General features: G+C 73.3%; 53 protein-coding genes and 1 pseudogene (2 of these 54 running past the window's edge). 32 read left to right on the plus strand and 22 right to left on the minus strand.

Features of this window, described 5'->3' with window-relative positions; all coding sequences use genetic code 11:
• A protein-coding gene (locus tag ACZ37P_RS30445) for a DUF1416 domain-containing protein (protein WP_355341914.1) crosses the window boundary here: on the plus strand, window positions 1-241 show its 3' portion. Its footprint begins 50 nt before the window's first position; only the last 241 of its 291 coding nucleotides appear in the window; its start codon lies off the left edge, out of view; the stop codon is at window positions 239-241.
• 145 nt (window positions 242-386) lie between these two features.
• The gene (locus ACZ37P_RS30450; RefSeq protein ID WP_355341917.1) at window positions 387-773 is read left to right on the plus strand and encodes a DUF3099 domain-containing protein; all 387 of its coding nucleotides are present in this window, start codon (window positions 387-389) and stop codon (window positions 771-773) included.
• Window positions 774-784: 11 nt separating this feature from the next.
• On the opposite strand, the gene ACZ37P_RS30455 is transcribed toward ACZ37P_RS30450, so the two are convergent.
• Window positions 785-1147, minus strand: a complete 363-nt coding sequence (locus tag ACZ37P_RS30455; protein WP_355341920.1) for a DsrE family protein — start codon at window positions 1145-1147, stop codon at window positions 785-787.
• Window positions 1148-1328: 181 nt separating this feature from the next.
• On the opposite strand from ACZ37P_RS30455, the gene ACZ37P_RS30460 reads away from it, so the two are divergent.
• The 7 genes from ACZ37P_RS30460 to ygfZ all read left to right on the plus strand — a co-directional run bounded on the left by ACZ37P_RS30460 (window position 1329) and on the right by ygfZ (window position 7177).
• Window positions 1329-2072, plus strand: a complete 744-nt coding sequence (locus tag ACZ37P_RS30460) for a hypothetical protein (RefSeq protein ID WP_467349547.1) — start codon at window positions 1329-1331, stop codon at window positions 2070-2072.
• Between the two features lie 54 nt (window positions 2073-2126).
• Entirely contained in the window at window positions 2127-2987 is an 861-nt protein-coding gene (locus ACZ37P_RS30465) for a hypothetical protein (RefSeq protein WP_467349548.1), read from the plus strand.
• Window positions 2984-3829 (plus strand): hypothetical protein, encoded by an 846-nt coding sequence (locus ACZ37P_RS30470; protein WP_467349550.1) that lies wholly within the window; start codon window positions 2984-2986, stop codon window positions 3827-3829. Before ACZ37P_RS30465 ends, ACZ37P_RS30470 begins: the two co-directional genes overlap by 4 nt.
• On the plus strand, window positions 3829-4743 hold the full coding sequence (locus ACZ37P_RS30475; RefSeq protein ID WP_467349552.1) for a hypothetical protein: 915 nt from the start codon (window positions 3829-3831) through the stop codon (window positions 4741-4743). Before ACZ37P_RS30470 ends, ACZ37P_RS30475 begins: the two co-directional genes overlap by 1 nt.
• Before the next feature lie 253 nt (window positions 4744-4996).
• On the plus strand, window positions 4997-5560 hold the full coding sequence (locus tag ACZ37P_RS30480; RefSeq protein WP_355341934.1) for a heme-binding beta-barrel domain-containing protein: 564 nt from the start codon (window positions 4997-4999) through the stop codon (window positions 5558-5560).
• A gap of 139 nt (window positions 5561-5699) precedes the next feature.
• Window positions 5700-6137, plus strand: coding sequence for a Fur family transcriptional regulator (locus ACZ37P_RS30485; protein ID WP_355341937.1), 438 nt, complete (start codon window positions 5700-5702; stop codon window positions 6135-6137).
• Window positions 6138-6166: 29 nt separating this feature from the next.
• Complete coding sequence (ygfZ, locus tag ACZ37P_RS30490) at window positions 6167-7177, plus strand: CAF17-like 4Fe-4S cluster assembly/insertion protein YgfZ (protein ID WP_355341940.1); 1011 nt, start codon at window positions 6167-6169, stop codon at window positions 7175-7177.
• A gap of 41 nt (window positions 7178-7218) precedes the next feature.
• Here the strand turns inward: ygfZ and dtd are convergent, their stop codons facing one another.
• Complete coding sequence (dtd, locus tag ACZ37P_RS30495) at window positions 7219-7644, minus strand: D-aminoacyl-tRNA deacylase (RefSeq protein ID WP_391049727.1); 426 nt, start codon at window positions 7642-7644, stop codon at window positions 7219-7221.
• A gap of 201 nt (window positions 7645-7845) precedes the next feature.
• Between dtd and ACZ37P_RS30500 the strand changes: the two genes are divergently transcribed.
• Entirely contained in the window at window positions 7846-8532 is a 687-nt protein-coding gene (locus ACZ37P_RS30500) for an RsiG family protein (protein ID WP_391049725.1), read from the plus strand.
• A gap of 119 nt (window positions 8533-8651) precedes the next feature.
• Entirely contained in the window at window positions 8652-9908 is a 1257-nt protein-coding gene (locus ACZ37P_RS30505; protein WP_467349555.1) for a GNAT family N-acetyltransferase, read from the plus strand.
• A 70-nt stretch (window positions 9909-9978) separates the two neighbouring features.
• Here the strand turns inward: ACZ37P_RS30505 and ACZ37P_RS30510 are convergent, their stop codons facing one another.
• Complete coding sequence (locus ACZ37P_RS30510; protein ID WP_355341949.1) at window positions 9979-10146, minus strand: hypothetical protein; 168 nt, start codon at window positions 10144-10146, stop codon at window positions 9979-9981.
• A gap of 235 nt (window positions 10147-10381) precedes the next feature.
• Between ACZ37P_RS30510 and ACZ37P_RS30515 the strand changes: the two genes are divergently transcribed.
• The 3 genes from ACZ37P_RS30515 (at window position 10382) to ACZ37P_RS30525 (ending at window position 13281) form a co-directional block, all read left to right on the plus strand.
• Window positions 10382-11284: a GntR family transcriptional regulator gene (locus ACZ37P_RS30515; protein WP_355341952.1), complete on the plus strand. Its 903-nt coding sequence runs from the start codon at window positions 10382-10384 to the stop codon at window positions 11282-11284.
• Entirely contained in the window at window positions 11281-12006 is a 726-nt protein-coding gene (locus ACZ37P_RS30520) for an HAD family hydrolase (protein WP_467349559.1), read from the plus strand. The genes ACZ37P_RS30515 and ACZ37P_RS30520 overlap by 4 nt, the downstream gene beginning before the upstream one ends.
• Before the next feature lie 132 nt (window positions 12007-12138).
• Window positions 12139-13281, plus strand: coding sequence for an aminoglycoside phosphotransferase family protein (locus ACZ37P_RS30525; protein WP_467349561.1), 1143 nt, complete (start codon window positions 12139-12141; stop codon window positions 13279-13281).
• A 76-nt stretch (window positions 13282-13357) separates the two neighbouring features.
• On the opposite strand, the gene ACZ37P_RS30530 is transcribed toward ACZ37P_RS30525, so the two are convergent.
• Complete coding sequence (locus ACZ37P_RS30530) at window positions 13358-13798, minus strand: GNAT family N-acetyltransferase (protein WP_391049717.1); 441 nt, start codon at window positions 13796-13798, stop codon at window positions 13358-13360.
• A gap of 84 nt (window positions 13799-13882) precedes the next feature.
• On the opposite strand from ACZ37P_RS30530, the gene ACZ37P_RS30535 reads away from it, so the two are divergent.
• The gene (locus tag ACZ37P_RS30535) at window positions 13883-14758 is read left to right on the plus strand and encodes a dihydrodipicolinate synthase family protein (protein ID WP_402713489.1); all 876 of its coding nucleotides are present in this window, start codon (window positions 13883-13885) and stop codon (window positions 14756-14758) included.
• A 113-nt stretch (window positions 14759-14871) separates the two neighbouring features.
• Window positions 14872-15912 (plus strand): aspartate-semialdehyde dehydrogenase, encoded by a 1041-nt coding sequence (locus ACZ37P_RS30540; RefSeq protein WP_355341966.1) that lies wholly within the window; start codon window positions 14872-14874, stop codon window positions 15910-15912.
• Window positions 15913-15996: 84 nt separating this feature from the next.
• On the opposite strand, the gene ACZ37P_RS30545 is transcribed toward ACZ37P_RS30540, so the two are convergent.
• Window positions 15997-17280, minus strand: coding sequence for a M14 family zinc carboxypeptidase (locus ACZ37P_RS30545; RefSeq protein ID WP_355341969.1), 1284 nt, complete (start codon window positions 17278-17280; stop codon window positions 15997-15999).
• Window positions 17281-17585: 305 nt separating this feature from the next.
• On the opposite strand from ACZ37P_RS30545, the gene ACZ37P_RS30550 reads away from it, so the two are divergent.
• Window positions 17586-18710: a HesA/MoeB/ThiF family protein gene (locus tag ACZ37P_RS30550; RefSeq protein WP_401856784.1), complete on the plus strand. Its 1125-nt coding sequence runs from the start codon at window positions 17586-17588 to the stop codon at window positions 18708-18710.
• A gap of 387 nt (window positions 18711-19097) precedes the next feature.
• On the opposite strand, the gene ACZ37P_RS30555 is transcribed toward ACZ37P_RS30550, so the two are convergent.
• The 3 genes from ACZ37P_RS30555 to ACZ37P_RS30565 form a co-directional block, all read right to left on the minus strand.
• Complete coding sequence (locus ACZ37P_RS30555) at window positions 19098-20393, minus strand: M14 family zinc carboxypeptidase (protein WP_401313746.1); 1296 nt, start codon at window positions 20391-20393, stop codon at window positions 19098-19100.
• A gap of 175 nt (window positions 20394-20568) precedes the next feature.
• Window positions 20569-21291, minus strand: a complete 723-nt coding sequence (locus ACZ37P_RS30560) for a flavin reductase family protein (RefSeq protein ID WP_355341975.1) — start codon at window positions 21289-21291, stop codon at window positions 20569-20571.
• 93 nt (window positions 21292-21384) lie between these two features.
• Entirely contained in the window at window positions 21385-22137 is a 753-nt protein-coding gene (locus ACZ37P_RS30565; protein WP_467349565.1) for a M15 family metallopeptidase, read from the minus strand.
• A gap of 150 nt (window positions 22138-22287) precedes the next feature.
• Between ACZ37P_RS30565 and ACZ37P_RS30570 the strand changes: the two genes are divergently transcribed.
• On the plus strand, window positions 22288-23283 hold the full coding sequence (locus ACZ37P_RS30570) for an ADP-ribosylation family protein (RefSeq protein WP_467349567.1): 996 nt from the start codon (window positions 22288-22290) through the stop codon (window positions 23281-23283).
• A 46-nt stretch (window positions 23284-23329) separates the two neighbouring features.
• Here the strand turns inward: ACZ37P_RS30570 and ACZ37P_RS30575 are convergent, their stop codons facing one another.
• Window positions 23330-24448 carry a MerR family transcriptional regulator gene (locus ACZ37P_RS30575; RefSeq protein ID WP_467349569.1) on the minus strand — a complete coding sequence of 373 codons (1119 nt, stop codon included), beginning with the start codon at window positions 24446-24448 and terminating at the stop codon, window positions 23330-23332.
• Window positions 24449-24692: 244 nt separating this feature from the next.
• Here ACZ37P_RS30575 and ACZ37P_RS30580 point away from each other — a divergent pair, with 244 nt between their 5' ends.
• Window positions 24693-25892, plus strand: a complete 1200-nt coding sequence (locus tag ACZ37P_RS30580; protein WP_467349570.1) for an FAD-dependent oxidoreductase — start codon at window positions 24693-24695, stop codon at window positions 25890-25892.
• Between the two features lie 28 nt (window positions 25893-25920).
• Here ACZ37P_RS30580 and ACZ37P_RS30585 read toward each other — a convergent pair whose 3' ends face one another.
• The gene (locus ACZ37P_RS30585) at window positions 25921-26370 is read right to left on the minus strand and encodes a MarR family winged helix-turn-helix transcriptional regulator (RefSeq protein ID WP_355342340.1); all 450 of its coding nucleotides are present in this window, start codon (window positions 26368-26370) and stop codon (window positions 25921-25923) included.
• Between the two features lie 240 nt (window positions 26371-26610).
• On the opposite strand from ACZ37P_RS30585, the gene ACZ37P_RS30590 reads away from it, so the two are divergent.
• Window positions 26611-27153, plus strand: coding sequence for a potassium channel family protein (locus ACZ37P_RS30590; protein ID WP_355341990.1), 543 nt, complete (start codon window positions 26611-26613; stop codon window positions 27151-27153).
• Between the two features lie 394 nt (window positions 27154-27547).
• Here the strand turns inward: ACZ37P_RS30590 and ACZ37P_RS30595 are convergent, their stop codons facing one another.
• Window positions 27548-28054: a macro domain-containing protein gene (locus ACZ37P_RS30595; protein WP_467349572.1), complete on the minus strand. Its 507-nt coding sequence runs from the start codon at window positions 28052-28054 to the stop codon at window positions 27548-27550.
• Between the two features lie 47 nt (window positions 28055-28101).
• Window positions 28102-30159, minus strand: coding sequence for an AfsR/SARP family transcriptional regulator (locus ACZ37P_RS30600; RefSeq protein ID WP_467349573.1), 2058 nt, complete (start codon window positions 30157-30159; stop codon window positions 28102-28104).
• Between the two features lie 297 nt (window positions 30160-30456).
• Here ACZ37P_RS30600 and ACZ37P_RS30605 point away from each other — a divergent pair, with 297 nt between their 5' ends.
• On the plus strand, window positions 30457-31362 hold the full coding sequence (locus ACZ37P_RS30605) for an alpha/beta fold hydrolase (protein ID WP_402713506.1): 906 nt from the start codon (window positions 30457-30459) through the stop codon (window positions 31360-31362).
• A gap of 214 nt (window positions 31363-31576) precedes the next feature.
• Window positions 31577-32190: pseudogene (locus ACZ37P_RS30610) on the plus strand (sigma-70 family RNA polymerase sigma factor); the annotation flags it as partial.
• A 24-nt stretch (window positions 32191-32214) separates the two neighbouring features.
• Here the strand turns inward: ACZ37P_RS30610 and ACZ37P_RS30615 are convergent.
• The 3 genes from ACZ37P_RS30615 to ACZ37P_RS30625 form a co-directional block, all read right to left on the minus strand.
• Window positions 32215-33087, minus strand: coding sequence for a hypothetical protein (locus ACZ37P_RS30615; protein ID WP_467349575.1), 873 nt, complete (start codon window positions 33085-33087; stop codon window positions 32215-32217).
• Window positions 33088-33394: 307 nt separating this feature from the next.
• Window positions 33395-34303: a class I SAM-dependent methyltransferase gene (locus ACZ37P_RS30620; protein WP_467349577.1), complete on the minus strand. Its 909-nt coding sequence runs from the start codon at window positions 34301-34303 to the stop codon at window positions 33395-33397.
• 227 nt (window positions 34304-34530) lie between these two features.
• The gene (locus tag ACZ37P_RS30625) at window positions 34531-35133 is read right to left on the minus strand and encodes a helix-turn-helix domain-containing protein (RefSeq protein ID WP_401313763.1); all 603 of its coding nucleotides are present in this window, start codon (window positions 35131-35133) and stop codon (window positions 34531-34533) included.
• Window positions 35134-35404: 271 nt separating this feature from the next.
• Between ACZ37P_RS30625 and ACZ37P_RS30630 the strand changes: the two genes are divergently transcribed.
• Window positions 35405-36379, plus strand: a complete 975-nt coding sequence (locus ACZ37P_RS30630) for an NAD(P)/FAD-dependent oxidoreductase (RefSeq protein WP_467349659.1) — start codon at window positions 35405-35407, stop codon at window positions 36377-36379.
• Here ACZ37P_RS30630 and ACZ37P_RS30635 read toward each other — a convergent pair.
• Window positions 36376-37071, minus strand: a complete 696-nt coding sequence (locus tag ACZ37P_RS30635; protein ID WP_467349579.1) for a helix-turn-helix domain-containing protein — start codon at window positions 37069-37071, stop codon at window positions 36376-36378. The two genes, ACZ37P_RS30630 and ACZ37P_RS30635, sit on opposite strands and share 4 nt — an antisense overlap.
• A gap of 109 nt (window positions 37072-37180) precedes the next feature.
• On the opposite strand from ACZ37P_RS30635, the gene ACZ37P_RS30640 reads away from it, so the two are divergent.
• A complete protein-coding gene (locus tag ACZ37P_RS30640; RefSeq protein ID WP_467349581.1) occupies window positions 37181-38791 on the plus strand; it encodes an MFS transporter in 1611 nt (536 codons plus the stop codon).
• A 47-nt stretch (window positions 38792-38838) separates the two neighbouring features.
• On the opposite strand, the gene ACZ37P_RS30645 is transcribed toward ACZ37P_RS30640, so the two are convergent.
• Window positions 38839-40086 carry a DNA topoisomerase subunit B gene (locus ACZ37P_RS30645; RefSeq protein WP_467349582.1) on the minus strand — a complete coding sequence of 416 codons (1248 nt, stop codon included), beginning with the start codon at window positions 40084-40086 and terminating at the stop codon, window positions 38839-38841.
• Between the two features lie 551 nt (window positions 40087-40637).
• Here ACZ37P_RS30645 and ACZ37P_RS30650 point away from each other — a divergent pair.
• The 3 genes from ACZ37P_RS30650 to ACZ37P_RS30660 all read left to right on the plus strand — a co-directional run bounded on the left by ACZ37P_RS30650 (window position 40638) and on the right by ACZ37P_RS30660 (window position 42194).
• Entirely contained in the window at window positions 40638-41114 is a 477-nt protein-coding gene (locus ACZ37P_RS30650; RefSeq protein WP_355342047.1) for a helix-turn-helix domain-containing protein, read from the plus strand.
• On the plus strand, window positions 41111-41716 hold the full coding sequence (locus ACZ37P_RS30655; RefSeq protein WP_355342050.1) for a hypothetical protein: 606 nt from the start codon (window positions 41111-41113) through the stop codon (window positions 41714-41716). Before ACZ37P_RS30650 ends, ACZ37P_RS30655 begins: the two co-directional genes overlap by 4 nt.
• A 124-nt stretch (window positions 41717-41840) precedes the next feature.
• Window positions 41841-42194, plus strand: a complete 354-nt coding sequence (locus ACZ37P_RS30660; protein ID WP_355342053.1) for a DUF2516 family protein — start codon at window positions 41841-41843, stop codon at window positions 42192-42194.
• A gap of 54 nt (window positions 42195-42248) precedes the next feature.
• Here ACZ37P_RS30660 and ACZ37P_RS30665 read toward each other — a convergent pair whose 3' ends face one another.
• The 3 genes from ACZ37P_RS30665 to ACZ37P_RS30675 form a co-directional block, all read right to left on the minus strand.
• Complete coding sequence (locus ACZ37P_RS30665; protein ID WP_467349585.1) at window positions 42249-43709, minus strand: PP2C family protein-serine/threonine phosphatase; 1461 nt, start codon at window positions 43707-43709, stop codon at window positions 42249-42251.
• 315 nt (window positions 43710-44024) lie between these two features.
• A complete protein-coding gene (locus tag ACZ37P_RS30670; RefSeq protein ID WP_467349587.1) occupies window positions 44025-45077 on the minus strand; it encodes a C40 family peptidase in 1053 nt (350 codons plus the stop codon).
• A 139-nt stretch (window positions 45078-45216) separates the two neighbouring features.
• Complete coding sequence (locus ACZ37P_RS30675; protein ID WP_467349589.1) at window positions 45217-46005, minus strand: methyltransferase domain-containing protein; 789 nt, start codon at window positions 46003-46005, stop codon at window positions 45217-45219.
• Window positions 46006-46890: 885 nt separating this feature from the next.
• Between ACZ37P_RS30675 and mshA the strand changes: the two genes are divergently transcribed.
• The 3 genes from mshA (at window position 46891) to ACZ37P_RS30690 (ending at window position 50624) form a co-directional block, all read left to right on the plus strand.
• The gene (mshA, locus tag ACZ37P_RS30680; RefSeq protein ID WP_467349661.1) at window positions 46891-48186 is read left to right on the plus strand and encodes a D-inositol-3-phosphate glycosyltransferase; all 1296 of its coding nucleotides are present in this window, start codon (window positions 46891-46893) and stop codon (window positions 48184-48186) included.
• Entirely contained in the window at window positions 48179-48781 is a 603-nt protein-coding gene (locus tag ACZ37P_RS30685; protein ID WP_467349590.1) for a type III secretion system chaperone family protein, read from the plus strand. Before mshA ends, ACZ37P_RS30685 begins: the two co-directional genes overlap by 8 nt.
• Window positions 48782-48902: 121 nt before the next feature.
• Complete coding sequence (locus ACZ37P_RS30690) at window positions 48903-50624, plus strand: glycosyl hydrolase family 28-related protein (protein WP_467349591.1); 1722 nt, start codon at window positions 48903-48905, stop codon at window positions 50622-50624.
• Window positions 50625-50703: 79 nt separating this feature from the next.
• Here the strand turns inward: ACZ37P_RS30690 and ACZ37P_RS30695 are convergent, their stop codons facing one another.
• Window positions 50704-52116 (minus strand): MDR family MFS transporter, encoded by a 1413-nt coding sequence (locus tag ACZ37P_RS30695; protein WP_467349592.1) that lies wholly within the window; start codon window positions 52114-52116, stop codon window positions 50704-50706.
• A 92-nt stretch (window positions 52117-52208) separates the two neighbouring features.
• Between ACZ37P_RS30695 and ACZ37P_RS30700 the strand changes: the two genes are divergently transcribed.
• Entirely contained in the window at window positions 52209-52967 is a 759-nt protein-coding gene (locus ACZ37P_RS30700; protein ID WP_401313784.1) for a phosphoglyceromutase, read from the plus strand.
• A 629-nt stretch (window positions 52968-53596) separates the two neighbouring features.
• Here the strand turns inward: ACZ37P_RS30700 and phoU are convergent.
• Window positions 53597-54280, minus strand: coding sequence for a phosphate signaling complex protein PhoU (phoU, locus tag ACZ37P_RS30705; protein ID WP_355342077.1), 684 nt, complete (start codon window positions 54278-54280; stop codon window positions 53597-53599).
• 182 nt (window positions 54281-54462) lie between these two features.
• Between phoU and phoR the strand changes: the two genes are divergently transcribed.
• On the plus strand, window positions 54463-54984 hold the 5' end (the start) of the coding sequence (gene phoR / locus ACZ37P_RS30710) for a two-component system sensor histidine kinase PhoR (protein ID WP_355342080.1). Its footprint extends 825 nt past the window's final position; the window shows 522 of its 1347 coding nt (coding positions 1-522); its start codon is at window positions 54463-54465; its stop codon lies beyond the right edge, outside the window.

Raw genomic sequence — 54984 nt, forward strand, 5'->3', positions numbered from 1 at the left:
GAAAGAGACGATCATCCAGGGATCGGTGACCCGCGACGGCGAGCCGGTCACCGGTTACGTCCGGCTGCTCGACGGCGGCGGCGAGTTCACCGCCGAGGTGCCGGTCTCCGCGACCGGGCAGTTCCGTTTCTTCGCGGCCCCCGGTACCTGGACGCTCCGCGCCCTCGTCCCCGGCGCCACCGTCGACCGCACCGTCGTCGCCCAGCAGGGCGCCCCGTCCGAGGTCGCCATCGCGGTCTGACCCCGCCGTGAAGGGCCGCACCCCGCGCAAGGGGGCGCGGCCCTTCGCTGTTCCCGCCCAAAGCCGCCGCTCTGCTGTGCCGGACTCCGTCCGGCGGGGGTGCGCGGCGGGTGCTGATCCGGCGTGGCGGACGTACCGTTGAAGGGTGAACGCGCGTCGCCGTCACTGGTATTTCGCCATGATGGGCACCTGCGTGGTGCTGTTCGTCATGGCGTGGTCGGTTGTCCGCATCTGGTCGGTGCCGGCGGCCATCGCGATGTGCCTGGTGGCGATGGTGATCCCGCCGGTCGCGGCGATCGTGGCGAACCGGAAGGGCCCTGAGGACCGGTGGTGGGACGAGGAGCCGCTGCGGCCCGAGGAGCGGAAGCCGACCGGGAAAGAGCGCGATGACCCGCCCCCGCCGGGCGCGACCTCGATGGAGGAGCACCGGAGGATGACCCCGGCGCGGTCCGAGCGCCAGAGCTACGGTTCGTCCGGCGACCCGGAGTCCGACCGGTGGTGGGACGAGCTGGACCGCGGCGGTCCGCCGTAGCGCCCGCGCCTTCAGTAGACCAGCGCCTGCACGCCGTCCGGCATGATCTCGCTGACGAAGAGCTGCGCGCCCGCGATCCGTACGCCCGCGATGACGTCCTGTTCCTTGATGTCACGGCGGGCCGCGCACTGCGAGCACAAGGTGACCTGCCCGGCGGCGAGCACCGCGTCGATCAGATCCGGCAGCGGCGCCGCGTGCGGCAGCTCGAACTCCGCCGCGCGGCCGGGCAGCGCGAACCACGCGGACTCACCGGTCAGCCAGAGCGAGACCTCCACGCCGCTGGCCACCGCGACCGCCGCCACCGTGAACGCCTGCGAGCACCGCTCGGGCGCGTCGGCGCCCGCCGTCACCTTGATCACGAGCTTCTTCGCCATCCGGCCAGCGTAGGCGCAGCCGTCCCGGAGCCGCACCGCACCCGTACCGGTGGCACCTCTGCCCTCCGGTTGTGTCGTACGTCACGCAGGCGTCGGCAAATTTCGTTGTGAAGCCGCTGTGTCGTCTCGACATAATGCGAGTCCGCGTGCATCGCACGCGTGTACGCCCGGGGGGGCTTCTGTGGAACTGAACGACGGTGGCGTACGCCGCCGCGGCCGTGGCGCGCTGTTCGGCGCCGTGGCCGGACTGGTCGCCGTGGCGGCCGTGACAGCGGGGGCGGTCGTCGCCCTCGGCTCCTCCTCCGGCCACGCCGACGCGTCCGTCGCCCCGCCCGCCAGGCCCTCCGCCGCGGCAGCGGCCCCGACGACCGGCGCGGCCACGCCCTCCTCGGCACCCCCCACGGCCGCCGCGCGCGTCCCGGGCCGGGTCTCGCACGGCGTCCACACCGGTGACCTGCGCTTCTTCCTGCTCCCCGCGCCCTCGGACGCCGACGTCTACGGCGACCCGGACGGTTCGCCGTACACCGCCGACGACATCGCGGGCAGCGCCTCCGACCCGTCCGACGCCCGAGCGGCCCTGAAGACGTACGGCTTCCGGACCGGCGCCTACCGCACGTACCTCACCGGGGACGGGGCCTTCGAGGTCAGCGCCCGGCTGATCCGTTTCGGCAGCGCGGAACAGACCGCCGCGTACGACGCGCAGCACTCGTACCAGGGTGCCCGGATTCCGCTGACCACCGCCTATCCGGCCCGCGCCTACAACCTCCAGTCCTCCTCGGCCGAGAGCACCAGCGCCGTGGTCGCCGTCGCCCACCAGGGCGACGTCCACATCACGATCACCCTGACCGGCGGCAAGGCACCGTCCGCCGCGCTGGTCCAGCGCCTGCTCGACGCCCAGTTCCAGCGGCTGAAGACCGGTCACTGACCTCGGGTCCCGCCGCGCGACCTTCTCCTTCCGAACCATCTCGTGGAGATCCCCTTGTCCCTGTCCGAAGACACCCCTGCCCAGGAGCGGGGCCCCGAGCCGGAGCCCGAGGCGCCGCCCGCGCCGGACTTCCCGCCCCTGCCGCCCGCGCCGGGCCTCCCGCCCACGCCGCCCGCATCGGGCCTCCCGCCCACGCCGCCGCATCCGCCGCGCCCGCGCGGGCGCACGACGCTGCTGATCGCCGCCGCGCTGGTGCTCGGCGTGCTGGCCGGGGGAGGCGTGGGCTACAAGATCCAGCACGACCGTGAGCCGACGCCGCTGCCCCCGCTGACCGGCCCCGCGCTGGCCCAGCCGAGGGGGACGGGCCCGGACGTCCCGGCCCTCCCCGTCGCCCAGGACCGGAACGCGGTCTACGACGGCGACCTGCTGAAACTGCTCGTGCCGACACCGAAGACGAAGGGCACGAAGGAGCTGGAACGCGGCTGGCAGTCGCTGGTCGAATACGCCGACGGCTACGGCCGCCCCGACATCGCCTTCACCCGGCTGGCCCAGAACGACTTCCGCCGGGTGGCGGGCGCCGGCTGGACGGACGCCCGCCACGACTTCTCCCATGTGGAAGTCGTGCAGTTCCGTGACGAGGCGACCCTGTACACCGGCAGGCACCTCACCGAGCAGGTGGGAGCCGCGGGCACCAACCCGCACTTCGCCCACAACGCGCCCGTGCCCGGCACCGCCGACGGCCAGGCGTGGGGCTCGGGAATGCCGTACGAGAGCGACGGCTATCTGCCCCAGTACCGGGGCATCGGATTCGCCCGCGTCGGCAACCTCTTCGTCGAGGTCGTCCTGGACTCGGAGCACCCGGTCAAGGTCAAGGCCGTCCTGTCCCTCATCAAGCGGCAACTGGAGCGGCTGTGACCGACGAGCCCGAGAACGTACCGCCGTCCGTCCCCGCCGCCCCCTTCGGGCCCCCGGCAGTACCCCCGCCCGCTCCCGCTCCGGCACCCGTGCCCGCTCCCGTACGGTCGCGGCGCGGGCCCGCGCTGATCGCCGTCGGCGCCCTGGTGGCCGTCGCGGCGGGCGGGGGGATCGGCTACGCGGTGCTGAAGCAGCGCGACGACGGCACGTCGGCCAAGCCCGCCGTGGCCACGCCCTGGACGCCGCCCGCGCCGACCGCCACCGAGGAGTTCGGCGCGAAGTCCGGCGGCAGCCACTACGGCAGCCTGAGTGAGCTGCTGCTGCCGATGCCCGCCGGTTACGGCCCGGGGCCGGACGTCGAGGGCTTCGGCAACGACGTGGAACTGAACGCGACGAAGGCCGCCGACCTGGTCAAGGGCGACCTCGGCGGGCTGACGAAGAAGCAGCGGGCGAAGACGGAGAAGGCTCTCGCGCAGCTGCACATCGAGGGCGCGGGCATGCGGACGTACCGGTCGATCGAGAATCTGATCGTCGAGATCGAGATCGTCCAGATGAAGAACAAAACGGCGGCGCACGCCCAGACCGACTACTTCACCGAGTTCACCAAGGCGCTGGGCGTCTTCCGCAACGGGCCCACGATCGACGGCCACCCCGGCGCGACGTGCGTGCTGCCGCCGACCGAGCCCGGCGAAAAACTCGACGAGATGCTCTGCCAGGCCACCGAGGGCGACCTCATGGTCACGGTCACCGCCTCCGGTGTCGTCCCGCTCCAGAAGAACGAGGCCGCCAAACTCCTCGCCCAGCAACTCGACCGCATCAAGGACCCGGGAGAGGCCGTCTGATGCCCGACAATTCGCCTGCGGCTCAGCCCGCCACCCCCCTCGCGCCGCAGCCGCCGTCTCAGCCGGAGCGGCTTTCCGAGTCCCGGCCGGAGTCCCAGGGGCCCGGCGACGCGCCGGCCGTCGAGCCGCACCTCCTTCCCGTGGCCCGCCGCCCGAGGCGGCGGCTGCGGGCGCTGGCGCGGTGGACGGCCGCCGTTCTGGTCTTCGCGGCGTTCGGCGGGGCGACGGCGTACGCGGTGACGCAGCCGGAGCGGACGAAGGTGCCGGGGCTCAAGACGCCGGACGACGGACGGTGGACGTTTCCGCCGCTGGCGCTGCCGAAGCTGCCCGCGGGCAAGCCGGGCGCGCTGGACACGGGCGTCAACCCCTCGGGCCGCCACTACGCCGACCTCAGGTCTTTGCTGCTGCCGCTGCCCGAAGGCGCGGTCGAGGACGCCACGCTGCCCGGCGTCAAGGGCTGGGTGGCCGCCGAGGACTACGTCGGGCGGTTCGACGTCGGCGACCGCGCCGCCGCCGGGACCACGCTCACGGCACAGGGCCTGCGGCACATCGCGGGCCGCGCCTGGTCCATGCCGGACGGCACCCGTACGCAGATCTACCTCGTGCAGTTCGTCAGCACCGCCTACGCCGGTGACTACGCCACCAGCGCCGAGTACACGACGCTGACCGGCGTCGACAGCAAGGAGGGCGACAACTCCGTGGAGTCGGACTCCCTGCCCGTCCCCGTCACCGTCTCCGCGTACGCCCAGACCCCGCCGTACGACGACACGGCGACGCGGTACGCCTTCGTCCACGCCGGGGACACGCTGGCGCTGGTCGTGCAGTCGACGGGCCGGCAGGCGGGCGTCAAGCGGGGCACACCCGCGGTGCCGTTCCGCCAGACCGTACGGCTCCAGGCGCAGCTGCTCGGCTGAGCGCCTGAGCGCCTGAGCGCTTGAGCGGCGGGGCGGCGGGGCGGGGCGCTGGGGCGCACGTCACGCGGCCTGGCCGCGCCTTCGGACGGGCGGCGCACTAGACTCGTGCGCGGCCCGTCCGCATGATCCGTCCGAGGAGCACGTCCCGTGCAAATTGAGTATGTCTACGACGCCCTGCTCGTGCTCGTCTGCCTGGGCGTCGCGCTCTTCGCGTTCTACGCGGTGAAGAAGCTCTACCAGGGCCAGCGCTGACATGATCGAGATCCCGTCCGACCTGCACCCCGACCTCGTACCGCTGGTGTTCCTGCTCGGCCGGTGGGAGGGCGCGGGCGTCCACGACTTCCCGGGCTCCGAGAAGTGCAACTTCGGGCAGGAGGTCGTCTTCACGCACGACGGCCGCCCGTTCCTGGAGTACACCTCGCACTCGTGGGTGCTGGACGAGGCGGGCAAGAAGGTCAGGCCGCTGGAGAGCGAGAGCGGCTTCTGGCGGATCGACAAGGACCGCAAGGTCGACGTCACCACCACGCGTGACGAGGGCGTCGTGGAGATCTGGACCGGCGAGCTGGCCGACGGCAAGCCGCAGATCGACCTGGTCACGGACGCCGTGGCACGGCTCGCGGGAGCGCCCGACTACAGCGGCGGCAAGCGGCTGTACGGGTACGTGAACAGCGACCTGATGTGGGTCGGCGAGAAGGCCACCCCCGCGGTGCCGCTGCGCGCGTACATGTCGGCGCACCTGAAGAAGGTCGTGGACCCGCGGGAGTGGGCCGCCGACCTGAAGGACCTGCCGGACGACGGCATCGCCTTCTTCAAGTAGGCCGGGCTCCACGGAGGCGGAGCCGGCCGTACGCCCCGGCATCGCGCGTACGCCCGGGTCCGCGCCCCGCGTACGCCGGGGAAGCCAGGGTCGCCTTTCCGGGACGGTCGGCTTTCCGGGACGGTCCTACACTGGCCGTGTGGTGACCATCGACTGGAAGACCGATCTGCGGCAGCGCGGCTACCGGCTCACGCCCCAGCGCCAGCTCGTGCTGGAGGCCGTGGACGTACTGGAGCACGCGACGCCCGACGACATCCTGTGCGAGGTCCGCAAGACCGCCTCGGGGATCAACATCTCCACCGTCTACCGGACCCTTGAGCTGCTGGAAGAGCTGGACCTGGTCAGCCACGCCCACCTCGGCCACGGCGCCCCCACGTACCACCTCGCCGACCGGCACGACCACATGCACCTGGTCTGCCGCGACTGCGACTCCGTCACGGAGGTGCCGGTCGCGCTGGCCGAGCCGCTGAAGGACGGGCTGCGCGCGGAGCTGGGCTTCGAGACGGACATGAAGCACTTCGCCATATTCGGCCGCTGCCGGGACTGCGCGGACAGGCGTTCGGACGCGGAGTCGTAGCACCGGCGCGGAGTCGTAGTCTTGACGGCATGACTGACGGCGTGAACATGACGGACGGCGCGACCACCGGCGTGAAGAAGAGTCCTTTGCTGTCGCTGCCCGGCGCTGTCCTCGCCGAGGGCCCCGACGAGGGAGTGGCCGCGCACTACGGCGACCTCTTCCGCGAACAGCGCGCCCTCGCGGACGGCACCGGCTTCGTGGACCAGTCGCACCGCGGTGTGGTGACGGTGTCCGGCGACGACCGGCTGTCCTGGCTGCACCTGCTGCTCACCCAGCACGTCGAGAAACTTCCCCCCCGGCAGGCGACCGAGGCGCTGGTCCTGTCGGCGAACGGCCACATCGAGCACGCCCTGTACCTGGTGGACGACGGCACCACGACCTGGATGCACGTCGAGCCCGGCACGCAGGGCGCGCTGCTCGCCTACCTGGAGAGCATGAAGTTCTTCTACCGCGTCGAGACCGCGGACGCCACGGACGCTTACGCGGTGGTGTACCTGCCCGCCGGTTCGATCACGGCGGTGCCGTCGGAGTGGGCCGTGCGGGAGACCGCGTACGGCCGGGACGTCTTCGTGCCGCGCGCCGAGCTGGAGTCCTTCGCCGCGAAGGCCGCGCCGCCGATCGGCGCGCTGGCCCTGGAGGCGCTGCGCATCGAGGCGCACCGGCCGCGGCTGGGCCTGGAGACCGACCATCGTACGATCCCGCACGAGCTGGGCTGGCTGGAGACCGCGGTGCACCTCCAGAAGGGCTGCTACCGCGGACAGGAGACGGTCGCCCGCGTCCAGAACCTCGGCCGCCCGCCGCGCCGTCTGGTCTTTCTGCACCTGGACGGCAGCGAGGTGCGGCTGCCGGGCCACGGCGCCCCGGTCCGGCTCGCCTCGGACGGCGAGGACGGCCGCGCGATCGGCTTCGTCACGTCCTCGGCCCGGCACTGGGAGCTGGGGCCGATCGCACTGGCCCTGGTGAAGCGGAACACGCCGGAGGACGCGGTGCTGATGGCGGAGCAGACGGCGGCGTCGCAGGAGACGGTCGTGGCGCCGTAGGTCCGTTGGCGCGTGTGGCTTTTCGGGGCGCGGGTGCCGCCTCACATGTCGATGACCACCGTGAACGGGCCGTCGTTCGTCAGCGAGACCTTCATGTCCGCGCCGAACCGGCCCGTCTCGACGGTCGCGCCGAGCGCCCTGAGCTGGGCGACGACCTCGTCGACCAGAGGCTCGGCGAGGTCGCCGGGCGCCGCGGCGTTCCAGGTGGGGCGGCGACCCTTCCGGGCGTCACCGTAAAGCGTGAACTGGCTGATGACGAGCAGCGGGCCGCCGATGTCGGAACAGGACCGCTCGTCGGGCAGGATCCGCAGCGTCCACAACTTGCGGGCCAGCGCCGCGGCCTTCTCCTTCGTGTCGTCGTGCGTCACGCCGACCAGGACGCACAGGCCGGGCCCCGTAATGGCACCGACGCTCTCCCCGTCGACCACGACTTCCGCTTCGCTCACCCGCTGGGCCACCGCTCGCATGCGCCCATTGTGGCCTGCCGCGCCCGCACGCCACCCACACGGGTGAGGGGGAGCGCGGGGAGGGGAACGTACGCCCGGTCGGCGGCTTCGCACAACAGTTGCGACGGCCGTTCGGGTGCAGAGTCGCTGCGGGGTGACAGGGGCAGGTGGCAGCATCGGAAGGGTGGCGGCGCAGGCGCCGCCACGGAGGGGACAACAGGCATGACCACTTCCGGCGCTGGAGAGACTTCCGGCACTGCCGTACCGACGGCGCCCACCACGAAGGGCCACCGCATGCTGAAGGCCGACGGATCTGGTCCGCTGGGTTCACGGGGTCCGCTGCGCACGCCCGCGCCGCGCAACCCGCTCGCCGACCTGCCCGCGCCCGACCTCGGCGCGCTCGACCTGGGCGCGCTGCGCGCCCTGCGCAGGGACGCGCAGCAGGAGGAGGCCGACCTGTCGTATCTGCGGCGGATGCTGCACGGCAGGATCGACATCCTCCAGGCCGAGCAGGCCAGGCGCAGCGGGCGGGACGCGCGCGGTACGGCCGCGGGGCAGGGCCCCGACGCGCCGAGTACGTCGCCCGTGCTCGACCGGCTCTCGGAGATCCTGACCGACGGGCCTTCGCGGGTCCGTTCCTCCGCCCGCCACGTCACGCTCGGCACCCCGCTGACCGAGCGGGTGCGGCAGCTCGCCGAGGACATGCTCGCCGAGGTGGAGCTGTCCGACCTCGACGCCCGCACCGACCCGGAGCTGGACGCGGCGATGGGCCGCCTGGTCCGCAACGAGCAGCAGGTCTCACGCCGCCGCCAGGCCCTCCAGCAGACGGTGGACGGGTGCAGCGCGGAGATCACCCGGCGGTACCGGGAGGGCGAGGCGAAGGTGGACGACCTGCTGTCGGACGGGTGAGGGCGGTTCGGTGCGCGGTGGCGGCGGGTCGGCGCGGGGTGACGGCGGGTCGGCGCGCCCGGCGGCTCCCCGGCCGAAATTCGGGTGCGGACGGCCGGGTGCGTCCGTAGCGTGCGCGTATGACCTCGAGCCCTGAGATCCGCACGCTGGCCGAATCCGATGTCGCCGACTGGGTGCGGGCCAAGCTCGCCGGCTTCCATCTCGCGCCCTCGGTGAGCGCGGCGGAGGTCGAGGCCCGCAGGGCCGCGTTCGACCTGAGCCGTACGCAGGGCGCTTTCGACCAGGGCCGCTGTGTGGCGACCTTCCGCAGCATGCCGCGCCAGCTCACCGTGCCCGGCGGCGCGGCCGTCGCGGCCTCCGCCGTCACGAACGTGTCCGTGACCGGCACGCATCGCCGCCGCGGCCTGGCCAGCCGGATGATGGCGGCCGACCTGGCCGCCGCCAAGGAGCGCGGCGAGGCGGTGTCGATCCTGGTCGCGGCCGAATATCCGATCTACGGACGGTACGGCTTCGGCGCGGCGACCTGGGTGACGGACTGGGAGATCGACGTGCCGCGCGCGGGCCTCGACCGGCGCTGGGCGGGTCCGACCGACGGCGGCCGGGTGGACCTCGTGACCGTCGAGGACGTACGCAAGCTCGGCCCCGCGCTGCACGAGCGGGTCCGCGCGGTGACGCCCGGCGCGATCAACCGCACCCCCTACTGGTGGGAAGTCAACACCGGACAGCGGCCGTTGGACTCCCAGCCGTGGACCGAGCCCTTCTTCGTGGTCTACCGCGACGCCGACGGCCGGGTCGACGGCCTGGCCGCGTACGCCGCCAAGGAAGAGCACTGGCCGGGCAAGTTCCCCAAGGTCGAGCTGAGCGTGCACGGGCTGATCGCCGCCTCCCCGGCCGCCGAGGCCGCGCTGTGGCGCTTCCTGCTCGCGCTGGACTGGGTGACGCTGCTGAAGTCCGGCCACCGCGCGCCCGACGACCTCCTGCCGCTGCTCCTCGGCGACCCGCGCGCCGCCCGCACCGAGACCTACGCCGACTTCATGTGGCTGCGGATGCTCGACGTGCCCGCCGCCCTGTCCGCCCGCACCTATGCGGGCGGCCCCGCCGCCCTCGTGCTCGACGTGCACGACCCCGCGGGCCTGGCCGGCGGCCGTTTCCTCCTGGAGACCTCGCCCTCGGGCGCCGCCTCCTGCACCCCCACCTCGGCCTCCGCCGACCTCTCCCTGTCCGTCGCCGACCTCGGCTGCCTCTACCTCGGCGACGAGTCCCCGGTCCGCCTCGCCGCCCTCGGCCGTGTCTCCGAACACCGAACGGGTGCGGCCAGGACAGCCGACGCCCTGTTCCGCACCCCACGCCGGCCCTGGTGCCCCGACGTCTTCTGATCCCCGCGCTGACCCGTTACTCGGTTACCCGCTTACCCGCTTACCCGGTTGCCCGCTTTTCCGCGGCCCGTCACTGCGCCAGCAGCAGCGCTATCGCGGTGATTCCTATGCAGGTGAACGTGGTGTTCCGCATCTTGTGACCGAGTCCCACCAGCCCGACGGCGATGGCCCCTGCCGCGCCGTACCGCCACTGGATGATCTCTTCGAAGGCATATGCGCACAAACTGAGAGCGAGCATGACCGATCCCTCCTTCGCGACTCCGCGCTTTTGCAGAAGGCGGGTGGCTGCGATGTCCCGCACGCCATCGGACGGGAAGTTGGCGACCCCCGATGAGGCTGGATCATTCAACTTCCCTACCCGAATGAGAAGTTGAGAGAGGCTGCCTCTATCAAGGGTGTGCCCAGTTGGCCGAGATCGATAAACTCGGGTCAGGTAAGCACCGTTGTCCCGCCGGAAGTTGTAACGTCGTCTTGTGGACGAGGAAGACGCCGGAACCAACGGTTCCCGACCCCCATACCGCTACATCGCGGACGTACTCCGCGGTGAGATCGTCGACGGTCGCTACCCGGTCGGCGGACGCATACCGTCTCAGGCGGAGTTGGAAGAGCGCTTCAACGTCTCCCGTCCCACGATCCAGCGTGCGCTGGGCGTACTCCGCGACGACGGCTACATCGACAATCAGCGCGGACGCCCGTCCGAGGTGCTGCGCTGGGAGGAAGACCGCCCGGATTCGCAGACTCGGCTCCAGGAGCCGGGACGTGCTTCCAAGGCCCTCCGGCCGCACATCGACGAGGCGTTCACGCACCAGCACGTCACCATCGACGCCTACTCGCTGACCACGGAAACCCTCAGCCGCGCGCTGGTCGTACCTCTGACGCGGGTTCAGGACGGCGACCTCAAGCCCGAGTCGATCCGCCTCCGCCTCATGATGCCCAGCCTGTCCGCGCAGTTGGCGATTCCCCGGCTGGTCGCCGACGCCTCCGACGAGCGCCCGCTGTGGCGGCTACGACAACTCGTCCGCGCCCATGTCCTCACCGTGCGCGCCGCTTTCGCGGCCCTGGCCGAATTCCAGCCCGACGTCGAGCAGTCGGTCGAGGTGCGGACCGTACCGATCACCCCGATGCACAAGCTCTACCTCATCAACGGCCGGACCGCGCTGTTCGGCCACTATCAAGTGATCGACCGCGAGGTCGAGTTCGGCCAGCGGGGCAAGGGCAACATCTACGACGTCCTCGGCATCACCGCGACGCTCTTCTCGTTCGGCCTGAACACCGACAAGCCCAAGGAGCGGGACTCGCAGTTCGTCACCGAGTCCCAGGAGTGGTTTGACTCACTCTGGTCAACGATCGCCGAGCCGCTGACACTCCTTGAGTGACTCCTACGTACTTCGAATCACCTGAGAGCAGCCCGTTCGCCCTGCTCGACGCGGCAGAATGCCTGTTGCTCGACTTCGACGGACCGGTCTGCGAACTGTTCGCGAGGCATTCGGCCAGCCTGATAGCGGAAGAGATGCGCCGGTACCTCGACCGGCACGGGATACGTCCCCCGAATCCGGCGACGGCGCGCAGCAAGGACCCGCACGCCATGCTCGGCGAGCCCTGGCCGCCCGGAGTGGCCGCCGAGCTCGAGCGGATACTCGCGCACGGCGAGGAGTCGGCCGTACCGTTCGCGCGCGAGACAGAGGGCGCCGACGAATTCGTTCGGGCCGTGGCGCTCAGTGGCCGACTGCTCGCCATCACCACCAACAACTCGCCCCAGGCCGTCGAGACGTATCTGAAGAGCCATTCGCTGGAGAGCGTCTTCGGGTCGCGGATCTACGGCCGTGACCAGTACGACCCGGCCAGGATGAAGCCGGACCCCGACTGCCTGCTGCGGGCCATGACGGCGCTGAAGGTACGGCCGGAGCAGTGCCTGATGATCGGTGACTCGCCGCGGGACGCGGAGGCGGCGCGGGCGGCGCGGGTACGTTTCCTCGGTTACGCGCGGTCCAGGAGCCGGGTGGCGCGGCTCCAGGAGATCGAGCCCCATCCGGTGGTCGTCGGGATGGGTGACCTCGTCGTCGCCGCGAGCGCGTTGAGTCGTCGCCCGAACGGGTGAGGCGTCGCGGTCCGTAACCGGGTCTTAACGGCTCTCCGATGGCGGGGGCTGCCGCTACCCACTAATGTTCGTGCCAAACACTGGCCGCCCTTCGGCGGTCTCGTGAGTGCGCGAGCGCGTGGGAGCGATGCTTTGGGCGTCCTGACGACCGGCCGGGAGCAGAGCCTTGCTGCCGCTTGGGACACGGTCCGGCAGGATGCCACGCGCTTCGGTGAGCGGCTGACAGGTCATCACAACAGCAACTACGTCATCGATCTGGCGCCCGGCATGGCGGAGCGTCTGCGCTTCGAGGCGCACACCCCGGTCAAGGTGCGGGTGCCGCTGGACGGTTCGCTGAAGGTCGTGGAGCGGGTCTGGCCCGACGAGGGCGAGATCCTGAACGCCTTGCAGCGCACGGCGGTTGTGGAGAACACCCCCCGGCACTACGTGGGGCTCGGCGGATTCTCCGTCCACGAGTACGTGCCAGGGAAGGCGCTGGCGGAGGTTTGCGCGCCGGGCAAGCCGGTGGATCCCTTCGTCGTGGACGCCATCGTCGGTCAGATGGCGGGGTTCACCCGGGTGTCGGCGGCCGATCTGCCCCCGCTGCCCGCCGGTTGGGCCGCGGACGGCGACTCCAACGCCTTCCTCAGAGCCCGCGCGGACTTCGCCGAGCACGATGTGCGCGCCGCCAACTGGGCCGACTTCGCACCGCTCTTCGCCGCGCTGGAAGTCCCGGCGAACGCGTTGCGCTGGTTCCGCGACCGGATGCCGCCGCTGCGCCGACGGCCCTTCGCGCTGCTCCACGGCGATCTGCACCGGCACAATCTCATCGTCCGCGCCGACGGCGGCCTCACCGTCGTGGACTGGGAACTCGCCATGTGGGGCGACCCGTTGCACGACCTGGCCATCCACCTAGTGCGGATGCGGTACCCGGCCGACCAGCGGCCCGAGGTCATCGAGCGCTGGCGGCGTGCGGTGCTCCGCGTACACCCGGAGGCCGCCGCCGGGCTCGAACGGGACCTGCCGGTGTACACCGCCTACGAACGGGCCCAGTCGCTGTTCGCCGACACCATGCGCGTGGCGCTCGCGCTCGACGCGCATCCGGGTCCTGGCATGGTCGGGGCCGGGGTGAGCCGGGTGCGGGCGGCGCTGCACCTGGCCGCGGTGCCGCTGCGGCTGCGCCGGGTGGCCACGCGTACGGAGGTCGAGCGGGCGCTGGTGGACTGGGTGCGCAAGCGGCAGCGCGACGGCGTGCGCGTCCCGCCGCTGCGCGGTGACATCGCCGAGGCCGCGTAGGCCGCGTATGCCCGCAGGCCCCGTGAGCCGCGCATTCCCGTAGGCGGTGCGGGCGGCCTGCGTCGCTGAGGCCGCGTCAGCGGTTCCGCGGCTCCCGCACCGAAGGGTTCTGGAGGCCCAGGGTCATCCAGTTGTCGGGGTCGGTGAGGGGGGTGAAGCCGACTTTGGCGTAGACGGCGTGGGCGTCGGCGGTGGCGAGGACGACGCGGCGCAGGCCGTAGGGGGTGAGGTGGTCGCGGATGGCGGTGACGAGGGTGGTGCCGAGGCCCTGGCCGCGGGTGGCGGGGTCGACGTAGACGTCGCAGAGGTAGGCGAAGGTCGCGAGGTCGGTGACGACGCGGGCGTAGGCGTGCTGGGCGCCGGTGGCGGGGTGGTAGGCGCCGAAGTTGAGGGAGCCGTCGATGGCGGCCTGCTGGGTGGCGAGGGTGCGGCCCAGGGCCCAGTAGGCGTCGGTGGAGAGCCAGTCGTGGATACGGGGGACGTCGAGGCGGGCCGGGTCCGCGGAGATCTCGTACATGCGCGGGAGAGTAGCGCTGCTTAACGGTTCCGTGCACGACAATTAACTGGACCTTCGCCATGGGCTCGGGTCAGACTCGCGGACATGATCCTTGTACCGCTGGTCACGCCGTTCGACACACAGGGCCGGGTCGCCGTGGGCGCCCTCGAAGGGCTGGCGCACGAGGTGCTGCGGGACGGCGCGGCCGGGCTCGTGGCGCTCGGCACGACCGCGGAGGCCGCCGCCCTCGACCCCGGCGAACGCGCCGAGGTGACGGCGGTCGTCGGCCGGGTCTGCCGCGAGCACGGCGCGCGTTTCGTGCTCGGCGCGGCCGGCGGCGCCACGGCGGCGGCCGTACGGGAGCTGGGGGCGCTCGCCGGGGCGCCGGTGGTGCCTGACGCCGTCCTGGCCACGGTGCCGTCCTTCTCCCGGCCGGGCGAGGCCGGGGTCCTCGCCCACTTCGCGGCGCTGGCCGCCGCCGGGCCCGTACCGCTGATCGTCTACCACGTGCCGTACCGCACCGGGCAGCCGCTGACCGCCCGCACCCTGCGCGAGCTGGCCGCGCTGCCGGGCGTGGCCGGTGTGAAGTACGCCACCGGCGGCATCGACGCCGAGACCGTCGACCTGCTCGGCGACCACCCGGACGGCTTCGAGATCCTCGCGGGCGACGACATCTTCGCGCCCGCCCTGTTCGCCCTCGGCGCCCCCGGCGGCATCCTCGCCTCCGCGCACCTGGCCACCGCCCGCTGGGCCGGGCTGGCGAAGGCCGCGGCCACGGGGGACGCCAAGGGGGACACGGCCCTCGGCCACCGCCTCGCCGCCCTGGCCGCCGCCCTCTTCCGCGCGCCGAACCCGACCGTCATCAAGGCCGTGCTGCACGCGGAGGGCCGCATCCCGACCCCCGACGTACGGCTGCCGCTGCTGCCCCCGCCGCCCGCCGTCGTGGACGACGCCCTGACCAGGCTGCGTCTCGTCCCCTGAAATGCCCCGCCGCCCCGCTCCCGCCTCGGGGGATACTCGACCGGGCGGGCACGCAGCCGTACGGAACGGCACGCAGCCGTACGGAACGGCACACATCGATCGGAGAGAGCCGGATGAGGATCGGAATCGTCGGAGCGACCGGACAGGTCGGCTCGGTCATGCGCAAGGTGCTGGCCGAGCGCGCGTTCCCGGTGACGGAGCTGCGGCTGTTCGCCTCCGCCCGGTCCGCCGGGAGCACCCTGCCGTGGGCCGACGGCGAGATCACCGTCGAGGACGCGTCCACCGCCGACTACAGCGGCCTGGACATCGTGCTGTTCTCCGCGGGCGGCGCCACCTCCCGCGCCCTCGCCGAGAAGGTCGCCGCCCAGGGCGCGGTCGTCATCGACAACTCCTCCGCCTGGCGGCGCGACCCCGACGTCCCCCTGGTCGTCTCCGAGGTCAACCCGCACGCCATCGCCCACCGCCCCAAGGGCATCATCGCCAACCCGAACTGCACCACCATGGCCGCGATGCCGGTGCTGCGCCCGCTGCACGCGGAGGCGGGGCTGACCGCCCTGGTCGCCACCACCTACCAGGCCGTCTCCGGGTCCGGCCTGTCCGGCGTCGCCGAGCTGCACGGCCAGGCGACCAAGGTCGTCGAATCCGCCGACCAGCTCACCTTCGACGGCGACGCCGTCGCCTTCCCCGAGCCCGCCGTCTACGCCCGGCCCATCGCCTTCAACGTCGTCCCCCTCGCGGGCAACCTCGTCGACGACGGCAGCTTCGAGACCGACGAGGAGCAGAAGCTGCGCAACGAGTCGCGCAAGATCCTCGAGATCCCCGAGCTCAAGGTCTCCGGCACCTGCGTACGCGTCCCCGTCTTCTCCGGCCACTCCCTCCAGCTCAACGCCCGCTTCTCCCGGCCGCTCGGCGTCGCCCGTGCCTATGACCTTCTGCGGTCCGCACCCGGCGTCGAGCTCTCCGAGATTCCCACGCCGCTTCAGGCCGCCGGGCGCGATCCGTCGTACGTCGGCCGCATCCGCCTCGACGAGACCGTCGAGAACGGGCTCGCGCTTTTCGTCTCGAACGACAACCTTCGCAAGGGGGCCGCTTTGAACGCCGTTCAGGTGGCCGAGCTCGTCGCCGCCGAGCTTGCCGCTACCGCGGCGCTCTAGACCCCCTCGGGCGTACGCCCCCAGCGCCCTGAAAGCACGGCCCTGCGCGAGGGCGGTGGGGTGGGGGCGCGCCCCGGAGGGGGGTCAGGTCTCGTTGAGGAGGCGGAAGGCGGCGAGAACTGTTTCCGACTGAAGGTCAACTTGGTCGGGGACCGGCACCCACGTCAACTCATGACCGGCGGCCAACTCGGCCGCCCAGCGGGCGTGCTGGGCGGAACAGACGCCGTGGAGGGTGCGCGCGGCGGAGCCGCCGCGGCCGTCGAGGAGGCGGAGCATGATCCCGGTGGCGCGCAGGGAGATGCGGCGGGCGGCGATGTCGAGGGCGTTGAGGTGCGCGAGGGTGAGGGGGACGGGGGAGGGGTGGAGCCCGTCCCAGTCGTCGGCGACGCTGCGCATGATGGCGGGCATGCCGCCCGTGATGCGCAGGAGGGGGCGGGTGGCCGGGGAGCCGGGGTCGGGGACCAGCGGCCGTACGGCGTCGAGCAGGGCGTGGGTACGGTCGGCGTGGCGGCGCAGAAGCGCGGCGAGAGCCGCGAGGGCGCGGGCCGGGTCCGGGTGCGCCGTGGTGTCGGCGACATCGCGGCTCGCCCACATCGGGACCTCGAAGAGCGCGGTCATCCCGCCGTAGCGGTGCGGGCGGATCCAGGTCGAGCGGTTGACGTCCTCGGGCAGGTTCTCGAACTGCGCGCGCTGGCCAGGCGCGGGCATCAGATAGACGCCGGGCCCCGACACCGTCCAGTACAGGGCGTCGTACGTGCCGGTCTGCACGGGCACGTCCCGCTCGGCGGAGAGCTTGCCGAGAGGTTCCGCCAACCCCGGTATGTCACGCGTGAGTTGGACCCAGCTGCCGCCGAGGTCGTTGCCGTGCAGCGAGCACTGCAACTCCGGCCGCAGCTCGTCGATGAGGCTCACCAGCGCCTGGGATTCGGGGAGTTGGTCGTCCGGCGGCCGGATCGACGGCGCCCACTCCGGCTGTTCGTCGGCGGGCGGACGGTACGCGTGCCGGAAGTGCTCGGCGGGCGTGCGCCGCACCGGCGGGCCGGCCTCGCTGCGTACGGTCCCGTCCGGGTCGAGACAGAGCAGGAAGTGCCAGGAGGCGCCCGCCCCGGAGTGCAGGCGGCTGTCGGCGGCGACCCGGTGCGCCAGCCGCAGCGCGGTCGCGGGCCCGACGCGCTCGTCGGAGTGCGGGCCCGCGACGACCAGGATGTGCCGTCGGCCGCGCCCGACGGTCAGCAGATGCAGCGGACGCCCCTGCCGGGACCGGCCGACCACCCGCAGGGTGCTCAGCACGGGCCGCGAGTACGCGAACGCGGAGGCCGCCGCTGCGACCTCCGCGACGCTGGGATAGGCGTCGGCGTCCGACGTCACGTGCCGTTGGAGTTGCTGTCGCCGGTGGTCTCTTCCTTGTCCAGCCGTCGGATGACGAGAGTGGTGTTCGCCACGGTGACTCCTCTCTGTCCAAGCAGGGTGCAGCGCTGAGGAGTTGAACGGTTTGGCCCCTGGATCCCCCACTGATTCCCCCGCACCTTGCCAAGGCTCCGGCGGCCCGGCGACAGTGTCAAGGTCCGTACGTACTCATGCGTACGGGCGGAGCACGAGGGGGTCGGCTGATGACGGCACCACCGCACACCGAACCGCACACCGATGACTCCGAGGCGCTGCTCAGGCCGCGGATCAAACCCGAACACCAGGCCTATCGCACCGCCGACGGCAACGTCAGGATCGGCAGTGTGATCTACGGGATCGGCGCCGAGATCGAGGACCCTGACGGCTGGATCTGGACCCTTACCGAGGCGATGGACGGCACACGCACCGCGGCGCAGATCGCCGCCGAAGTCGCCGCCGCGCACCCCCGCTTACTTCTGGACGCCGCCACGATCGGCTCCGCGATGGCGGACTTACGGGAGGCGGGTTTCGTGGACGACGCGGCGGCGCCGCTGCCCGCGGGGCTCGTCGACCGCGACCGCGTACGGCACGCCCGCGGTGTCGCGCTGCTGCGCTGGATGGACCTCAGCTCACGGGCCAGCCCGTGGAACGCCCAACTGCGCCTGGCGGGCGCCCGCGTGCTGGTCCTCGGCGTCGGCGGTACGGGCGGCATGGCGGCGCAGGCGCTGGTCGCCTCCGGCGTCGGTCACGTCCACACCGTCGACCCCGACGTCGTGGAACTGTCCAACCTCAACCGGCAGACGCTCTACCGCGAGGCCGACATCGGGCGGCCGAAAGCCGACGCGGCGGTGGCCGCGCTGCGCGCCCTCAACTCCGATGTCACCGTCACCGGTGAACGGCGGGAGATCCGCGGCCCCGACGCCCTCGCCGCGCTCCTCGCCCCGGACGGCGGCGGCCGGTCACCGTACGATCTGCTGGTCCTCGGCGCCGACCGGCCGCCGGAGATCCGCCGTTGGGCCAACCGCGTCTGCATCGCCCTCAACCTGCCCTGGGTGGAAGGCGGTTACCGCGGCCCGCTGGTCACCGCGGGCGTCCACGTACCCGGCGACGGGCCCTGCTGGGAGTGCCAGCGCGCGGGCGAGGACGCACGGCGCGATCTGCGGCTGCGCCCCGGCCAGAGCGAAGACGCCGCCTCGCCCCGCATGCCGTGGAATCCGGCGAGCGCCGTCACCGCCGGTCTGTCCGGCACGCTCGTCGCCCACGCCGCCATCGCCCTGCTCACCGGCGTCCCGCGGATGCGCCCCGGCTTCCGCTACGGCATCAACCTCATGGCGCTCGGCGACCCCGTACTCCAACGCCACCCGCGCCGCCCCGACTGCCCGGCCTGCGGCCCGCTCGACCACCCCACGTAAGGGCCCAAGGCCCCATCGGCGGGTGGTGACCTGCGGAAGCGTCGTGCCCGGGCCCGCCCAACTGACCGGCTCGCCGCCCGGGCGAAAGGGCGGTGCACCCCGTCAGGGGTGCGAGCGGCCCCCACCGGCGGGTGGCCCGGACACCACCGGGCTGCCCCTCGGGGGCGGGTGGTGACGTGCGGGAGCGTGGCGGTCGGGCGCGCGGTTCCTCGGCCTTCGACCGGGAGGTGCCCCCGGCGCTCCTTCGGGGGCACGACCCGCCGTGCGAGCACCGCGCCACCGTCGTGGCCGAACGCGCGGTTCCTTCCCCGGCCTTCGACCGGGAGGTGCCCCCGGCACGGTGCGCCGATCTCTCCGGGGTGCGGGCGGGGTCCTTGAGGGGGCGGGTCACCGCGTCGAGGTGAGGTCGACGGTTGCCAGGACGGTCCTGGCCTGGAGTTCGGCCTGGTCGCCGACCGGCACCCAGTGGGCGTCGGTCGCGGCCAACAGGTCACGGGCGCCGGAGTCGATCCGGCGCTCCAGCCGGCCGCGCAGGCGGCCGTGGTCGCCGCCGGGGTCGCCCTCGCCGCCGCGCTCCTCGTCGAGCAGCCGCAGCAGCATCCCGGAGGCGCGCAGCGGCATACGGCGGGCGGCGATGTCGAGGGCGGCGACGTGGGCCATGGTCAGGGGGACGGGGGAGGCGTCGGCGAGCGTCTCGTAGTCGTCGGCGAGGCCGGAGAAGGCGCCGACGGCCTGCTCGACACCGCGCAACAGCGGGCTGTGCGCGGCCTGGGGGGAGAGCAGGCGCCATGCGCGGTCCAGCGCCGACGCGGTGGCGGCGCCGTCCTTGCGCAGCCGGGCGGCGAGGGAGGCGACGGCCTGGGCGGGGCCGGGGTGCGCGTCCTGGTCGGCCACGCGCCGGGTGGCCCACATCGGGACCTCGACCACGGCGGTCAGCCCGCCGTGCCGGTGCGGGCGGGCCCAGGTGGAGCCCGCCGCGTTCTCCGGCTCGTCGGTGAACCGCCCGGGCGTGCCCGCGGGGGGCCGCACGAAGACGCCGGGCCCCGACCCGGTCCAGTGCAGCGCGTCGTAGGCGCCGGTCTGCACCGGGATCTCCAGTTCGGCCGCGTATTTGCCGAACGGCTCGGCCAGGCCCGGCACATCGGCGGTCAGCCGCACCCAACCGCCGCCGACGTCGGTGCCGTGCAGCGTGCACTGGAGGAACGGCTTCAGCTCGTCAATCGCCGCCAACAGGGCCATCGTCTCGGGCAGTTCGTCACCCGGCGCGCGGAAGGCCCCGGCCCGCTCGGGCTGATCGGCCGGCGCCGGGCGGTAGGTGTGCCGGTAGTGGACGGCGGGCGGCCGTGGCCCGGCCGGACCCGTCTCGTTGAGCACGGTGCCGTCGGGGTCGAGGCAGAGCAGGAAGTCCCAGGTCAGATCCGCGTCGGCCTGCCGCTGCCGGTCGGCGACCGCGTGCTCGGCCAGCCACAGCGCGCTCGCCCCGCCCGTCTGCTCGTCCGGGTGCGCTCCGGCCACCACCAGCACGTGCCGGCTGCCGTGTCCCACCGACAGCAGCCACAGGGGCCGCCCGGCCCGCGACTCCCCGGCCAGCCGCATCCGGCACAGGTCGGGATGCCGCCGGGTCAGTACGCGGGCCGCCGCCGCGACACCTGACACGGTCGGATACGCGTCTGGCCCGCGCATGACGGCTCCTCCTCGTCCCACATCCACGACCACGGCGGCGTCCACTCGCCGCGCCCACCCCCACCGCGCTCCGTACCGGCGCGCCGCGTATCGCACATCGCGCGCCACCGGCGGAGTAGCGGAGTTCGGGTGCCGTGGGCGCGCCACCCAAGGCTGTGCGGGCCGCCCCCGGGTGTCAAGAGCGCCCCGTGGCCCCCGAGTCGGCGCGCGACCGCCCGATGTCGGGCCCCCGGTAGAGGCGTTCGGGGATGGTGGCCAGCGCCGATTCCCGCAGCCGCGGGCCGAGCCCGTAGAAGTGCTGGAAACTCATCACCAGGGGCCGCCACATGTCCGGATCGATCCGGTCCCGCGTGCCCGCCGCCCGTACCTTGTCGTGCACCAGCACGCGCGTGATCCGTACCTCGAACACCACGATCCCGCCGCGCTGTTGAGGGTCGTCCTCGGCCAGCGGGTGGGTGGCCTCGACCACCGCCTCCAGCGCCACAGGGCACTCGGCGACGCGCGGCGCCGCGACCGTCTCCGACGCCACCGGGGTCAGCCCGGCCAGCTCGAACTTGCCGCCCTCGTAACGGTATCCGCGCCGCGCCTTCCCCTCGGGCACCGGATCGCGGCCGGTGGTCAGCGCCAGCCGGTCCACGGCCGCCGCCATCGAGTCCTCGGGCAGATTCAGTACGCACGCGCCGTCGCGCAGCAGATTGCGCGCCGTCTGCGACCGGGCCCCGAGCCCCAGCATCGCCCGCCACCCCAGCCAGAACACCGACGACATCGGCGCGAGATTCGCCGACCCGTCCTCGTTCACGGTGGAGAGCAGCACGACGGGCGTGCCGAAGTAGAGGATTCCGGGCTCGATGCGTGAGTGGACGGCGGGTGCGGTCGCCGCGGTGATCTCTGAGGTCATACGGCCAGTGTTGTGCGCGGGGCCGCCGGTCGCTGGCGGGTATCGGACGTCGCGTACGGGGGGCCGTACGCCCCGGTACGGGGGCGTCGGCGGTCAGGAACCGGGCCGCTCGCGGGGGCCGTAGCGGGCGTGCGGCGCGCCCGTGGCCAGCGCCCAGTAGCGGTCGCCGTAGGACCAGTGCCACCACTCGGTGGGGTAGTTGACCAGGCCCGCGGCGGTGAGCGCGGCGGACAGCGTACGGCGGTTGGCGCGGGCCTCGGCCGACAGCCCCGGCGCGTCGGTGTAGCAGGCGCCCGCGCTCTCCTCGGGGTTGGCGTTCACGCGGGTGCCCATGTCCAGTTCGCGGCCGTCCGCGACGAGGGTGAGGTCGACGGCCGCGCCCGCGCTGTGCGGCGCGATCTCCGGCGGGGACACGTAACGGCTGGCGGCCTCCCTGATCCGCGCGGGCGTCCACTCCGGCCGCGCGGCGCGCAGCTGCGCCGAGTACCCCTCGAAATAGGCGCGTTGGAGGGACGGCGGCCGGTAGCCCTCCACGAACAGCAGGCCGACGCCGTCGGGCAGCAGCGTGCGCGCGTGCGCGAGCCGGGTCAGGACGCCCTCGCGCAGGTGGGCGAAGCTGCCGTCGTCGTCCTGGCGGCGCGGGTCGACGGCGCCGAGCGGTCCGTCCGTACCGGGGCCGCCGCTTCCCGCCCCGCCTCGTACGCCACCGCCTCGTACGCGGCCTCGTCCGCCGCCGCCTCGTCCGCCGCCCCGCACGTCGCTCCGCACGTCGAGCAGCGGCTCGTCGCAGTCCTCGACGGGGATGGCCGCGATGCGCGGGTCCGACATCAGCACGATTTCGCTCATGGTCCGATCATCGCCTGCCGCCCGCCCAAGTGCCGCGCCCGGCCCCGCCTCGCGCCCGGCCCCGCCCCCGCCCCGGCTGCGCGGCCTTCGCTAGCCTGCGCGGGTCAGGGACAGAGCCGGGCGCGGGGCGTCGTGGAACGGGGCGGACGGATGAGCGAGCAGGACCGGGACCGGGACCGGGACCGGCTGCGGGCGGCGGTCGAGGCGCGCGTGCTGGCGGACTGGGGGTTCGAGCTGCCGGACTCGCTGTTCCGGTTCCACGACTTCATCGGGTCGCTCGACCCCGTCGAGGCGTCGGCCTTCGCGGACCTGGAGCTGTGGCCGTACGGCGTGATGGACCTCTTCGACGCCCCCGGCGCGCGACCCCGCGACGGCGTCGACATCCGCGCGCACGGCCGTTACTACCGCGACCCGCCCGAGTTCCTGACCTTCCTGCACGGCGGCACCGACGGCCTGCACTACGGCCTCTGGTACGACGACGGCCGCACCTGCGCGGGCGTCGGCTCGTACTACAACAACGACGACGGCGGCGGCATCGACCGCACCTGCCGCACCCCGCTGGAGGCGGTCCGCGTCACGCTCGAACGCCACTGGTACGACCTGCACGAGGACACCGGCCGGGAGCCGGAGGAGGTCGCGGAGCGCGCGCCGGGGATGGTCCGACTCCGGTCGAAAATCGGCGAGTTCGAGACCGGGGACCGTACCGCGACCGGCGCGGACTACGTACGCGCCCACACGTACGGTTACCGGCGCCCGCCGGTCGAGCCCGGCCGGATCACCACGCTCGACGGCGGCGGCGCCCTCGCGGCGGGCGAGACCGCACTCGGCCGCCCGCCGCACAACGGCGCGGACGAGCACGCCTTCGGCACGCACATGGCCGCGGTCTTCGCGGACCCCGGCGAGCTGGCGGCGGCCGTCGCCGAGGCGCGGCGGCGCCTCGCGGCCGGTGACCCGACGGAGGCGCTGGTCCTCGGCCGCGACCTGCACTGGGCCTCGGTCGGCGACGCGACCCGCGAGGGTCACGCCCATGAGCTGCTGGCCGCGGCCTACCGTGCCCTGGACCGGCCCGCGTTGGCCGCCGTCGCCGACGCGCACCACCGGCACCGGGACCTGCCGCGCGTGGACGTGCTGGAGCCCAAGTCCTAGGGCCCAAGTCCTAGGGCCCGTCCGGCGGATCAGCGGGCCATGGGCGTCAGGCGGGCAGCTCCACGACATCCGCGACCACGCAACTGACGTTGTCCGGACCGCCGTTGCGGTTGGCGAGGGCCACGAGCGCGCGGACCGCGTCGTCGGGGTCCGGGGTCGTCGCGAGCGTGGCGTGTACGTCATCGGCCGGGACGACGGCGGACAGCCCGTCGGAGCAGAGGAGATAGCGGTCGCCGGGGCGGGCGTCCTGGAGCCGGATGTCGGCGCCCGCGCTCCCGTCGGTGGCCGGGCCCGTACCCGACAACGCCCGTGCCAGCAGGGATCGTTGGGGGTGGGACTCGGCCTCGGCCGGGCTGAGGCGGCCCTCGTCCACCATCGACTGGACCATCGTGTGGTCGTGGGTGACCTGGAAGAAGCCCCCGTCGCGCAGCAGATACGCGCGGGAGTCGCCGATGTGGACGAGGGCGAGCTGGGAGCCGGTCCAGAGCATCGCGGTGAGGGTGGTGCCGACGTGTCCCGGCTCGCGCTCGGCGGCGGCGACGCCGCGGACGGCCCGCCCGGCCTGCTCGACGGCGTCCTCCAGGGCATTCAGCAGCTCACCGGCGGGGACGGTGTTCGCGCCCGCGTCGAGGCGTTTCAGTACGTCGACGGCCGCGGCGCCCGCGGGGGCGCCGCCGGTCCCGAAGCCGTCGGCGACGGCGAGCAGGCGGGAGCCCGCGTAGGCGGTGTCCTGGTTGCTCTCGCGGACGAGCCCGGTGTCGGACAGGGCGGCGTAGCGGATGCCGAGCGGTGCGGTGGCGGCTGACATGGCGGGGTCCTTCCAGGACAGGTAGTCGATGAGGAAGGCGGCCAGGTCCCGCCGGGCGGCGGTGTCGGCCTCGACGCGGGTCCAGTACGCGCGGACCGACAGGGCCGCGTCCCGGCCCTCCTGGGCGCAGACCTCCTGGATTCCGGCCAGCGGCATCCCGAGGCGGCGCAGCCACGCCACCAGGCGGGCCTTCTCCAGTTGCTCCGGTGCGTACCAGCGGTAGCCGGTCGCCGGGTCCACGCGGGCGGGGGAGAGCAGGCCCAGCTCGTCGTAGAGCCGCAGCGCCCGCTGCGACAGCCTGGCCGCCTTCGAGAAGGCCCCGATGCCCATCAGGCCGGGTCCCGTGTCCCGCTCCATGCCCGCGCTCCTCCGTCCCTCCTCGCGCCGGGCCTCCGTCCGGCGCGCGTCCGATGCTGGGGTCTTCCCCGACGTGAGAGTCAAGCAGGTCCGCGGCCTTCCGCCTCTCCCGCCGTCCGCGCCCTCACCTGCGCGGCTTTACGGTTCGCTCTACGAACTAATATGATTCGTAGAGCGAACGAATTGTCGAGGCGTGCGGGGAGTGGTGAACATGGCGGGTGCGGGTGCGGGTGCGGATTCAGGCGTGGGTGGTGGTGCTGGTGCGGGTACGGAGGGCGCGGCGGGTGCGGTGCGGACGGTCGCGGTCGTCGGCGGGGGGTACGGGGGCGCCGCCGTCGCCAAGGCGCTGGACCAGGACACGGACGTCGTCCTGGTCGAGCCGAAGGACGCCTTCGTGCACGCGGCGGGCGCGCTGCGCGCCCTGGTCAGGCCCGACTGGGCGGCGAACATGTTCTTCCCGTACGACCGGCTGCTGGCGCGCGGCCGGGTGGTCCGCGAGCGCGCGGCCTCGGTGGACCCCGGCGGCGTCACACTGGCCTCCGGCGCCCGCGTCGACGCCGACTTCCTCGTCCTGGCCACCGGCTCCGACTACGCCTTCCCGGCGAAGACCGAGACCGACTCCACGGCCGAGGCGCTGCGCAGGCTGCGCGTCGGTCACGACGAACTGGCGCTGTCCGAGCGGGTGTTGATTGTCGGCGCGGGCCCCGTCGGGCTCGAACTCGCCGGTGAGATCAGGGCCGTGTGGCCGGACAAGCACATCGTCGTCCTCGACCCGGCCGAGCGGTTGCTGGCCGGTTTCATGCCGGAGCTTCGGGACGACCTGCTGCGCCAACTGGACGCGCTGGACGTCGAATTGCGCCTCGGTACGACCCTGGCCGCGCAGCCGCCGACCGAGCCGGGGCAGGCGAAGACGTTCACGGTCGCCACGTCCTCCGGTGACCAGGTCACCGCCGACATCTGGTTCCGCTGCTACGGCGTACGCGTCAACAGCCACTACCTCGCCGACGGCCGCCTCACCGCCCGTACGCCCAAGGGGCAGGTCCGCGTGACCGACACGCTCAACGTCCATGGCAACGGCGGGACGTACGACCGCGTCCACGACCGCGTCCACGACCACGTCCACGTCCACGACCACGTCTACGCGCTCGGCGACCTCACCGACCTCGCCGAGGCCAAGATGGCGGGGTACGCCATGAAGCACGCCGCCGTCGTCGCCGAGAACATCCTCGCCCAGGTGCGCGGCGAACGGCCCTCGGCCGTCTACCGGCCCTCGCCCGTACCGTCCGTCCTGTTGCCGCTCGGGCCCGGCGGGGGTGTCGGCCAGACCCTGTCCGACGACCGGCCGACCCCCGTACCCGTGCTCCTGCCGGCCGAGCGGGTGGCCGCGTACAAGGGGCGGGATCTGCTCGTGGGGCGGTTCGCGGCGCTCTTCGGCACAGGCTGAGCCCTCGGGTACGGGACGTGGCGCGCGCTCAGTGCGCGACGGGGCCCTCGTCCAGTTCGAGGAAGACGGCGGGCACCTTGTTGTCGCGGACCACGCGGCTGAGCAGACCCGCGAGCGTGACCCGTTCCGCCTCGGTCAGGCCGGACGGCAACTCCTCGACGCGGCGGCAGGTGTCGGCGTAGAACGCGTCGACCAGCGACCGCCCTTCGGCGGTGAGCGCGACCCGTACCGCGCGGCCGTCGCTCGGATCGGCCTCCCGCCGTACCAGCCCGCGCTGCGCGCAGCGGTCCACAAGACCGGTCAGGCTCGACTTCGCCAGCCCCAGGATGCTGCCCAACTCGCCCATTCCCAGGGGCTGTCCCATCAGCACGCACAGCAACTGCCCCTGCTGCGGCGTCAGTCCGTACCCCCGGCCCGCCTCCGCGTACACGGCGTTCACCAGGAAGGAGGAGCGCACCAATGCGGTGACGACTCCCATGTGCTCGCCCGCGTCCTTCCCCATACCGCCAGCCTACGGGATAGGGGCGATCGGGTGGTGGTTCGTGACGCGAACTATGGAAGGGGTGGGAGGGGGAGGAGAGGAAATAGGGAACGCGGTGCGTTCCCGTCCGTTCCCGTTCGTTCCCGTCCATTCCCGTTCGGACCCGGCCGGATTGCCGCCGGGGTGCGGGCGTCGGACGATCGAGACCGGCGGTCCGTCCGGCGAGGGAGTGATGCGATGAGCGCGCGGCGGCTGGCCGACCTCGACCGCCCCGAGCGGCGCCGGGCGATGGCCGCGAGTGTGGTCCGCTGCGTGCTGTCCACGGCGGCGATCCTGGTCCTGTACTACTTCCTGCCGCTCAACGGCGGCCGTCCCGACGCCGCCGCCCTGATCCGGCTCGGCATCGGCGCCGTCGTCTTCGTCGCGGTCATGCTCCTCGAACTCCGCCGCATCCTCCACGCCGATCTTCCTCAGCTCCGCGCCGTGGAGACCCTCGTCGTCACCTTCGCCTTCTTCCTCGCGCTCTTCGCCAGCGCCTACGTCTCCCTCTCCCACCTCTCACCCGGCAGCTTCACCGAGCCGGTCGACCGCACCGCCGGGCTCTACTTCGCCATCGTCACCCTCGGCACCGTCGGCTACGGCGACATCGCCCCCACCAGCGATTTCGCCCGCATTCTCGTCAGCGTCCAGGTCCTCATCGACCTCGTCTTCCTCGCCTTTCTGCTCCGCCTGGTCATCGACCTCACCCGCCTCACCCTCCACCGCGACCAGCCCCCCTGACGGGGATCCCGCCCCCTCCCGGCCCGGCCCCCCCGCTTTCCCGGCCCCCGGGTCCGGCAGGGCTTCCCCGCGCCGTTCCCCGCGCCCCTGCGGTGGCCTGCTGGGCCTCGCCGGCCGGTTCGGGGCGGTCGCGGTGGTTTCCCGGCCGCCGGTCCGGTGGGGGTTGCCCGCGCAGTTCCCCGCGCCCCTTCGGGGCACGACCCGCCGTGCGAACGGCGCGCCACCGCCGTGGCTGTCCGCGCCGTTCCCCGCGCCCCTGCGGGGTTCGGGCTCGTGCGGGGTCGGTGGGTCGAGGTTTTTAGGGGCGCGGGGCTGTGTGTTATTGGCGGCTGGTGCCGCGTGGGTGCGACGCGGCACGACGGGGCTGAGTGTCGCCACGGGTCCCGGGGAGGGGTCAGGCTTCGGCGAGGGCGGTGGTGAGGACGGCGTGGGAGGGGCGGTCGAAGGCCATGAGGCGTACGTGTTCGACGCGAGTCGACGCGTGGGTGAGGACGGCGACGGCGATGCGGGCCGCCTGGTCGGCGGGGAAGCCGAAGATGCCGGTCGAGATGGCGGGGAAGGCGAGGGTGGAGACGCCGAGGGTGTCGGCCACTTCGAGGCAGCGGCGATAGCAGGAGGCGAGGACGTCGGCCTCGCCGGAGGCGCCGCCGTTCCATACGGGACCGACGGTGTGGATGACGTGCCGGATCGGGGGGTCGAGGTCGAACCCGGGGGTGGCGACGGCGTCCCCCCGCGCGCAGGGCGCCACGGCGGCGCCGGCCTCGGCGAGACGGGGGCCGGCGGCCCAGTGGATGGCGCCGTCGACTCCGCCGCCGCCCTGGAGGGACTCGTTGGCGGCGTTGACGATGGCGTCGACGGCCTGTTTGGTGATGTCGCCCTGGACGACCTCGATGTGGACCATGGACTGATGATGGCGGGGGAAGGCGGGTCGGGGCATGTCGAATTCGGTCAGGGGGTCCGCAGGGCGGCGGCCAGGTCGCGCAGGTGGCTGTCGACGGGGCCGAGGCTCAGGAGTCCGCTGGCGGCGCCGGCCAGCTCACCTGCGGCGGGCAGCAGTTCGGCGTGGGCACGCCGTGCGGCTGGCGGGGAGTCGAGTGCGAGGGCGGCGCGGGCGGTGAGGGTCCACATGGCCTCGTAGAGGAGGTCGTGCGGGGGCGCGGGGGCACCCCGGAGGGCGGCGGCGGCCTCGGGGCGGCGGTCCTCGGCGAGCAGGAGGAGGGGGCGGACCCACGGGGCGTACGGGCCCCAGTCGGCGTCGGTCCGCGCGAGGACGAGCAGGTCGCGGCCGTGCCGGAGCCGCAGGCACAGAAGGGCGAGGGGGAGGAGCCCGCGCTCCAGCCCCGGCATCCCGGCCCCCGTCAGCTCGGCGGCGGCATCCCCGTACGCGGCCTCGGCCGCCTCGAAGGTCCCGGTCTCCGCGAGCCGCAGCGCCCCGTACCACCGGGTGAACACCCCGACGAGCGGCAGCTCATGACGCTCCGCCAGCCGGTCGGCGGCGGCGGCGTGCTCGTCCGCCGCCCCGAAGTCGCCCCGTGCGCAGGCCGCTTGGAGCCGGATGAGCCGGCCGAGCACCTCGGACGTGAACAGGCCGTGCCGCGCGGAGAGTTCGACCAGCTCCGCGCCGATCGCATCGCGTTCCGGCGCCAGACCCGCCCGCTGAAACGTCTGCATGAAGGTCGCGTTGAGCGCGAACGCCAGCAGCACCGGATCGTCCAGCCGCCGCGCCGCCTCCTGCGCCAACCGCGCCGCCTGCGCCCCGCGCCCGCCGCCGCCCCCGCCGCCGACGTCCGCGCCCCGCGTCTCCAGCGCGATCGTCGCCAACAGCCGTGCGCGCAGGGCCTCTTCGGCGGGGCCCGGCGGCAGGGCCGTCAGGGTGCGCTCGGCGGCGGCCACCACCTGGGCGGCTTGGGCGGGGTCGTCGAGGCGGGTCCAGACGGCGGGGACGTCGTAGGCGCCGATGACGCGGGCGCAGAGGTGGGGGTCGCCGAGTTCTTCGGCGGCGGAGACGGCGGCGAGGCGGTGGCGGCGGGCGGACCGGAGCCCGTCGCCACCGGTGACGGCGAGGCCGCGCAGGAGGGTGACGGTGGATTCCAGGCGGGCGCGGGCGCCGGTGGGGACGGTGCGGTCGTAGGCGGCGGTGGCCTCGGCCCAGACGCGTTCGGCGCCGCCCGCGCCGGGGTCGAGGCGGTCGTCGTCCTGCCGGAGGATGTCGGCTTCGAGGGCGCGCAGGCCGGGCCCGGGGTCGACGCCGAGCTGTTCGACCAGGAGGGCGCGGGCGCGGCGCAGTACGGCCAGGGCGTCGCCCTGGCGGCCCGAACGGTAGAGGGCGAGGGCCAGCAGGCGCCAGGCGTCCTCGCGCCAGGGGTGCTCCGCCGCGTGGGCGTCGAGGTCGGCGGCTGCCTCGGCGGCCAGGCCGAGGGAGAGGCGGGCCTCGGCCCGGCGTTCCACGGCGTGCAGCCGCAGTTCGGCCAGGCGCGAGCGTTCGGCGCGGGCCCACGGCTGGTCGGCGAACTCGGCGTACGCGGGCCCGCGCCACCACCCCAACGCCCGCTGGATCAGGGCGAGTACGTCCTTCGGCGGCAGCCCGGCGGCCTCGGTCACGGCCTGCTCGAAGCGCCACGCGTCCACCGTGTCGGGCGCGGCGCGCAGCGCGTACCCGGGGCCCTCGGTGACCAGCAGCCGGGCGGGCGCGCGCGGCGGCCGGTCGGGTTCGAGGGTGCGGCGCAGGGCTGCGACGAAGGTACGGAGGGTGCCGACGGGGTCGGCGGGCGGTGCGGGGGAGTGGCCCGGACCCGCGCCGTCGTTCCCCGGCCGCTCCGGCCACAGGTCCTCGACCAGCCGGGCGACCGGTACGACGCGGCGGCGGGCGATGACCAGCCGGGCCAGTACGGCCCGGTGCCGTGGCCCCCTCAGCGCGAGGGCCGCACCGCGTACCGCCTCGTCCGGGCCGTCCCCGCTCTCGGCCCAGGCCGCCACCGGCCCCAGCACGCCGAACGCCACCCGCACCGCGTACCGCCTCTCCGGGAGTTCCCCCAGGTCACGGTAGCGCGCTCATCGGCTGCTCATCCGCCGCCCACACGCTGGAAGCACGAGCCCGTTGACGCGCCAGGCCCGCGTACGACCCGGACCGCGTACGCGCACAGACCGCGTATACGCCCGGACCGCGTACGCGCACGGCCCGCGTACGGACCAGGACCGCTTACGGACCAGGCCCGCGTACGCGCCTGGCTCGCGTACGACCGACCGGCACCGCCGCGTACGGGGCACGGCCCGCGTACGTCCACCCACCGAAAGGGGCACCCCATGCCACCCGCCATCCCCGGCTTCGACCTCCGCCGCGTCCCCGCGGCCGACGGCGTCACCCTCACCGCCGCCGTCGGCGGCTCCGGGCCGCCCGTCGTCCTGCTGCACGGCTTCCCGCAGACCCACCTGATGTGGCGGCACGTGGCCGTCGACCTCGCCGCCGACCACACCGTGATCTGCCCCGACCTGCGGGGTTACGGCGCGAGCGACAAGCCGGCCGAGGCCGACGACACGGCCGGCCCCGCCGGGACGGCACCAGCCGTCTACGCCAAGCGCACCATGGCCGCCGACATCGTGGCCGTGGCCGCCGCCCTCGGACACGACCGCTTCGCGCTCGCGGGCCACGACCGCGGCGCCCTGGTCGCCTTCCGCGCCGCCCTCGACCACCCCGGAGCGGTCACGCACCTCGCCTGCCTCGACGTCCTGCCCACCCTCGACATGTGGGACGCCATGCACGGCACCACGGCCGCCGTCGGCTTCCACCTCTACCTGATGGCGCAGCCGCCCGGTCTGCCCGAGCGGATGATCGCCGCCGACCCCGACCTCTTCTTCGGCCACTTCCTGGACCTGTGGGTCCGGGCTCCCGAAGCCGTCCCGGCCGACGTGCGCGCCGTCTACCTGGCCGCCTGCCGGGCCGCGATCCCCTCGATCGTCGCGGACTACCGGGCCTCGGCGGGTATCGACGTCACCCACGACGCGGCCGACCGCGCCGCGGGCAACCGGCTGCGTATGCCCGTCGCCGTCCTCCAGCAGGACTGGGGCGCGGCGCTCGGGTTCGACGCCGCCGCGCTGTGGTCCGCGTGGGCCCCCGACCTCCGGCACACCACGGTCGACACCGGCCACTTCATGGCGGAGGAGTCCCCGGCGACGGTCGTCACGGCCCTCCGCGACCTCCTCGCCCGCTGATCCGGAGGCCCGCCCGCCGGAACACGACGCGGTCGGGGACGCGTGGCGGGCCGTGGCGGCCCAGCGGGACGTGGCGGCCCGGCGGGACCCGTGCCCGTCGGGAGTGCGGTGCCGCCGGTTTCCGGCTCCGGCGGCGGTCAGACGGTGAAGATCCGTTCGGCCTGGTCGCGGTGGGTGTGCAGGTCCCCGTACACGGGAGAGATCTGGTCAGCGGTCGCGGGTCGGCGACCCGCGGGCGTACCTCGTACGGGTCGTCATGCGGCAGCCGCTCAACCGGCTGCGCACGCTGGCGCGCCGCCGCGAGGAGTACGTCGGCGAGTGGCTGCCGGAGCCGCTGCTGACGGCCCCCGACGTCGCCGAGGACGTCGAAGTCGCCGACAGCGTCTCGATGGCGCTGCTCACCGTCCTCGAAACGCTCGGGCCGACCGAGCGGGCGGTCTTCGTGCCGCGCGAGGTCTTCGGGACGCCGTACGGGGAGATCGCCGAGGCGGTCGGGAAGTCCGTGGCCGCGGTACGCCGGATCGCCCGGCGCGCGCCCGCGACCACGTGGCGGCCCGGCGGCCACGGGTCGAGGTCAGCCGCTCGGCCCCCGCCTCCCGCGTCCCCGTGCACGGGGACGCCCGCGTCGCGGCCCTCCTCGCCGGCCCCGGCCGCCCGGTCTCCGCCGTCTGGCTCAATGGCGCCCCGGCCGCCCGCGTCGAAGTCGACGGCCTTGTCGCCGTCGCCACCTTCGTCGTCCGCGACGGCCGCGTCACCCACATCCACGCGGTGGCCAACCCCGAGAAACTCACCCGCCTCGGCCCCGTTCCGACCCGCCTCGCCCGCTGAGGCGGGTCGGACGGCGCCGGTGCGTCAGCCCGCCGGCTGGTAGTGCTGGAGGTAGAGGAAGATCGACTTCCAGCCGCTGCCGACGTTGAGGACGTGGAGCCGGCCGCCGGAGGGCCCGAGGTCGAGGGCGGTGATGCCCTCGACCTCGTCGTCGGGCTGGACGTCCTGGGTGAAGGCGCGGGTGACGGTGCCGGTGGCGGGGTCGACGGCGTAGACGGCCTTGTCGCCGTCGCCGTCCACGGAGGCGTAGAGGGAGCCGTCGAGCATGGTGGCGCCCTGGATGCGGCTGAGGGGGCGGGAGAGGCGGACGGTGGTGGCGACGGGGAGTTCGGCTCCGGCGGGGAGCGAGAGGAGGTCGCTGAGGCGGTAGCCGACGAGTTCGTCGGTGCCCTGGGCGCTGTCCTGGTTCCAGGGGGCGGTCCAGACGAGGCCGGTGGCCGGGTCGACGGCCACCCACGGGACGCCGCCGGGCAGCAGCGCGAGGGGCAGGCGTACGTAACGGCCCGTCCAGCTCAGGTCGTTGGCGGAGTACAGGGCGAGCAGCGGATTCCGGTAGCCGTTGCCGTCCTCGATCGGGGCGACGACGTAGCCCCCGTACACGTCGATGTCCCCGATGTGGTCGGAACCGTAGGCGCCGCTCAACGCACCAGGAATGGCAAGGGCGTTGGAGGCCGTCTCGTGGTTCCCCTCGACCGTCGCCTTGTCGAGGCTGTACGTGCCCGAGTAGTAGAAGTACGTGCCGTCGGTGGCGATGCCCTGCCCGCGCTCCAGGGCGGTGATGCCCGTCCAGGTGGAGTACGCGGGGAGGCGCTGCCAGGTCGTCGCGTACGCCGCCTGCGGCAGCAGCGCCAGGGTGGCCGCGACGGCCACCGTGCTTCCCGCTCGCCAGATCTTCATCAGCCCGAACCTCCATGTCGACCGCTGACAAGGCCAGTTGGCCATCGGCGGCATCCATTGGAGCAGCGGGGCGGCGGACGAGCCCACCGGTGGCGGGTGAACTCTGGCCGAAGGGCAGTCGAGGGCAAGGGCCTTGACGGGCAAGGGTGTTGGCGCCTCGACTGTCCGCCCGGTCACCCGCACCGCCCGCTGCCCACGCGCCGCACGGCCCGCACCGCGGCCGATCCGGTGCCGGTCCACGGCGGGGCGTACCGGCGGATGGTCGTACGGGCGAACGTCCCCGATCAGGCGCGGGCCACGGCCGTACTCACGCGCGCCGCGCCGCCCACACCGTGCGCTCGGTCCGCACGGTCAGGTCGTCGCGGCGCGCGATGCTGTCCGGGCCCACGGCGTCGAGGAGCCGGTCGAGCGCGGCGAGGTCTTCCGGCGCCAGGGTCTCGGCGATGCCGCCGCGCATACGGGTCAGGCTGGTGAGCGCGTACCGGCCGACGGCCTCGGCGTGCGGCGGGCCGATGTTCACGGTCACGACGCGCTCGCCCACGACGGTCAGGCCCGCGGCGCTCAGCATGGGCCCCCAGTCGGCGCCGCGGTGCGGCACGTGCTCGGCGTGGTGGTGGTCGAGCGCGGCGTGGCAGCGCTCTTCGAGCCCCGGGCGCTCCGCGGGCGCGTCCTCGGGCAGGAAACGCGGGAAGCCCGCCAACTCGACGACGGCGAAGAGCCCGCCGGGCGCGAGCGTGTCGCGGACCTGGCGCAGCGTGCGCTCCGGGTCCGCCATGTGGTGCAGGGAGGCCGACGCCCAGACCAGGTCGGGCGAGCCGAGGTCGGGCCACCGCGTGTCGAGGTCGGCCTGGACCGTACGGACGCGCCCGGCGACCCCGGCCGCCTCCGCGTTGCGGCGCAGGCGGTGCAGGTGGTCGGCCGAGGTGTCGACCGCGATGACCTCGGCCTCGGGGAAGCGCCGGAGCAGGGCGAGGGTCCCGGCTCCGGTGCCGCAGCCGAGGTCCACGATGTGACGGGGGGCGGCTTCGACGGGCAGCCACGCGGTGATCGAGGCGGTGTGCTCGGCGAGGACTTCCGCGTCGAGGTCGAGGATGTCCGCCTGGCTGTCGGCCTCGGCGTCGTGGTGCGAGGCGCTGGCCTTTGGGGTGCCGTGATCGTGGTCGTGCGGGGCGTGACCATGGGCGTCGTGGGCCGCGTGCGGGGCTGCGTGAGTCATGGCGCCCACCGTATGAGGGCCGTGGGCGGGCCGCCCGGTCGCTTTCGGGAACGGCAAGACGGTGGGCGTCCGGGCTGCCGACGGCGCAAGTCGCGCGCCCTGGCCCGCGCGAGTCGCGGGCTCCGACCTGCTCGGGCCCCGGCCTGCTCGATTCGCCGGCTCCGGCCTGCGCGGGCCTCGACGTACCCGATTCGCGGGCTTCGGCGTACCCGATTCGCCGAACGGGCTCAGACCCCGTCCCCCTCGCCGCCGCTCTTCTCGTCGCCGCGCTGGTGCCCGCGCCGCGCGTCACGGTCGAAGATGCCCAGCAGCTCGCAGGGCCCGCCCTCCGCGCCGATGGCGTGCGGCAGCATCGTCGGGAATTCGGCCGACTGGTTGGTCTCCACGCGGAAGCGCCGATTGCCCAGGAGCAGCACGGCCGTGCCCGACAGGACGACGAGCCATTCGCGCCCGGGGTGGGCGCGCAGCCGGGAGGGGCTGTCCGGCGGCGGATTTGTCAGGCGCTGCCGTACGACCGTCATACCCGGGTCGGCCTTCACGGCCCAGCGCATCGTCTGGTGCGCGGAGTCGATCATCGGACTGGAGATGACGTCCTCCGTGGCCGTCTCGACGAGCTGGTCGAGCGTGGTGTCCATGGCGCGCGCGAGGGTCACGAGCTGGTCCAGCGCGAGGCGGCGCTGACCGTTCTCGATCCGGCTGAGCGTGGAGGGGCTGAGCCGGGCGCGGCCGGCCAGTTCGTCCAGCGACCAGCCCTGCGCCACCCGCAGCGCGCGAATCCGCTTGCGCACCAGGCTGTCCAGATCTTCATCGTCTTGCGTCATAGGCAACATGTTATGCCTCGCGCGCAAATTCCGCTTAGCGTGGTCGTACCGGGCCCCGGACGGGGCTCCCGCTCAGCGCAAGGGCGCAATCCGACGCGTAGAGAGCCGACACGTATAGAGAGGTACGCCCATGCCCGCGACGCTTCCCGCGCACGTGAACGATCCGGCCGGTGCGACCGATCCCGCCGATGGGGCCGACGCCTTTGGGGCCGACGCCTTCGCCCCGACCCTCGACGCCGTGGTGATCGGCGGCGGCGCCGCCGGGCTCAACGGCGCCCTCATGCTCGCGCGCTCCCGCCGCTCCGTCGCCGTGGTCGACAGCGGGACCCCGCGCAACGCGCCCGCCGACGGCGTCCACGGCCTCCTCGGCCTCGAAGGCATCCCCCCGGCGGAGCTGCTGCGCCGGGGCCGGGAGGAGGTACGGCGGTACGGCGGCAAGGTGCTGGTCGGCGAGGTGACCGCCGCCGAGGCCGTCCCCGGCGCCGACCCGCGTTTCACGGTCACCCTCGCCGACGGCGCCACCCTCCGCGCCCGCCGCCTCCTGGTCGCCACCGGCCTGCGCGACGTACTCCCCGACATCCCCGGCCTCGCCCGGCACTGGGGGCACGACCTCGTGCACTGCCCGTACTGCCACGGCTGGGAGGTGCGCGACGAGCCCATTGGCGTACTCGCCGTCGGTCCCGCCTCCGTCCACCACGCCCTGCTCTTCCGGCAGTTGACCGACGACCTGGTCTACTTCACGCGCGGCACCGACCTGGACGACGAGACCCGTACGCGCTTCGCCGCCCGCGCGATCCGGGTCGAGGACACCCCGGTGGCGGCGGTCGAGTCGACCGGGTCCACGGAGGGCTCCGGGTCCACACGGGGCTCCGGGTCCGCCGAGAGCCTTGGGTCCACGGACGGCTCCGGGTCCGCCGCGGGCGGGCACATCGCGGGCGTACGGCTGACCGACGGCCGGTTCGTACCGCGCCGCGTCCTGGCCGTCGCGACCCGCATGCGGGCCCGTACCGACGGACTGGCCGGGCTCGGTCTGCCGATGGAGGATCTGCCGGGCGGGATGGGCCGCCGCTTCGCCGCCACCGGCCCCGCGGGCACCACGTCGGTGCCGGGCGTGTGGGTCGCGGGCAACGCCACCGACCTGACGGCCCAGGTCGGCGCCTCCGCCGCCGCGGGCGCCCTGGCCGGTGCGCACATCAACGCCGACCTGGCCGCCGCCGACACCGAGGCGGCTCTCGCCGCGGCGGACGCGCCCTAGGAGCGCTCTGACGCGGCGGGGTCCGGTGCCGCCCGTACGTGCGCGCGCTCGCCCTGCTTGCCGACGAGGCTGAGGAATTCCACGGGCCCCGAGCCGGTGGAGCCGAACCAGTGCGGCGTACGGGTGTCGAACTCGGCCGCCTCGCCCGGCTTCAGCACGAGGTCGTGCTCGCCGAGCACCAGCCGGAGCGTGCCGTTGAGCACGTAGATCCAGTCGTAGCCCTCATGGGTGCGCAGGACGGGCTCCACGAGGCCGCGCGGCGGGGCGGGCAGGACGAATTTGTACGCCTGGATGCCGCCGGGCCTGCGGGTCAGCGGCAGCACGGTCGAGCCGTCCTTGCAGGCGATCGGGCGCAGGTTGAGGCGCGGGTTGCCGGTGCGGGGCGCGTCGACCAACTCGTCGATGGTGACGCCGTACACCCTTGCCAGCGGCAGCAGTTGCTCCAGCGTGGGGCGGCGCAGGCCCGCTTCCAGCCGCGACAGCGTACTGACCGAGACGCCGGTCGCCGCCGCCAGATGCGTCAGCGTCAGGTCCCGGCCGAGCCGCAGATTCTTCAGGCGGGGGCCGACGGCGTCGAGGGTGCGGCCCACTTCGTCGTCGGTGCCGTCGGTGCCGTCGGTGCCGTCGGTGCCGTCCGCGCCAGCCGCGCCGTCCGTGCCGCCCGCGCCAGCCATGCCGTCCGTGTGATCCATGGAGCCCAGTTTGCCGATCGGCAAACAATTTTGCACATCGGGGCCGGTCGTGGCGACGATCGCTCCCGCGTTTCCCCTGTTGACCGTCCCTGGTGAAAGGTCCGTCCAGATGAGTACGGAGAGTCCGAACCGGCCCGCGCGGGTCAGTGCCGAAGCCGCAGTCGTGGGCGAGGGCGTTGACGTACCGGTCGACGTAACAGCCCCTGACGCGGCGGGTGTTGACGACCCGCGTCGGCGCCGCGCGATCCTGATCTCCGTCTGCGTCGCGCTGATGGCCGTCATCGCCTCGGTGTCCGGCCTCAACGTCGCGCAGCCGGACCTGGCCGTCGCGTTCGACGCCTCGCAGAGCACGATCCTGTGGATCATCAACATCTATACGTTGAGCCTGGCGGCGCTGCTGCTGCCGCTCGGCGCGGTCGGCGACCGATGGGGCCGAAAGCCCGTACTGCTCACGGGACTTGCCGTCTTCGGCGGCGCCAGCGTCGTCGCCGGTCTGGCGACATCGGCCGAGGTCATGATCGCGGCGCGGGTGCTGAGCGGTGTGGGCGCGGCGATGATCATGCCGGTGACGCTCGCCGTCATCACCTCCACCTTCCCGGCCGAGGAGCGCGGGCGGGCGATCGGGGTGTGGACCGGCGTCGCGGGCGGCGGCGGCATCCTGGGCATGTTCCTGTCGGCCGCGCTGGTCGACGTGGCGAGCTGGCGCTATCTCTTCGTCCTGCCCGTGGCGCTCGTGCTCGTGGCCGCCGTGATGACGGTGCGGTCCGTGCCCGACTCGCGCGACGCGGCGACGCACTCCTTCGACACGGTCGGGGCGCTGACCTCGGTGGTCGCGGTGGTCGGGCTGATCTTCGTACTCCAGGAAGGGCCCGAGCGGGGCTGGGCCGCGCCCGTGACCCTGCTCAGCCTGCTGGTCGGCGTCCTGGCCGCCGCCGGCTTCGTGGTCTGGGAGCTGCGGCGGCACGGCCCGCTGCTGGACGTACGCCTCTTCCGCGAGCGCGGCCTGGCCGGCGGTTCCGTCGCGCTGCTGGCCGTCTTCGGCGTCCAGGCCGGGATCTTCGTCGTCCTCTTCCCGTTCCTCCAGGCCGTGTTGGGCTGGTCGGGCCTGGTGTCCACGCTGGCCCTCATGCCCATGGCCGTCCTGATGATGGCCACCTCGGGCCTCGCGCCGCGTCTCGCCGAACGGGTCGGCAGCCGTCGCACCATGGCCCTCGGCATCCTCCTCGGCGGCGCGGGCCTGGCCCTGATGGCCACCCTCGTCTCCGTGGACGGCGGCTACCTCTCCGTCCTGCCCGGCATGCTCGCCATGGGCATCGGCATGGGCCTCACCATGACCCCCGCCACCGAGGCCATCACCAGCTCGCTGCCCAGCGAACGCCAAGGGGTCGCCTCCGCGCTCAACGACGTCACCCGCGAATTCGGCACCGCCCTCGGTGTCGCCCTCCTCGGCGCCCTCCTCTCCTCCGGCTACCGCGGCGCCATCGGCCCCCGCCTCGACGGCGTGCCCCCGGCCACCGCCGCCACCGCCCGCGAAGGCATCGCCAACGCCGTCGAAGCCGCCCACGCCACCGGCGGCCCCACCGCCCCCGCCCTCGTCCGCGCCGCCCAGCAGTCCTTCGTCGACGGCTGGCAACAAGCCATGTGGGCCGGCGTAGCCGTCATGACCCTCCTCCTCGCCTACCTCCTCCTCCCGAGCCGGACTCGTCGCTCAGACCGGTGAGGCGGGCGCGTCGGCGGCGGTCGGGTCCGGAGGTCTCCACGACCGTTTCACCCCGCCCGCCCGCTGACCCCTACGATCCGCCCGACGACGACCGCGGCCCGGTCCGCGTGCTCCTCCGCCCACCTGCCGACGTGCTCCCTGACCGCTTCCCTCACGCAGGCGCGCACCTCGGCGTTGCCCAACGTGCCGTGGACCGGGTCCTCGAAACAGGGATGGTCCACCTTCACCGACACGACCGCGGTCAGTCCTTGGCCGATCCGGTCGCCGCCGAGATCGGGATCGGCCGCCGACAGCAGCCTCCGCTCCCGGGCGAAGGCGTTGACCGCGAGCGCGAGTCCGTCGCGGAAGCCCGCCAGGTGCGCGCCGCCGTTCCGGGTGGGCGCGCTGTTGGCGAAGCTCCGGATGCGCTCGTCGGGGGAGGAGCACCACCGCAGGGCCACCTCGGCCGTCCCCTCCATCCGCGGGTCCTCCCGGGCGAAGGCGATGACGTCGGGGTGCAGGGGTGTCCGGGCCGGGGCGTCGGGGTCGTCGTGACCGTGGGGGCTGTCGAGGAAGACGACGAAGTCCTGTACCCCGTACGGGAATCGGAACCGTACCGACTGCTGCTCGCCCGGTGACCGCGCGTCGGTCAGCGAGATCTCCAGGTCCCTGTTCAGGAACGCCAGCTCCCTGAAGCTGTCCGCGAGCGCGGCGAACGAGCACTCCGTGGTCGGGAAGATCTCCGGGTCGGGCCGGAAGCTGAGGGTGGTCCCGGTGCCGGCCGCCGGTCCCACGACGGTCGGCGGCGCGATCGCGCCGCCGCGCTCGTACTCCTGCACCCACCGGACCCCGTCGCGCCGTACCTCGGCCGTCAGGCTGCTCGACAGGACATTGGCGACGAAGGGCCCGAAGCCCGCCCGCTCCAGGACCGCGCAGTGCCGACCGGGGGGTTTCGGCCTGCCGGCCGTGCGGGTCAGCAGCGTTTCGAGGCCGTCGCCGTCCTCCGCGACCTCCACCGGGACCCCCGGCCCGTCGTCGGCGACGCTGACCTCGCCGCCGGGTCCCAGGACGACGTCCACGGTCCCGGCCCGCCCGGCCAGCACTTCGTCCACCGCCCGGCCCATGACCTGGAACACCATCTGATGCAACCCGCGTCGGCCGGTCGTCCCGACATACATGCCAGGCCGCCGCCGAATGGTCTCCCTCGCGTCCAGCACCGTGATGTCGCTGGCCTCGTACCGCCAGCGGACCTCCTCCGCGCCGGCCTTCTCCCTGCCGTCCTTCTCCCTGCCGTCCTCCGCGCCGCCCCGACTCACGAGATCCCCCTCCGACCGCGTCCACCCGAGCCCCCCAGCTTAGGCGAATCCGCGTAAAACACCAGGTCAGACGCCATGCGACGAACCCGTGCCCGCCCCGCTGCCCGCCCCCCGGCCCCCTCCCGGCCCGCGACTCCCCACCCTCGCCGGAAGCGCGGCCAAACCCCGTCTGAGCCCCCTCAACCCCCCTCTCCGTCGCCCCCGAAGGCGCCCATTTTTCCCAGCGCGCATCCGGCCGCCGCTCTCTCCGGTCGGCCGTCAGCGACCGCCCCGCGAGTCACCGGCAACCCGGTCGCGGTAGCCCTCGGGGAGCTCGCCGACCGACCTGATGTCCGCAGGAAGCGGCAGAAGGAGAAGGTCCCAGCTCAAAGTGGCCTCCAGGGTCCGGGTGTCGCCGAAAACGCTATCTCCCGGCCCTGACAGCACCGGCCCCGGACGTACCGGCCGCAGGGGGGCATCGGGGGGCAGGGGGAGCAGTCGGTGAAGCTGGGAGGGTCACTGTTGCAAGCGGTGTGCTTGCAAAAGTTAGCGGGGTGGGGGAAGGTGGAGGCATGGCTTCGCTGAAGGTGGGCAACGTCGGGGAGTACCTGCGGGAGCAGCGGCGGGGGGCGCGGCTCAGCCTGCGGCAGTTGGCGGAGGCGGCCGGTGTGTCGAATCCGTATCTGAGCCAGATCGAGCGCGGGCTGCGGAAGCCTAGTGCGGAGATCCTGCAGCAGTTGGCGAAGGCGTTGCGGATCTCGGCGGAGACGCTCTACGTGCAGGCGGGGATGCTCGACGCGCGGGAGCGGGACGAGCTGGAGGTGCCGGCGGTGATCATGTCGGACCCGTCGATCGACGAGCGGCAGAAGCAGGTGCTCATCCAGATCTACGAGTCCTTCAGGAAAGAGAACGCCGCCGCGGAATCGGCCGCCAAGGCCGAGGAAGCCGCACGACAGGCCGAAGAAGAACAGAAGAACGCCGAAGAAGAGCGGAAGAACGTGGAGGCGGATTCGTCTCCGACACTCGTACGGGAGGAATCCGAGAAATGACCATCACCGACGACATCGTCAAGAGCCTGCGCAACCCGACCCCGCTGTACGCGGTCGCGGGTACGGCGGACCTCGCCGCGGCGAAGCTCCGCGAGGTGCCCGCGCTGCTGGAGAAGCTGAAGGACCAGGCGCCCGAGCGGATCGAGAAGATCCGCGGCACCGACCCCAAGGACGTGCAGCAGCGGGTCACCGCGCAGGCCAAGGACGCGTCGACCAAGGCGCAGACGCGGCTGAACGAGACGATCAGCGGCATCGACTTGGACCTGAAGAAGATCGGCGGGTCCGTGCAGGACCTGGCGCTCCAGGGCGTGGGCCGGGCCGCCGAGTACGCCGTCAAGGCGCGCGAGACGTACGACGAGCTGGCCGAGCGCGGCAAGGGCGCGGTCGCTCAGTGGCGCGGCGGCGCGGCCGACGAAATCATGGAGATCCCGCCGGCCGTGAAGCTCGCGGACATCCCGGCCGACGAGCCGCTGACCGAGTCGATCGGCGACCGGCTGGCCGCGAAGCCCGCCGACACGTCCGGCGACAAGCCGGCCGCCCGCAAGACCACGCCCCGCAAGCCGAGTGGCGCGAAGAAGGCGACCGACAAGTCCGCGGAGTGAGGTGAGGGCCGGGCACGCTTTGCGAGCCCGGCCCGTTGTTCGTACAGGAGCCGGTACGGTTGGGCGGGCGACAAGCGGACGGTCGGCACGGTGCCGGCCGACAGCGACAAGGGCGGTGGACGGCGTGCTGATCACGGGGTTCTTCGGGGTGCTCGGCCTGGTGTCGTGGGCGCTCTTCCTCTTCGCGGCCTTCGCCTTCGTGGACGCGGCGATCCGCCGTGAGGACGCGTACCGGGCGGCGGACAAGAACACCAAGGCGTTCTGGCTGATCATCCTCGGCATCGCGGCCGTGGTGATGAAGCTCTTCTCGGTGCTGTCGTTCCTGCCGGTCATCGGCCTGGTCGCCGTGATCGTGTACATGGTGGACGTACGCCCCGCCGTACGGCAGATCACCGGACCGCGCCGTGGCGGCGGCCTGCGGCGGCGCCGCGGCGGTGGCAGCAGCAGCGACGGCCCGTACGGCCCGTACAACGGCTGACGCGTACCCACAGGGCCGTACCCACCGCGCGGGCGGCCCCCCAGCAGACCGGCCTCAGATCCGCTTCGGCCGCTCCAGCAGCACGACCGCCACGTCGTCCGTCAGCTCCCCGCCGTTCAGCTCCCGCGCCTCCGTGAGCGTCGCGTCGAGCAGTTCCTCGCCGCGCAGGCCCTCGGCCAGCAGCCGGGCGGTCATCCGTACCATCCCGTCCTGCCCGAGCCGCTGCGTGCCCTGGCCGATCCGGCCCTCGATCAGGCCGTCGGTGTAGAGCATCAGGCTCCACTCGCCGCGCAGCCGTACCGGTATCCGCTGCCAGCGGGCGTCCGGGAGCAGGCCGAGCGCCGGGCCGCCCTCCGTGTACGGCAGCAGTTCCGGCACGCTGCCGGGAGCGCCGGGGGTCGAGAGCAGCGGCGCCGGGTGTCCGGCCAGATGCAGATCGGCGCTGCGCGCGTCCGGCGCGATGTCGACGGTGCAGAGCGTCGCGAAGATCTCGTCGTCCGACCGCTCGTGTTCGAGCACCTGCTGGAGCGTACGCAACAGCGCGTCGCCGCCGAGCCCGGCGAAGGTCAACGCACGCCAGGCGATGCGGAGTTGGACCCCGAGGGCGGCGGCGTCCGGGCCGTGGCCGCAGACGTCGCCGATCATCGCGTGGACGGTGCCGTCGGGGGCGCGGACGGTGTCGTAGAAGTCGCCGCCGAGCAGGGCGCGGCTGCGCCCCGGGCGGTAACGCGCCGCGAAACGCAGGCTCGCGCCGTCCAGCAGCGGGGTCGGCAGCAGGCCGCGCTCCAGCCGGGAGTTCTCCTGCGCGAGCAGCTTCGTCTCGGTGAGCTGCCGGTGCGCGAGGTCGGCGCGCTTGCGCTCGACGGCGTAGCGGACGGCGCGCGTGACGGTCCCGGCGTCGACCTCGTGCCGCGCGAGGTGGTCCTGGGCGCCGACCCGTACGGCCTCCGCGGCCCGCCCGTCGTCCGCGCCGTCGGTCAGGACGAGTACGGCGGTGCCGGGCGCGAGCCGCAGCACCTGCCGCAGGCCGTCCAGCACGTCGGGCAGGTCGAGGAGGATGCAGTGCACGTCGTCGGTGAGCAGACGGCCGGCCGCGGTGAGATTACGTGCCCGCAGGATACGGATTCGCGGCCCGCCGCCCTCCTGGAACCACGGCGCGGTGAAGGCGTCCGTCGCGTCCTCGCCGATCACCAGCAGCGTGAAGATCGCGGGACCGCTGCCCGGATCCTGCCGCTGCCGGGGCAGCGAGAGGGCGCCGGACTCCGTGTACGGCGCGGTGGACGCCGGTACGGGGACGGACGGCGGTACGGCGGTGGACGCCGGTACGGGGACGGACGGCGGTACGGGGACGGACCCCGGCACGGCGACCGATGTCGGTACGGACGGCGGTACGGAAAGGGGCGAGGACCCGGCCGTGGAAGCCGTCCCCGAACCGGGTACGGCAGCGGGGCCCTCGGCCCCGCGCGTCTCGTCGGTGGCTGAGGGCCGATCGGTGCCGCGTTGGGCTGCGGACATCAAGCGACTCCTTCCCTCCCCCGAGGATCTCCGGAGACCCTAGTGGCTGGAGGCAAGGTGACGGGAGGGCAGAGAGTGAACCGTCAGCGTCATATGCGGCGGTCAGCAGGGGATTTCGCGGTGGATGTGTTGATCCGCACATGACCAAGGTCACGCGTGGCGGCCACAACCCCGCCCCCGCCGCGACCCGCATCCGGACCGCCGCCCGCATCCGGACCGCCGCCCGTCGCGCGTACCCGCCGCCCGTACGCGTACCCGCCCACGTATCCCTCCGCGCCCCACGTCTCCCTCCGTCCAGACGTACGCGAACCGTCATCAACCCGGTCGTACGACCCCCAGGATCGGCATCGAACCGGCCCCCGCCACCACCACGTCCCGCCCCGGGCGCGGCGCGTGGACGATCGCGCCGCCGCCGACGTAGATGCCGACGTGGCTGGCGTCGGAGAAGTAGATGACGAGGTCGCCGGGGCGCATCCGGTCCACGGGCACATGGGGGAGGCGCGCCCACTGCTCCTGCGAGGTGCGCGGGATGGGACGGCCCGCCGCCGCCCACGCCTGTGAGGTGAGCCCGGAGCAGTCGTACGAGGACGGGCCCGCCGCGCCCCACACGTACGGCTTCCCGATCTGCCGGGTCGCGAAGGCCACGGCGCGGCGGCCCGCGGCGGAGGACGCCGTGGACGCGGCGGTGACCAGGCGTTTCGCGTCACCGGTCGCCAGCCAGTCGCTCTGCGCGCGGTACGCCGCCTCGTCCTCGAGCCGCGCGAGCCGGACGCGCTCCTGTTCCTTGAGCGTGGCCAGCAGCGCGGTGGCCTCGGCGAGCCTGGCCCGTACGCGCTGCCGCGCCCCCGCCGCCGTCCGCTGCGCGTCGACCAGTTGCTGCCACCGCTCGGTGGCGGCGTGCGCGTAGCCGTCCAGCTTCCCGCGCGTGTCGGCCAGCGCGTCGATCGTGGCGCTCGCCGCGCGGGCGCCGCGGGCGGCGAGTCCCGCGTCCGACAGGAAGGTGTCGGGGTCCCCCGACATCGCCAGCCGCAGCGTGTCCGGCACCCCGCCGGCCCGGTACTGCGCGCGGGCCAGCGCCCCCGCCTGCGCGGTGAGCGTGCGCAGGCGTGTCTGCGTACGGTCGATGGCCACCGCCAGCGCCACCAGGTCGTGCTGCTGGGCCCGTACGCGTTCCCCGGCCGCGTTGTACGCGTCCGTCGCCGCCTCCGCCTGCCGGTACAGCGCGTCCACCTCGGTTCTGACCTGCGCCAAGGTGCGCGGGGGTGCGGCCTGCGCCGGGGCCGTGGCGGTGGCGGTGGTCAGCGCGACCGTGGCGGTGAGCGCCGTGAGCGCCGCCGCGCAGGCGCCGCTTCGGATTCCGCGGGTCATCCGAGCCTCCCTCACGTCACGGGCGCGGTGGCTGTTCGCGCGGCTCCTCGCGCCGCTGAACGCTGGGCTTATCTGACGGGCCGTCACATCTTGGCGGATGGTGGCACGGCGAGCCGTAAAGGGGAAGGGCGAGAGGGCGTTACGCGTGCGGGGCGAGGGCGGGCCAGGCGACCGTGACCTCGCCCTGGCGCCACCGGGCGGGGCCGTCCACGACTGGCCAGCCGTCCGCGCGCAGCGAGGTGACGGCGCGGATCCAGCGCTGGCGCGCGCCCAGGGCGGACAGGGGAGCGGCCGAGGCCCAGGCCCGGTCGAAGGCGGTGAGGAACGCGTGCACGGGTTCGCCGGGCACATTCCGGTGGATCAGCGCCTTCGGGAGGCGTTCGGCCAGGTCGGAGGGGCGGTCGAGGGAGCCGAGGCGGGTGGCGAAGGTGACGCTTCGGGGGCCTTCGGGGCCGAGCGCCACCCAGACGTGGCGGCGGCCGATCTCGTCGCAGGTGCCTTCCACGAGGAGGCCGCCGGGGGCGAGCCGGCCGCGCAGCCGGGTCCATACGGCGGCGACCTCGCTTTCGTCGTACTGGCGCAGGACGTTCGCCGCCCTGATCAGGACGGGGCGGCTTCCGTGGGGGAGGGGGACCTCGAAGCCGCCGTGTATGAAGCTCAGGTTGTCGCGCTCGTACGGTTTCGCTGCCGCGACGCGGGCCGGGTCGATCTCGACGCCGACGACCTGGACGTCCTCTCTTACCGCCTGGAGGCGGCTCAGGAGTTCCACCGCTGTCCAGGGGGCGGCGCCGTATCCGAGGTCGACGACGACGGGGTGGTCGGCTCGCCGCAGTTCCGCTTCCAGCGCGGTGGCGATCCACCGGTCCATCCGGCGCAGCCGGTTGGGCCCGGTGGTTCCTCTGGTCACCACCCCCACCATGCCGCGCATTCCTCGACTCTAGTCTTTGCCCGCCCGCCCACCCGTGCGGGTGTTTTCTTCGTCTGCGGGTGCCGCTTGTGCCTGGTCGGTGCCGGTCCGGGGCACCTCCTCGAAATGCGGCTACCTGGTCCCGCGTATCCGGTGCCCTTCTTGTCACCGCATTTCTGCGGGGGCACCCCGGCCCGTCCCCTCCTCGCTCGTCGGCGTCCGCCTGCCGGTGGGGGTTGCCGGGGGGGGGTCTTTCGGCGAGCCGCCCTGCGTCACCGCCCGGCCCCCCTGGGGTGCCCTCCAGCCAGTCCGCCGACCCCGCCCGCATGCCCTGACCCACCGCCCCCCACGGGTGGGCCACCGCCGCCAGGCTTACCTGCGCCCGCCCTCCTCCCGGCCCCCCACGAGCGGGCGACCGCCGAGGTGCCCACCCACCCCCTCCTCCCGCCCCGGGTGGACGGTCGGTCGCGCGGGGCCTGGGCCCCCACCCACCCCCTCCCCCTCCTCAGCCACAGCGGACAGGCGGGCGCCGGCGGACCGGAGGGGTCGGTGCGGGGTGCCCCCGCAGGGGGACGAACGGGCAGGGGCAGAAGCAGGCGCAGGTGGCCGCAGGTTCGTCGCCCGAGGAGGTGCCCCGGGCCGGGACCGACCAGGCACGGGCGGCACCCGCAGACGAAGAAAGCACCCGCACGGGTGGGCGGGCGGGAAAAAAAGACAAAAAGACCAAGACACCACCCACCCCCCAAGGTCACGCTTCGGCAACAAGGAAATGGAACCGCCAGTTCCGGCGTTCCCCATGGTTGAACGCGGGGGTACGGCCTTCGGAAGGAACGCATGGTGACCCAGCAGACGTCGTCCCGGCTCGCCGCGCTGCGCGGTGCGCAGAAGCACAAGCACGCGCTGGGGATGAGGGGTCGCCGCACCGGAGGCCGCCGCGTACGCCGAGTCGCGATGCTGAGCGTGCACACGTCACCGCTGCACCAGCCGGGCACCGGCGACGCGGGCGGCATGAACGTCTACATCGTGGAGCTGGCCAAGCGCCTCGCCGACCTGAACGTGGAGGTCGAGATCTTCACGCGGGCCACCACGGGAGCGCTGCCCCCGGCGGTCGAGCTGGCCCCCGGTGTGCTGGTGCGGCACGTGGACGCGGGCCCGTACGAGGGCCTGGCCAAGGAAGAGCTGCCCGCGCAGCTCTGCGCGTTCACGCACGGGGTGATGCAGGCGTGGGCGGGCCACCGCCCGGGTTACTACGACCTGGTGCACTCGCACTACTGGCTCTCGGGCCACGTCGGCTGGCTGGCGGCGCAGCGCTGGGGCGTGCCGCTGGTGCACGCCATGCACACCATGGCCAAGGTCAAGAACGCGGCGCTGGCCGAGGACGACTGTCCCGAGCCCGCCGCGCGGGTGATCGGCGAGACGCAGGTCGTGGCGGCGGCCGACCGCCTGATCGCCAACACCGCCGAGGAAGCAGACGAGTTGGTGCGGTACTACGAGGCGACCGCCTCGAAGGTCGCGGTCGTGCACCCCGGCGTGAATCTGGACCGCTTCCGCCCGGAGCCGGGCCGCGGGGCGGCCCGTCGGCGCCTCGGGCTGCCGCAGGACGCGGTGATCCCGCTCTTCGCGGGCCGGATACAGCCCCTGAAGGCCCCCGACGTGCTGATCCGCGCCGTCGCGGTGCTGCTGGACGAGGACCCGACGCTGCGCGACCGCCTCCTCGTGCCGATCGTCGGCGGCCCCAGCGGCAGCGGCCTGGCCAAGCCGGAGGCGCTGCACAAGCTGGCCGCGCGGCTCGGCGTGTCCGACGTCGTACGGTTCCAGCCGCCGGTGGACCAGGAGCGGCTCGCGGACTGGTACCGGGCGGCGACCGTCCTGGTCATGCCGTCGTACAACGAGTCCTTCGGGCTGGTCGCGATAGAGGCGCAGGCGTGCGGTACGCCGGTGGTCGCGGCGGCGGTCGGCGGGCTGCCGGTCGCGGTGGCGGACGACCGCACCGGCTTCCTCGTACCGGGGCACGACCCCCGGGACTACGCGCGGGTGCTGCGCCGTTTCATCGACAACCCGGCGCTCGGCGACTCGCTGGGCGCGGCGGCGGCCCGGCACGCGCGGGAGTTCGGCTGGGGGAAGGCCGCGGCCGACACCACCGAGGTGTACGCGGCTGCGCAGGCCGAACACCGCCGTCACCTACGATCGGCGCATGGCTGAGGAGACCCCGGTGGACGTCAACGGTGACACCGACGACGGAGCCCATGACGGAGCCCATGACGGTGCCCATGGCGGCGCGACCCCCGACGCCCCGCGCGGCGACCTCCGGGCGCGAGCCGTCCGCGCGCTCGAACAGGCCCTGCGCGAAGCCGACTTGCCGTGGGAGTCGCCGCGCCCGGACACGTATGTCACCCAACTGCCGGGCACCCGCAAGCTCTCCACCACCTGCTCCTTCCTGGTCGGCGCCCACACCCTGTCGCTGAACGCCTTCGTCGTCCGCCACCCCGACGAGAACCAGGAAGCCTTCTACCGCTGGCTGCTGGAGCGCAACCTCCGCCTGTACGGGGTGAGTTACGCCATCGACCGGCTCGGTGACGTCTACCTCAACGGCCGCCTCCCGCTGGCCGCCGTCACGCCGGAAGAGGTCGACCGGCTGCTCGGCGCGGTCGTGGAGAACGCGGACGGCTCCTTCAACACGCTGCTGGAGCTGGGGTTCGCCACCTCCATCCGCAAGGAGTACGCGTGGCGGGTGTCGCGCGGCGAGTCCACCAGGAACCTGGACGCGTTCACTCACCTGACCGAAGGTCAGTCCTAAGAATCACCGCACGACCCCTTCCCCTTGGTCCGTACCACATGACACCCTCACATCAGTCGTAGATCTGAACCACGTTCAGATACGTGATAGCGGCCTACGTGTGAAGGGTGGAAGCATGGCGATGAGCCGCAGGAAGCTGCTGACCGCGAGCGTCCAGGTCACCTCGGCGGCGGCAGCCGCGACGGCGCTCGGCGGCACGCCGTTCGGCGGTACGGCGTTCGGCGGTACGGCGAAGGCCGCCGACGCGGCCGTCGACCCGTCCGGGCAGGGGGGCCGCCAACCCGTCGCCCTCTGGCGGGAGTTCACCGCGACCCCGTACACCCACCCGCAGATCCCGTACGTCGCCCGCGCCGGTTACGACGGCGGCTCCCGCCGCTTCCGCCGCCACCCCGTCCGCGCGAACGTCCTGCGCTACGGCGCCAAGGCGGACGGCTCGGCCGACGCGGCCCCCGCCATCAACCGCGCCCTGCGCGAGGTCGGCCGGGCGGGCGGCGGCACCGTCCACCTCCCGCCGGGCACGTACCGCATCGACGACGTCATCCGGCTCGGCTGGAGCAACACCACCCTGCGCGGCGCGGGCAGCGGACGCACCGTGCTGTACGCGACCAGGTCGCTGACCGACCTCATCGGCCCGTACGGCAGCCGGTACGGCGGCGACAAGTCGTCGTGGTCCTGGGCGGGCGGCCTGGTCTGGATGTGCCCGGCCGACCGCTACGCCTCCCTGACCGACGCGATCCGCGCCAAGGACTGGCCGTTCGAGGGCTGGACCGGCAACAAGCGTGACCAGTGGCGGACGCTCGCGACCGTCACCGAGGAGGCCGCTCAGGGCAGTTGGAGCGTCACCGTCGACAGCGCCCGCCAACTGCGACCCGGCGCACGCGTGTTGCTGCAATACGCCGACGACCCCGCGCACGGCCTGCTCGACCACATGGCGGGCGACGTCGACGGCGCGGCCACGTACGACTGGTCCGACAAGAGCAAGCTGCTCTCGTACGTCCCCTACGAATGGCCGGCCCTGATCACCGAAGTCCGGGGACGGCGCGTCACCTTCGACCGGCCGCTGCCGCTGGACACCCGGCTGCTGTGGCGGCCGAGGATCACCACGATGGTCGAGCCGCTGGTCAACTCCGGTGTGGAGGGCCTGACCATCCAAATGACGCCCACACCGCAGTCGCCGCATCTGCTCGACAAGGGGTACAACGGGCTGGTCGCGCAGTGCACTTGGGACTGCTGGGTGGACGACGTGCACGCCGTCGACGTCGACAACGGCTTCCTGATGGTCGCGGCGAAGGCCACCACCTTCCGCCGTACCCGCGTCTCGGGGCGCGGCAGCCACCACCCGTACGCCTGCCGTGAGGGCTCGCACGACAACCTCGTCGAGGACTTCGCGATCGACCGGCGCACCGTGCCCGCCCCGTCCGGCACGCAGCTCCACGGCATCAACGCCGAGGGCCTGTCGTCGTACAACGTCTGGTCGCGCGGCCGGATGGAGATGGGCACCTTCGACACCCACCGCGGCCTGCCGTTCGCCTGCGTCCGTACCGACATCACCGTCTCCAACGACGGTCAGCACGGCGGCGACGCCTCCGCCGGACCGCTGTACGGCGCCCGCTTCACCCACTGGAACGTCACCGTCACCAACGGCCGCGCGGGCTGCGTCAAGATCGACGACATCGCGCCCTACAGCGCGACCGTCGGCATCTCCACGGTGACCCCCTTCGGCCAGATCGACGTCCCCGACTTCACGGGCCCGCTGCACTCGCGCCTGGAGTCCTACGGCACTCCGGGGATCGACCCGCCGAACCTCTACGAGGCGCAGCGCGCTCTGCGGCTCCGCCGCTGACCGGGGCTTCCGGTCGAGCGCCTTCGTGGCCCTGTCGGCGTCCCGGCTGGTGTCCCGGTCGGCGAACGGCCCGCGGCGCTCAGCCGCCGACCTGTTCCGGGGCGTCGCGGGGAGCCGGGGCCTGGGCCTCGACTCCGGCCGCCACAGGGGCGGTGGGGAGGACCGGGGCGGCCGGACGGCCGCGCAGCAGCAGGTAGTAACCGGCGCCCGCGAGCGTGCCGAGGACGGCGCAGCCCAGCCAGACGGTGGTGCGGCCGAGCTGGTCGAGGGTGACGCCGCCGACCAGGGGACCGGCGAAGGCCGCGGCGGACCAGGACAGGGTGTACATGCCCTGGTAGCGGCCACGGGCGGTGGCCGGGGCGAGGTCGGCGACCACCGACATCGAGGCGGGGGCGTGCACGATCTCGCCGAGGGTCCATACGACGACGGTCAGCGAGTAGAGGGCGACCGAGCCCGCGAGGACGGTCAGGCCGAAGCCCCAGGCCATCAGCAGCGAACCGACGCCCAGCAGCGCCGCGTTGCCGTACCGCCGCACCAGCCGGGTGACGGGGATCTGGAGCAGCACGATCACCAGGCCGTTGATGGCGATGACGACACCGAACTGGCGGGCGGACAGGCCGTGCGCGCCCATGTCGACGGCGAGCGTGGAGTTGGCCTGGTTCATCACCGAGCCGAGCAGGAAGGTCAGGCCGACCAGGGCCATGAAGCGCTGGTCGCGCAGGACGTCGGAGAGCCGGATGTCGGTGGAGTCCGCAGCGCGCCGCGAAGTCGCCTTACGGGGACGGGATTTCGCCGTCGTCCCGCTCGCCGTCGTCCCGCTCGCCGTCGTCCCACTCCCAGCCTTCCCCCTCCCAGCCTTCCCGTTCACCGTCCTCCCGTCCACGTACGTCACCTTCGCCGTCACCGGCAGCGTCTCCTGCGCCTTGACGTACACGACCACCGCGCACAGCACGGTCGTCAGCGCGTCGCCGACGAACAGCCACACGTATCCCTCGGAGGCGATGAAGCCCGCGGCGGCGGCCGAGACGCCGAAGCCGATGTTGATCGCCCAGTAGTTGAGGGAGAAGGCGCGCACCCGGTCCTTCGGGGGTACGAGGTCGGCGATCATCGCGGAGAGCGCGGGCCGGGAGGCGCTGCTGGTCAGGCCGACGAGGGTGGCGACGGCGGCGATGGCCAGCGGGTTGGTCACGAAGCCGAGCACCGCGGTGGTGGCGGCGGCGCCGAGCTGGGTGGCGAGCAGTGTGGGGCGGCGGCCGATCCGGTCGGCGAGGACCCCGCCGAGCACCGCGCCCCCGGCGCCGCCGAGCCCGAACAGGGCCGCGACCAGGCCCGCGTACGAGGCGGAGTAGCCGCGCTGCACGGTGAGATAGAGGGCGAGGAACGTCACGACGAAGCCGCCGAGGCGGTTCACCAGGGTGCTGGTCCACAGCCACCAGAACTGGCGGGGAAGACCGCTCACCGTCTCCCGTACCGCCCGACTGAACGCCGTCACCGCGACCCCTTTGTGTAATGACCTCTACCGGCTGGAGAATATTACAGAGGGCGGTCGGGTGGCGCCAGGGGATTTCTATTAGGCTCGGGCCCATGGCTGCTGCTCCGTACCAACTGATCCTGCTCCGCCACGGCGAGAGCGAGTGGAACGCGAAGAATCTGTTCACCGGCTGGGTGGACGTCAATCTCAACGACAAGGGTGAGAAGGAGGCGGTCCGGGGCGGCGAGCTGCTCAAGGACGCCGGTCTCCTCCCCGACGTGGTGCACACCTCCCTCCAGAAGCGCGCGATCCGCACCGCGCAGCTCTCCCTGGAGGCCGCCGACCGCCACTGGGTGCCCGTCCACCGCTCCTGGCGGCTCAACGAGCGGCACTACGGCGCGCTCCAGGGCAAGGACAAGGCGCAGACCCTCGCCGAATTCGGCGAGGAGCAGTTCATGCTGTGGCGCCGCTCGTACGACACCCCGCCGCCGCCCCTGGAGGACGGCGCCGAGTTCTCGCAGAGCGACGACGCGCGGTACGCGAGCATCCCGCCGGAGCTGCGTCCGCGCACCGAGTGCCTCAAGGACGTCGTCCTGCGCATGCTCCCGTACTGGTACGACGGCATCGTCCCCGACCTGCTCGCGGGCCGCACCGTCCTGGTCGCCGCGCACGGAAACTCCCTGCGCGCCCTGGTCAAGCACCTCGACGGCGTCTCCGACGCCGACATCGCCGGCCTCAACATCCCCACCGGCATCCCCCTCTCCTACCAGCTCGACGCCTCCTTCCGCCCCCTCAACCCGGGCGGCACCTACCTCGACCCCGACGCCGCGGCAGCCGCCATCGAGGCGGTCAAGAACCAGGGCAAGAAGTAGTCCTCTCGCACCGCCACGCCCTCCGTCCGCGGGTTTTCCCGCAGACGGGGGGCGTTGTCGTTCACGGGTCGACGGCGGGTCGGCGGCCGAGCAGCCCGTCGGCCGGCAGGACCTCGACGGAGCCCTCCGGGTCGTCACAAGGGCGGTCCGAGGGCCCGGCCGTCGTCGTTGGCCGGGCATGACGACGGCCCGCGTCCGTCAGGAAGCGCGGGCCGTCGTCCGTGTGAACGGTTGGTGCGACGGGACGGTACGGATCAGACGAGTCGGGACGGACGGGGCGTCAGCCGGTGCAGCCTCCGCACTGGCAGGCGCCGCCGGACTGACAGCCACAGCCGCACCCCGAGCCGCAGCCGCACGCGGCGACCAGCGGCAGCGGGGTCCGGAGCGGCCGCGGGGCGTGGTCGGAAGACGGCTGGTCGCGTACGGGAGTTGGCGTGACGGGGGATTCCTGCATCAGTACACCCTCCTCAGGCTTGCCTACCCACCAGTGAACTCCGCGCCGGCCGCGCCCTTCAATAGCGCACCCCCGGCGCACGAGCGCACTCCGGCCTCCCCCGAATGCCTTACGCGCCCTACGCGCGGCGACCGACCCGCGCGCCGCCCAAGCCCCCCGCCCGCGCCGGACGGCGTTACGCGCCCTCCACCGCCGACGGCGTCTGCGGCGTCATCTCGTCCGCGTGCTCACCGGTGACCAGGTAGACGACGCGCTTGGCGACCGACACGGCGTGGTCGGCGAAACGCTCGTAGTATCGGCCGACCAGCGTCACGTCCACGGCCGTCTCGATGCCGTGCTTCCAGCGGTCGTCCAGCAGGTGCTGGAAGAGCGTGCGGTGCAGCTCGTCCATGCGGTCGTCGTCCGCTTCGAGCTGGAGCGCGTCGTCCACGTCCTTGCTGACGATGACCTCGCCGGCCTTGGCGACCAGGCGCTGCGCGAGCTGGCCCATCTCCAGGATGGTGCTGTGCAGGTCGCGCGGCACGGCCGACTCGGGGAAGCGCAGGCGGGCCAGCTTGGCCACGTGGCGGGCGAGGTCGCCGGACCGCTCCAGGTCCGCGCTCATCCGCAGCGACGTGACCACGATCCGCAGGTCGGTGGCGACCGGCTGCTGCCGGGCCAGCAGGGTGATCGCCCGGTTCTCCAGCTCCCGCTGGATCTCGTCGACCTTCTCGTCGGCGGCGATGACGCTCTCCGCGACCTTCAGGTCCGCGTCGAGCAGCGCGGTGGTGGCGCGGCCGATCGCGGAGCCGACGAGCCGGGCCATCTCGACCAGACCGTCACCGATCGAGTCCAGCTCCTCGTGATATGCGTCCCGCATCGCTTTCCTTCCGTCCGAACAGAGGTTTCTCCTCCACGCTGCCACGCTGATGGGCGTACGCGTACCGACCGCACACCCTGAGTGAACCACTCCCCACGTGAAGGTGAACTCTTGGCAACGAGCATCCGAGAGGTAGCTTCCGGGGTTGTGGATCGCTTGCGCGACCCACCTAACCTGGGGCTATGGACGTGAACGCGGCAGTCGCCGCAGCCAGTGCGATAGCCGGTCTGCTGACCGGTGTGATCGCCGTGCTCGCGTTCCGCTGGAGCGAGCGGGAACAGGCCCGCCCCACCCGTACGGCCATGCGGCCCGACAACATGACCGGCGCGCTGCCGCCGGGCGTGGACACCGTCCTTTCGGTCCTGCGGTCCTCCGCCGTCGTCCTGGACGAGGGCGACACGGTGGTCAAGGCCAGCTCGGCGGCGTACGCCCTCGGGCTGGTACGCGGCGGCCGGCTGGCCGTCGACCAGATGCTGCAGATGGCCCGCGAGACCCGGCGGGACGGCGAGATACGGCAGGTGGAACTGGACCTGCCGCGCCGCGGTGTGAGCCGCGGCGAAGGTCTCGCGGTCTCGGCGCGGGTCGCCCCGCTGGGCTCCCGGCTGGTGCTGCTGCTGGTCGAGGACCTCACCGAGGCCCGGCGGATCGAGGCGGTCCGCCGTGACTTCGTGGCGAATGTCAGCCACGAACTGAAGACCCCCGTG

The organism is Streptomyces sp. NPDC024632 (assembly GCF_055559175.1).

What these genes read in the sequence shown, in the direction of transcription:
- ACZ37P_RS30455 (WP_355341920.1), bottom strand. Translation starts at nt 1,147, where the DNA reads ATGGCGAAGAAGCTCGTGATCAAGGTGACGGCGGGCGCCGACGCGCCC.
- ACZ37P_RS30475 (WP_467349552.1), top strand. Translation starts at nt 3,829, where the DNA reads ATGCCCGACAATTCGCCTGCGGCTCAGCCCGCCACCCCCCTCGCGCCG.
- ACZ37P_RS30480 (WP_355341934.1), top strand. Translation starts at nt 4,997, where the DNA reads ATGATCGAGATCCCGTCCGACCTGCACCCCGACCTCGTACCGCTGGTG.
- ygfZ (WP_355341940.1), top strand. Translation starts at nt 6,167, where the DNA reads ATGACTGACGGCGTGAACATGACGGACGGCGCGACCACCGGCGTGAAG.
- dtd (WP_391049727.1), bottom strand. Translation starts at nt 7,644, where the DNA reads ATGCGAGCGGTGGCCCAGCGGGTGAGCGAAGCGGAAGTCGTGGTCGAC.
- ACZ37P_RS30500 (WP_391049725.1), top strand. Translation starts at nt 7,846, where the DNA reads ATGACCACTTCCGGCGCTGGAGAGACTTCCGGCACTGCCGTACCGACG.
- ACZ37P_RS30505 (WP_467349555.1), top strand. Translation starts at nt 8,652, where the DNA reads ATGACCTCGAGCCCTGAGATCCGCACGCTGGCCGAATCCGATGTCGCC.
- ACZ37P_RS30510 (WP_355341949.1), bottom strand. Translation starts at nt 10,146, where the DNA reads ATGCTCGCTCTCAGTTTGTGCGCATATGCCTTCGAAGAGATCATCCAG.
- ACZ37P_RS30530 (WP_391049717.1), bottom strand. Translation starts at nt 13,798, where the DNA reads ATGTACGAGATCTCCGCGGACCCGGCCCGCCTCGACGTCCCCCGTATC.
- ACZ37P_RS30535 (WP_402713489.1), top strand. Translation starts at nt 13,883, where the DNA reads ATGATCCTTGTACCGCTGGTCACGCCGTTCGACACACAGGGCCGGGTC.
- ACZ37P_RS30540 (WP_355341966.1), top strand. Translation starts at nt 14,872, where the DNA reads ATGAGGATCGGAATCGTCGGAGCGACCGGACAGGTCGGCTCGGTCATG.
- ACZ37P_RS30555 (WP_401313746.1), bottom strand. Translation starts at nt 20,393, where the DNA reads ATGCGCGGGCCAGACGCGTATCCGACCGTGTCAGGTGTCGCGGCGGCG.
- ACZ37P_RS30560 (WP_355341975.1), bottom strand. Translation starts at nt 21,291, where the DNA reads ATGACCTCAGAGATCACCGCGGCGACCGCACCCGCCGTCCACTCACGC.
- ACZ37P_RS30565 (WP_467349565.1), bottom strand. Translation starts at nt 22,137, where the DNA reads ATGAGCGAAATCGTGCTGATGTCGGACCCGCGCATCGCGGCCATCCCC.
- ACZ37P_RS30570 (WP_467349567.1), top strand. Translation starts at nt 22,288, where the DNA reads ATGAGCGAGCAGGACCGGGACCGGGACCGGGACCGGCTGCGGGCGGCG.
- ACZ37P_RS30575 (WP_467349569.1), bottom strand. Translation starts at nt 24,448, where the DNA reads ATGGAGCGGGACACGGGACCCGGCCTGATGGGCATCGGGGCCTTCTCG.
- ACZ37P_RS30585 (WP_355342340.1), bottom strand. Translation starts at nt 26,370, where the DNA reads ATGGGAGTCGTCACCGCATTGGTGCGCTCCTCCTTCCTGGTGAACGCC.
- ACZ37P_RS30590 (WP_355341990.1), top strand. Translation starts at nt 26,611, where the DNA reads ATGAGCGCGCGGCGGCTGGCCGACCTCGACCGCCCCGAGCGGCGCCGG.
- ACZ37P_RS30595 (WP_467349572.1), bottom strand. Translation starts at nt 28,054, where the DNA reads ATGGTCCACATCGAGGTCGTCCAGGGCGACATCACCAAACAGGCCGTC.
- ACZ37P_RS30605 (WP_402713506.1), top strand. Translation starts at nt 30,457, where the DNA reads ATGCCACCCGCCATCCCCGGCTTCGACCTCCGCCGCGTCCCCGCGGCC.
- ACZ37P_RS30615 (WP_467349575.1), bottom strand. Translation starts at nt 33,087, where the DNA reads ATGAAGATCTGGCGAGCGGGAAGCACGGTGGCCGTCGCGGCCACCCTG.
- ACZ37P_RS30620 (WP_467349577.1), bottom strand. Translation starts at nt 34,303, where the DNA reads ATGACTCACGCAGCCCCGCACGCGGCCCACGACGCCCATGGTCACGCC.
- ACZ37P_RS30625 (WP_401313763.1), bottom strand. Translation starts at nt 35,133, where the DNA reads ATGTTGCCTATGACGCAAGACGATGAAGATCTGGACAGCCTGGTGCGC.
- ACZ37P_RS30630 (WP_467349659.1), top strand. Translation starts at nt 35,405, where the DNA reads ATGCTCGCGCGCTCCCGCCGCTCCGTCGCCGTGGTCGACAGCGGGACC.
- ACZ37P_RS30635 (WP_467349579.1), bottom strand. Translation starts at nt 37,071, where the DNA reads ATGGATCACACGGACGGCATGGCTGGCGCGGGCGGCACGGACGGCGCG.
- ACZ37P_RS30640 (WP_467349581.1), top strand. Translation starts at nt 37,181, where the DNA reads ATGAGTACGGAGAGTCCGAACCGGCCCGCGCGGGTCAGTGCCGAAGCC.
- ACZ37P_RS30650 (WP_355342047.1), top strand. Translation starts at nt 40,638, where the DNA reads ATGGCTTCGCTGAAGGTGGGCAACGTCGGGGAGTACCTGCGGGAGCAG.
- ACZ37P_RS30655 (WP_355342050.1), top strand. Translation starts at nt 41,111, where the DNA reads ATGACCATCACCGACGACATCGTCAAGAGCCTGCGCAACCCGACCCCG.
- ACZ37P_RS30665 (WP_467349585.1), bottom strand. Translation starts at nt 43,709, where the DNA reads ATGTCCGCAGCCCAACGCGGCACCGATCGGCCCTCAGCCACCGACGAG.
- ACZ37P_RS30670 (WP_467349587.1), bottom strand. Translation starts at nt 45,077, where the DNA reads ATGACCCGCGGAATCCGAAGCGGCGCCTGCGCGGCGGCGCTCACGGCG.
- ACZ37P_RS30675 (WP_467349589.1), bottom strand. Translation starts at nt 46,005, where the DNA reads ATGCGCGGCATGGTGGGGGTGGTGACCAGAGGAACCACCGGGCCCAAC.
- mshA (WP_467349661.1), top strand. Translation starts at nt 46,891, where the DNA reads ATGAGGGGTCGCCGCACCGGAGGCCGCCGCGTACGCCGAGTCGCGATG.
- ACZ37P_RS30685 (WP_467349590.1), top strand. Translation starts at nt 48,179, where the DNA reads ATGGCTGAGGAGACCCCGGTGGACGTCAACGGTGACACCGACGACGGA.
- ACZ37P_RS30690 (WP_467349591.1), top strand. Translation starts at nt 48,903, where the DNA reads ATGAGCCGCAGGAAGCTGCTGACCGCGAGCGTCCAGGTCACCTCGGCG.
- ACZ37P_RS30700 (WP_401313784.1), top strand. Translation starts at nt 52,209, where the DNA reads ATGGCTGCTGCTCCGTACCAACTGATCCTGCTCCGCCACGGCGAGAGC.
- phoU (WP_355342077.1), bottom strand. Translation starts at nt 54,280, where the DNA reads ATGCGGGACGCATATCACGAGGAGCTGGACTCGATCGGTGACGGTCTG.